The sequence below is a fragment of the Kribbella sp. VKM Ac-2566 genome (genome assembly GCF_004366005.1).
Lineage (GTDB): Bacteria > Actinomycetota > Actinomycetes > Propionibacteriales > Kribbellaceae > Kribbella > Kribbella pratensis.
In genome coordinates, this window is sequence record NZ_SODT01000012.1 from 622365 (window position 1) to 678293 (window position 55929).

Annotated in this window: 54 protein-coding genes (2 of these 54 running past the window's edge); 23 read left to right on the forward strand and 31 right to left on the reverse strand. The window is 68.3% G+C overall.

Annotated features, from left to right (window positions below):
• Positions 1 to 220: the start of a LacI family DNA-binding transcriptional regulator gene (locus EV647_RS30125; RefSeq protein ID WP_134009171.1), read on the reverse strand. 818 nt of this gene lie to the left of the window's left edge; the window shows 220 of its 1038 coding nt (coding positions 1–220); the start codon lies at positions 218 to 220; its stop codon lies beyond the left edge, outside the window.
• A gap of 100 nt (positions 221 to 320) precedes the next feature.
• Between EV647_RS30125 and EV647_RS30130 the strand changes: the two genes are divergently transcribed.
• Both EV647_RS30130 and EV647_RS30135 read left to right on the forward strand, forming a co-directional pair.
• The gene (locus tag EV647_RS30130; RefSeq protein ID WP_134008884.1) at positions 321 to 1025 is read left to right on the forward strand and encodes a copper homeostasis protein CutC; all 705 of its coding nucleotides are present in this window, start codon (positions 321 to 323) and stop codon (positions 1023 to 1025) included.
• Positions 1022 to 1288 carry a DUF4031 domain-containing protein gene (locus EV647_RS30135; protein ID WP_134008886.1) on the forward strand — a complete coding sequence of 89 codons (267 nt, stop codon included), beginning with the start codon at positions 1022 to 1024 and terminating at the stop codon, positions 1286 to 1288. The genes EV647_RS30130 and EV647_RS30135 overlap by 4 nt, the downstream gene beginning before the upstream one ends.
• 19 nt (positions 1289 to 1307) lie before the next feature.
• On the opposite strand, the gene tuf is transcribed toward EV647_RS30135, so the two are convergent.
• The 4 genes from tuf to EV647_RS30155 form a co-directional block, all read right to left on the reverse strand.
• On the reverse strand, positions 1308 to 2495 hold the full coding sequence (gene tuf / locus EV647_RS30140; protein ID WP_134008888.1) for an elongation factor Tu: 1188 nt from the start codon (positions 2493 to 2495) through the stop codon (positions 1308 to 1310).
• 276 nt (positions 2496 to 2771) lie between these two features.
• The gene (locus EV647_RS30145) at positions 2772 to 5153 is read right to left on the reverse strand and encodes an HD domain-containing protein (protein WP_134008890.1); all 2382 of its coding nucleotides are present in this window, start codon (positions 5151 to 5153) and stop codon (positions 2772 to 2774) included.
• A 205-nt stretch (positions 5154 to 5358) separates the two neighbouring features.
• Entirely contained in the window at positions 5359 to 7608 is a 2250-nt protein-coding gene (locus EV647_RS30150; RefSeq protein WP_134008892.1) for a PQQ-binding-like beta-propeller repeat protein, read from the reverse strand.
• 55 nt (positions 7609 to 7663) lie between these two features.
• On the reverse strand, positions 7664 to 7975 hold the full coding sequence (locus EV647_RS30155; protein WP_134008894.1) for a helix-turn-helix transcriptional regulator: 312 nt from the start codon (positions 7973 to 7975) through the stop codon (positions 7664 to 7666).
• An 88-nt stretch (positions 7976 to 8063) separates the two neighbouring features.
• Between EV647_RS30155 and EV647_RS30160 the strand changes: the two genes are divergently transcribed.
• From EV647_RS30160 to EV647_RS30170, 3 genes are read left to right on the forward strand one after another with little or no spacing between them, the layout of a single operon-like run.
• A complete protein-coding gene (locus EV647_RS30160) occupies positions 8064 to 9254 on the forward strand; it encodes an MFS transporter (protein WP_134008895.1) in 1191 nt (396 codons plus the stop codon).
• A gap of 31 nt (positions 9255 to 9285) precedes the next feature.
• On the forward strand, positions 9286 to 10287 hold the full coding sequence (locus EV647_RS30165) for a hypothetical protein (protein ID WP_134008897.1): 1002 nt from the start codon (positions 9286 to 9288) through the stop codon (positions 10285 to 10287).
• Complete coding sequence (locus EV647_RS30170; protein ID WP_134008899.1) at positions 10284 to 11702, forward strand: hypothetical protein; 1419 nt, start codon at positions 10284 to 10286, stop codon at positions 11700 to 11702. The genes EV647_RS30165 and EV647_RS30170 overlap by 4 nt, the downstream gene beginning before the upstream one ends.
• On the opposite strand, the gene EV647_RS30175 is transcribed toward EV647_RS30170, so the two are convergent.
• The 5 genes from EV647_RS30175 to EV647_RS30195 form a co-directional block, all read right to left on the reverse strand.
• Positions 11688 to 13697, reverse strand: a complete 2010-nt coding sequence (locus EV647_RS30175; RefSeq protein ID WP_134008901.1) for an AAA family ATPase — start codon at positions 13695 to 13697, stop codon at positions 11688 to 11690. The two genes, EV647_RS30170 and EV647_RS30175, sit on opposite strands and share 15 nt — an antisense overlap.
• A gap of 38 nt (positions 13698 to 13735) precedes the next feature.
• Positions 13736 to 14449, reverse strand: a complete 714-nt coding sequence (locus tag EV647_RS30180; RefSeq protein ID WP_238177456.1) for a phosphatase PAP2 family protein — start codon at positions 14447 to 14449, stop codon at positions 13736 to 13738.
• A gap of 157 nt (positions 14450 to 14606) precedes the next feature.
• Complete coding sequence (locus EV647_RS30185) at positions 14607 to 15494, reverse strand: carbohydrate ABC transporter permease (RefSeq protein ID WP_134008905.1); 888 nt, start codon at positions 15492 to 15494, stop codon at positions 14607 to 14609.
• Positions 15491 to 16435 carry a sugar ABC transporter permease gene (locus EV647_RS30190; protein ID WP_134008907.1) on the reverse strand — a complete coding sequence of 315 codons (945 nt, stop codon included), beginning with the start codon at positions 16433 to 16435 and terminating at the stop codon, positions 15491 to 15493. The genes EV647_RS30185 and EV647_RS30190 overlap by 4 nt, the downstream gene beginning before the upstream one ends.
• Positions 16436 to 18058 (reverse strand): extracellular solute-binding protein, encoded by a 1623-nt coding sequence (locus EV647_RS30195; RefSeq protein ID WP_134008909.1) that lies wholly within the window; start codon positions 18056 to 18058, stop codon positions 16436 to 16438.
• A 47-nt stretch (positions 18059 to 18105) separates the two neighbouring features.
• Between EV647_RS30195 and EV647_RS30200 the strand changes: the two genes are divergently transcribed.
• The 4 genes from EV647_RS30200 to EV647_RS30215 all read left to right on the forward strand — a co-directional run bounded on the left by EV647_RS30200 (position 18106) and on the right by EV647_RS30215 (position 21869).
• Entirely contained in the window at positions 18106 to 19167 is a 1062-nt protein-coding gene (locus EV647_RS30200) for an exo-alpha-sialidase (RefSeq protein ID WP_134008911.1), read from the forward strand.
• Between the two features lie 14 nt (positions 19168 to 19181).
• Positions 19182 to 20117 (forward strand): dihydrodipicolinate synthase family protein, encoded by a 936-nt coding sequence (locus tag EV647_RS30205; protein ID WP_134008913.1) that lies wholly within the window; start codon positions 19182 to 19184, stop codon positions 20115 to 20117.
• 27 nt (positions 20118 to 20144) lie between these two features.
• Positions 20145 to 20855, forward strand: coding sequence for a FadR/GntR family transcriptional regulator (locus tag EV647_RS30210; protein WP_134008915.1), 711 nt, complete (start codon positions 20145 to 20147; stop codon positions 20853 to 20855).
• 153 nt (positions 20856 to 21008) lie between these two features.
• Positions 21009 to 21869: a type IV toxin-antitoxin system AbiEi family antitoxin domain-containing protein gene (locus EV647_RS30215; protein ID WP_134008917.1), complete on the forward strand. Its 861-nt coding sequence runs from the start codon at positions 21009 to 21011 to the stop codon at positions 21867 to 21869.
• Between the two features lie 105 nt (positions 21870 to 21974).
• Here the strand turns inward: EV647_RS30215 and EV647_RS30220 are convergent, their stop codons facing one another.
• A complete protein-coding gene (locus EV647_RS30220) occupies positions 21975 to 23615 on the reverse strand; it encodes a DNA repair helicase XPB (protein WP_134008919.1) in 1641 nt (546 codons plus the stop codon).
• An 81-nt stretch (positions 23616 to 23696) separates the two neighbouring features.
• On the opposite strand from EV647_RS30220, the gene EV647_RS30225 reads away from it, so the two are divergent.
• On the forward strand, positions 23697 to 24107 hold the full coding sequence (locus EV647_RS30225; protein WP_166680038.1) for a DUF4259 domain-containing protein: 411 nt from the start codon (positions 23697 to 23699) through the stop codon (positions 24105 to 24107).
• A 13-nt stretch (positions 24108 to 24120) separates the two neighbouring features.
• Here EV647_RS30225 and EV647_RS30230 read toward each other — a convergent pair whose 3' ends face one another.
• The 3 genes from EV647_RS30230 to EV647_RS30240 are packed head-to-tail and all read right to left on the reverse strand — an operon-like array spanning position 24121 to position 27706.
• On the reverse strand, positions 24121 to 26403 hold the full coding sequence (locus EV647_RS30230; RefSeq protein ID WP_134008923.1) for a helicase-associated domain-containing protein: 2283 nt from the start codon (positions 26401 to 26403) through the stop codon (positions 24121 to 24123).
• Positions 26404 to 26405: 2 nt separating this feature from the next.
• Entirely contained in the window at positions 26406 to 26927 is a 522-nt protein-coding gene (locus tag EV647_RS30235) for a kinase (protein WP_134008925.1), read from the reverse strand.
• Positions 26924 to 27706, reverse strand: coding sequence for a GNAT family N-acetyltransferase (locus tag EV647_RS30240; RefSeq protein ID WP_134008927.1), 783 nt, complete (start codon positions 27704 to 27706; stop codon positions 26924 to 26926). The genes EV647_RS30235 and EV647_RS30240 overlap by 4 nt, the downstream gene beginning before the upstream one ends.
• A gap of 108 nt (positions 27707 to 27814) precedes the next feature.
• On the opposite strand from EV647_RS30240, the gene EV647_RS30245 reads away from it, so the two are divergent.
• Positions 27815 to 28588, forward strand: a complete 774-nt coding sequence (locus tag EV647_RS30245) for an alpha/beta fold hydrolase (RefSeq protein ID WP_134008929.1) — start codon at positions 27815 to 27817, stop codon at positions 28586 to 28588.
• Here the strand turns inward: EV647_RS30245 and EV647_RS30250 are convergent.
• Both EV647_RS30250 and EV647_RS30255 read right to left on the reverse strand, forming a co-directional pair.
• Positions 28552 to 28911, reverse strand: a complete 360-nt coding sequence (locus EV647_RS30250; protein WP_238177457.1) for a DUF427 domain-containing protein — start codon at positions 28909 to 28911, stop codon at positions 28552 to 28554. The two genes, EV647_RS30245 and EV647_RS30250, sit on opposite strands and share 37 nt — an antisense overlap.
• A gap of 65 nt (positions 28912 to 28976) precedes the next feature.
• Positions 28977 to 30026, reverse strand: coding sequence for a saccharopine dehydrogenase NADP-binding domain-containing protein (locus EV647_RS30255; protein WP_134008933.1), 1050 nt, complete (start codon positions 30024 to 30026; stop codon positions 28977 to 28979).
• A gap of 83 nt (positions 30027 to 30109) precedes the next feature.
• Here EV647_RS30255 and EV647_RS30260 point away from each other — a divergent pair, with 83 nt between their 5' ends.
• Positions 30110 to 30673: a TetR/AcrR family transcriptional regulator gene (locus EV647_RS30260; protein ID WP_134008935.1), complete on the forward strand. Its 564-nt coding sequence runs from the start codon at positions 30110 to 30112 to the stop codon at positions 30671 to 30673.
• Here EV647_RS30260 and EV647_RS30265 read toward each other — a convergent pair.
• Genes EV647_RS30265 through EV647_RS30285 form a run of 5 tightly spaced genes read right to left on the reverse strand, consistent with a single transcriptional unit; the run spans position 30647 to position 34380 of the window.
• A complete protein-coding gene (locus EV647_RS30265) occupies positions 30647 to 31417 on the reverse strand; it encodes a metallophosphoesterase (RefSeq protein ID WP_238177458.1) in 771 nt (256 codons plus the stop codon). The two genes, EV647_RS30260 and EV647_RS30265, sit on opposite strands and share 27 nt — an antisense overlap.
• 19 nt (positions 31418 to 31436) lie before the next feature.
• On the reverse strand, positions 31437 to 32672 hold the full coding sequence (locus EV647_RS30270; protein WP_134008939.1) for an Nramp family divalent metal transporter: 1236 nt from the start codon (positions 32670 to 32672) through the stop codon (positions 31437 to 31439).
• A 60-nt stretch (positions 32673 to 32732) separates the two neighbouring features.
• Positions 32733 to 33353, reverse strand: coding sequence for an SIMPL domain-containing protein (locus EV647_RS30275; protein ID WP_134008941.1), 621 nt, complete (start codon positions 33351 to 33353; stop codon positions 32733 to 32735).
• Positions 33338 to 33751 (reverse strand): hypothetical protein, encoded by a 414-nt coding sequence (locus tag EV647_RS30280; RefSeq protein WP_202871186.1) that lies wholly within the window; start codon positions 33749 to 33751, stop codon positions 33338 to 33340. Before EV647_RS30280 ends, EV647_RS30275 begins: the two co-directional genes overlap by 16 nt.
• On the reverse strand, positions 33751 to 34380 hold the full coding sequence (locus EV647_RS30285; protein WP_134008943.1) for a nucleotidyltransferase domain-containing protein: 630 nt from the start codon (positions 34378 to 34380) through the stop codon (positions 33751 to 33753). Before EV647_RS30285 ends, EV647_RS30280 begins: the two co-directional genes overlap by 1 nt.
• Before the next feature lie 110 nt (positions 34381 to 34490).
• Between EV647_RS30285 and EV647_RS30290 the strand changes: the two genes are divergently transcribed.
• Positions 34491 to 36110 (forward strand): AMP-binding protein, encoded by a 1620-nt coding sequence (locus EV647_RS30290; protein ID WP_238177459.1) that lies wholly within the window; start codon positions 34491 to 34493, stop codon positions 36108 to 36110.
• Here EV647_RS30290 and EV647_RS30295 read toward each other — a convergent pair.
• Complete coding sequence (locus EV647_RS30295) at positions 36049 to 37236, reverse strand: MFS transporter (RefSeq protein ID WP_134008947.1); 1188 nt, start codon at positions 37234 to 37236, stop codon at positions 36049 to 36051. The genes EV647_RS30290 and EV647_RS30295 overlap by 62 nt on opposite strands.
• Before the next feature lie 50 nt (positions 37237 to 37286).
• Between EV647_RS30295 and EV647_RS30300 the strand changes: the two genes are divergently transcribed.
• On the forward strand, positions 37287 to 37724 hold the full coding sequence (locus EV647_RS30300; protein ID WP_134008949.1) for a helix-turn-helix domain-containing protein: 438 nt from the start codon (positions 37287 to 37289) through the stop codon (positions 37722 to 37724).
• A 76-nt stretch (positions 37725 to 37800) separates the two neighbouring features.
• On the opposite strand, the gene EV647_RS30305 is transcribed toward EV647_RS30300, so the two are convergent.
• Positions 37801 to 38679 (reverse strand): LysR family transcriptional regulator, encoded by an 879-nt coding sequence (locus EV647_RS30305; RefSeq protein WP_202876355.1) that lies wholly within the window; start codon positions 38677 to 38679, stop codon positions 37801 to 37803.
• 88 nt (positions 38680 to 38767) lie between these two features.
• Between EV647_RS30305 and EV647_RS30310 the strand changes: the two genes are divergently transcribed.
• The gene (locus EV647_RS30310) at positions 38768 to 39931 is read left to right on the forward strand and encodes an MFS transporter (RefSeq protein ID WP_134008951.1); all 1164 of its coding nucleotides are present in this window, start codon (positions 38768 to 38770) and stop codon (positions 39929 to 39931) included.
• Here the strand turns inward: EV647_RS30310 and EV647_RS30315 are convergent.
• From EV647_RS30315 to EV647_RS30325, 3 genes are read right to left on the reverse strand one after another with little or no spacing between them, the layout of a single operon-like run.
• On the reverse strand, positions 39905 to 40852 hold the full coding sequence (locus tag EV647_RS30315; protein ID WP_134008953.1) for a R2-like ligand-binding oxidase: 948 nt from the start codon (positions 40850 to 40852) through the stop codon (positions 39905 to 39907). The genes EV647_RS30310 and EV647_RS30315 overlap by 27 nt on opposite strands.
• Positions 40849 to 41442, reverse strand: a complete 594-nt coding sequence (locus tag EV647_RS30320) for a TetR family transcriptional regulator (RefSeq protein WP_134008955.1) — start codon at positions 41440 to 41442, stop codon at positions 40849 to 40851. Before EV647_RS30320 ends, EV647_RS30315 begins: the two co-directional genes overlap by 4 nt.
• A gap of 55 nt (positions 41443 to 41497) precedes the next feature.
• A complete protein-coding gene (locus tag EV647_RS30325; protein ID WP_134008957.1) occupies positions 41498 to 42427 on the reverse strand; it encodes a TauD/TfdA family dioxygenase in 930 nt (309 codons plus the stop codon).
• A 106-nt stretch (positions 42428 to 42533) separates the two neighbouring features.
• Between EV647_RS30325 and larE the strand changes: the two genes are divergently transcribed.
• The gene (gene larE / locus EV647_RS30330) at positions 42534 to 44009 is read left to right on the forward strand and encodes an ATP-dependent sacrificial sulfur transferase LarE (protein ID WP_202876356.1); all 1476 of its coding nucleotides are present in this window, start codon (positions 42534 to 42536) and stop codon (positions 44007 to 44009) included.
• Positions 44010 to 44155: 146 nt separating this feature from the next.
• On the forward strand, positions 44156 to 44539 hold the full coding sequence (locus EV647_RS30335) for a cold-shock protein (RefSeq protein WP_130384459.1): 384 nt from the start codon (positions 44156 to 44158) through the stop codon (positions 44537 to 44539).
• A 141-nt stretch (positions 44540 to 44680) separates the two neighbouring features.
• On the opposite strand, the gene EV647_RS30340 is transcribed toward EV647_RS30335, so the two are convergent.
• Positions 44681 to 45415 (reverse strand): TetR/AcrR family transcriptional regulator, encoded by a 735-nt coding sequence (locus EV647_RS30340; protein WP_134008959.1) that lies wholly within the window; start codon positions 45413 to 45415, stop codon positions 44681 to 44683.
• Positions 45416 to 45569: 154 nt separating this feature from the next.
• Between EV647_RS30340 and EV647_RS30345 the strand changes: the two genes are divergently transcribed.
• Complete coding sequence (locus EV647_RS30345; RefSeq protein WP_134008961.1) at positions 45570 to 47123, forward strand: MFS transporter; 1554 nt, start codon at positions 45570 to 45572, stop codon at positions 47121 to 47123.
• A 124-nt stretch (positions 47124 to 47247) separates the two neighbouring features.
• On the opposite strand, the gene EV647_RS30350 is transcribed toward EV647_RS30345, so the two are convergent.
• The gene (locus tag EV647_RS30350) at positions 47248 to 49143 is read right to left on the reverse strand and encodes an MFS transporter (RefSeq protein ID WP_134008963.1); all 1896 of its coding nucleotides are present in this window, start codon (positions 49141 to 49143) and stop codon (positions 47248 to 47250) included.
• A gap of 117 nt (positions 49144 to 49260) precedes the next feature.
• Here EV647_RS30350 and EV647_RS30355 point away from each other — a divergent pair, with 117 nt between their 5' ends.
• On the forward strand, positions 49261 to 50043 hold the full coding sequence (locus EV647_RS30355; RefSeq protein ID WP_134008965.1) for a DUF3027 domain-containing protein: 783 nt from the start codon (positions 49261 to 49263) through the stop codon (positions 50041 to 50043).
• A 47-nt stretch (positions 50044 to 50090) separates the two neighbouring features.
• On the opposite strand, the gene EV647_RS30360 is transcribed toward EV647_RS30355, so the two are convergent.
• The gene (locus tag EV647_RS30360; protein ID WP_238177460.1) at positions 50091 to 50426 is read right to left on the reverse strand and encodes a DUF2530 domain-containing protein; all 336 of its coding nucleotides are present in this window, start codon (positions 50424 to 50426) and stop codon (positions 50091 to 50093) included.
• Positions 50427 to 50494: 68 nt separating this feature from the next.
• Here EV647_RS30360 and EV647_RS30365 point away from each other — a divergent pair, with 68 nt between their 5' ends.
• A complete protein-coding gene (locus EV647_RS30365) occupies positions 50495 to 51967 on the forward strand; it encodes an NCS2 family permease (RefSeq protein ID WP_134008967.1) in 1473 nt (490 codons plus the stop codon).
• Here the strand turns inward: EV647_RS30365 and EV647_RS30370 are convergent.
• The gene (locus EV647_RS30370; RefSeq protein WP_134008969.1) at positions 51964 to 53055 is read right to left on the reverse strand and encodes a hypothetical protein; all 1092 of its coding nucleotides are present in this window, start codon (positions 53053 to 53055) and stop codon (positions 51964 to 51966) included. The genes EV647_RS30365 and EV647_RS30370 overlap by 4 nt on opposite strands.
• A 93-nt stretch (positions 53056 to 53148) precedes the next feature.
• Here EV647_RS30370 and EV647_RS30375 point away from each other — a divergent pair, with 93 nt between their 5' ends.
• The gene (locus EV647_RS30375) at positions 53149 to 53598 is read left to right on the forward strand and encodes a MarR family winged helix-turn-helix transcriptional regulator (RefSeq protein WP_134008971.1); all 450 of its coding nucleotides are present in this window, start codon (positions 53149 to 53151) and stop codon (positions 53596 to 53598) included.
• Positions 53595 to 54914 (forward strand): MFS transporter, encoded by a 1320-nt coding sequence (locus EV647_RS30380; protein WP_134008973.1) that lies wholly within the window; start codon positions 53595 to 53597, stop codon positions 54912 to 54914. The genes EV647_RS30375 and EV647_RS30380 overlap by 4 nt, the downstream gene beginning before the upstream one ends.
• Here the strand turns inward: EV647_RS30380 and EV647_RS30385 are convergent.
• Positions 54911 to 55576 (reverse strand): DUF4429 domain-containing protein, encoded by a 666-nt coding sequence (locus EV647_RS30385; RefSeq protein WP_134008975.1) that lies wholly within the window; start codon positions 55574 to 55576, stop codon positions 54911 to 54913. The genes EV647_RS30380 and EV647_RS30385 overlap by 4 nt on opposite strands.
• Positions 55577 to 55630: 54 nt before the next feature.
• On the opposite strand from EV647_RS30385, the gene EV647_RS30390 reads away from it, so the two are divergent.
• Positions 55631 to 55929, forward strand: the beginning of a protein-coding gene (locus EV647_RS30390) for a mycothione reductase (protein WP_134008977.1). The gene runs 1105 nt beyond the window's last position; only the first 299 of its 1404 coding nucleotides appear in the window; it begins with the start codon at positions 55631 to 55633; its stop codon lies beyond the right edge, outside the window.

Genomic DNA, 55929 nt, shown 5'->3' on the forward strand with positions numbered 1-55929 from the left:
CCAGTTTGTCCGTGAACAGCACCCCGACCGCACCGGCCTTCCCGCTGCGTAGGGCGCGTGCCGAGGCGTCCGGTCCGGCGTACCCGAGCTCCTGGGCGGTGGCCAGGATCCGCTCGCGCAGCGCGGTCGAGAGCTGATCAGGCTTGTTGTAGGCGTTCGAGACGGTCGACGGCGACACGCCCACGGCCTTGGCCACGGTCTTCAGCGTCACGCCCGGCATCTCGGTCACCTCATCTGTATCGTTCTTCTAAATCGTTCTAGAAAAACGATACAGAAGACCTTGGAGGAGTGCAACAGCAATATGGGAGATGATGGCGCCCATGGGTTCGTTGCTGGAGATCATCGCGCTGCATCCGGCGGATGCGGAGGCAGCACAGGAGGGTGGGGCGGACCGGCTGGAGCTGTGCGCCTCGATGGAGGCGGACGGGTTGTGCCCGTCGGTGTCGACCGTCAGTGCGATCCGCCGCGTCACCGACCTGCCGTTGCGGGTGATGCTGCGACTGGAGAACTCGTTCACCGCGAACGGCGCCGACCTGAACCGGATGACCGCGATGGCGCAGTCTTTCCTCTCCGCTGGTGCGGACGGCTTCGTGCTCGGGTTCCTGACCCCGGACAACCAGGTGGACGTCGAGTCAGTCTCCGCACTGGTCAGCACCTTCGCTGGTACGCCGTGGACGTTCCACCGCGCTGTTGACGCAGTGCTCGACCAGCAAGCAGCCTGGCGTGCGCTACGCACCCTGCCCGGACTGGACTGCGTACTGACGGCCGGCTCGTCCATTGGTGTCAGCCACGGTCTGGACGACCTGTGCAAGCTGGCCAAGGAGGACGCTGCGGTAGCCGGCGTGATGATGGCTGGCGGCGGTCTGCAGCCCGAACACGTGCCCTGGCTGTACCAGAGCGGCGTACGGCGTTTCCATGTCGGTACGTCGGTCCGCCAGGACGGCTCCTGGACGAAGGCGTACGTGAACTCCCGGTTCGTCCGCTCCTGGCGCAACCTGCTCGACGCCCAGGACGCGCGCGAATGATCCTGATCGATCCGCCCGCCTGGCCGGCCTGGAACCGCATCTGGTCGCACCTGGTCAGTGACGAGTCCTACGAGGAGCTGCACGCCTTCGCGAAGGCGGCCGGCATTCCGGCCCGGGGCTTCGACCGCGACCACTACGACGTACCCAGTGACCGCTACGACGACCTGATCGCCGCCGGCGCCGTACCGGTCACCAGCCGCGAGCTCGTACAGCGACTGATCGCGGCGGGCCTACGACACAGAAAACGGCCCTCGACCGGTTGAGGTCGAGGGCCGTTCTCGTTCAGTCGAGCAGTTCGGTCACTGTGCCGGCGGCGACCGTGTGGCCGCCTTCGCGGACGGCGAAGCCCAGGCCGACGTCCATCGCGATCGGCTTCTCCAGCTCCACTCCGAGCTCGATCGTGTCGCCGGGCATCACCAGGGCGATCTCACCGAGGTCGATCCCGCCGGACACGTCCGTGGTCCGGAAGTAGAACTGCGGCCGGTAGTCCGCGGCGAACGGCGTGTGCCGGCCGCCCTCGGCCGTGGACAGCGCGTGCAGGTTCGCCCGGAACTTCCGGTGCGGCTGCACGCTGCCCGGCAACGCCACCACCTGGCCGCGACGGACCTCGTCGCGCTTCACGCCACGCAGCAGCACCGCCGCGTTGTCGCCCGCGTCCGCGGACTCCAGCGACTTGCCGAACGTCTCCATACCGATCGCCGTGCTGGTGACCGTCGGGCCGAGACCGACGACCTCGACCGCGTCGCCGAGCTTCAGCGAACCGCGCTCGACCGCACCCGTGACCACTGTGCCGCGGCCGCTGATGGTGAGCACGTTCTCGATCGGCATCAGGAACGGCTCGCCCAGCTCACGGTCCGGCACCGGCACGTAGTTGTCGACCGCGTCCAGCAGTTCGCCGATAGCGGCGGTCCACTGCGGGTCGCCTTCCAGCGCCTTCAGTCCGGACACGCGAACGACCGGTACGTCGTCGCCGGGGAAGCCGTACTCCGTGAGGAGCTCACGGACCTTCAGCTCGACCAGGTCGAGCAGCTCCGGGTCGTCGACGGTGTCCGCCTTGTTCAGCGCGACCACCAGGTACGGCACGCCCACCCGGCGCGCGAGCAGCACATGCTCCCGCGTCTGCGGCATGGCGCCGTCCTGGGCGGAGACGACCAGGATCGCGGCGTCCACCTGGGCGGCGCCGGTGATCATGTTCTTCACGTAGTCGGCGTGCCCGGGCATGTCCACGTGCGCGTAGTGCCGGGTCGCGGTCTCGTACTCGACGTGCGAGATGTTGATCGTGATCCCGCGCTGCATCTCCTCCGGCGCACGGTCGATGCCGTCGAAGGCGACGAAGCGGTTGACACTCGGGTCGCGCTCCGCGAGCACCTTGGTGATCGCGGCGGTCAGCGTGGTCTTGCCGTGGTCGACGTGACCCATCGTCCCGATGTTGAGGTGCGGCTTGGTCCGCACGAACTGGCTCTTGGCCATGAGAAATCCTTTGTGTGTCAGAAGATTCGGCTGGAAGCCAGGACCCTCCGGCAGGCCCTCACAGCGCTGTCACCGCGTGGAGGGGGCCGGTGCGAGCCACCCTCCTCCGCGGGTCCTGCTCAGCAGGAGGAGGGTCAGCTTCGAGTGGCTGAATCGACTGACGGTGCCCACGTGGGAGCGCCCGTCAGGCTCTTGCCTGACAGGTCGAACTCGAAAACCACGCGGAACATGCGGATCACGGTAGGTGTCAACCACTACCGCGGCAACAGATATTCCCTAGTTGAGTGCGAAGAGCCGGGTGCCGTCGGAGAAGATCGGGCGGGCGGCGGCTACGGTGACGGCCGGCTTGTTGCACGTGACTTCCTCGGACTTGGCCACCGACTGCGTGTTCGGGCTGGGCAGGATCGGTCGCGACTGGATGCCGGTGGTGCCGATCATCACCGGAGAGCAGCTGCCGTTCGGCTGCGGCATCAGCGTCACCACACGGCCGTCCGGCAGCAGTCCGAACCCGTTCCGCGGGTACTCCGGTTGCTGCAGCCGCGGCGGCACCTGCAGCAGGTGATGCCACTGCGGTGTCCCATCAGCAGGGTTCGACGACGACACGTCGTACGTCTGGGGCTGCCCAGGGTCGTTCCCGGTCCGGCAGGTGATCAGGACCAGTGACGCGTGCGTGGCGGCCAGTTGCGCGTCGCAGGACGAGGACCCGAGCCGTGGCCTTGGCGTGCCCGGCACGGGGGTTGTCCAGAGCATGTGGCCTTCGCCGATGTCCACGGACCACTGGTGGAGCGTGCCGCCGGCGGCGGCCGTCCAGATCAGCCCGGATACCTCACGGGTGTCCGGTACGGCGACCAGCTCGCCGACCCACGTCGACGGGTCCAGCTCGGCGCTCAGGTCGATCCGTGCGCCGAGGTCGACCTCCCACCGCTGGGCCCCGGTCTTGATGTCCAGACCGCGTACGACGGCACTGTTCCCGGCACAGGCGTCCACGACGATCGCTTGGTCGGCGACCAGCTCGCCTTGCGTCACGTTGCAGCGCACCTGCGCGCGCCAGTGCGTCGGGCTGCTCACGCCGTGCGCGACCACGTAGTTGCCTTCAGCCACGAGTAGCTGGTTCGAGTCGACGGCCAGTGCGGTCCCGTCGGTGTCGACCTCGGTCAGCACCTCACCGCTCACAGCGTTCAGTACGGCGTACGTCGGCAGCTTGATGCCGGCGGGTTCGCGGTACTCGGAGCGGGGGAGATGCGCGACGATGGTCCGCCCGTCCGCGGACACCACCAGTCCCTTGGCGCCACTGGAGGCGGCGTCCTGTACGTCGGCCCGCGCATAGCGCCACCGGATCTGACCCGTGGCCGCGTCGGACATGACCACGCCGTCCGAGCGCAGTTCCGCGACTCCACCCGCCGTACCGGTGATGGCGCCGGTCGCCGGGACCTGACGGCTCCAGGCCAGCGTCCCGTCGAGTTGCACCGGCAGCTGCGTCGGCTGAGCTGTCGTGGTCGTGCTGACCGTGTTGGCGGTCTCCAGCCGGGCCTGCACGAAAGGCTCACCAGCCGACACCACGACCCACGCCAGCAGCGCACCGCAGACAGCCGTCGCACCGACCCCCAGCCAACGCGGAGGACCCTGTGCGTACGGCGGCGCGAGTCGCAACCGTCGTGCCAGCGCCAGCAACGCACCGCCAAGCACTAGTGCCACAGAAGCGAGCAGCAGGTACGGCCAGCGTTCCGACATGGCCGCACCGGGCTGCGCGACTGGCCAGCGCCACCAGCACACGCCGATCGCGATCAGGCCGACTGCGGCGAAGACGATCGCCGGGACGGTCACCAGACGCTGCTGGGACCGCCGGAACCACGCACAGGCCAATGCGGTAGCCACAGCGGTACCGGCGATCGGTGCCCAGACCGGGAAGCCGCCGATGTCGGACGGGTCGGCCGGCCACTTGGCAGCCGCTCCGAGACCGCGGCCGAGGAGGACAGACGAGGCGACGACCGCACCGAGTGCGGCGCCGAAGTAGATGACCGGGACCAGCCCGCCGATCGGCCGGGCCGCCTTAGGGCCCAGCGACCCGACCTCCCGGGTCAGGTTCTCCCTGGCCGGTCGTTCCCACTCCTCATGGCCGCGCGGCGTCGCATACAACCGCGTCTCGCTCAGGCTCTGCAGGAACGACATCCGGCCGCGGGCGAAATCCCGGTCGGCGACGTGCGCGTACTCCTGCCGGATCCCGGCGGCGTACTCGTCGTACCGTGCTGCCGGCAGGCTCAGGATCCGCAGGTCGGCGTCGCAGAGCACCGCGCCGTTGCGGTCGCCCTCGGCACAGTCGTGCTTCGCGGTCAGCCGGACCAGACGGCCGATCTCCTCGACCCGCTCGGCCTCGACGCCGTACGCCGCCAGCTCGAGCTCGGCCAGCTGGGCCGAGACCTCTTCGTTCTCGCCGGGGTCGGCCTGCGGGTCGTAGATCGCGTCGTGGAACCAGGCCGCCAGCCGGACCGTGTCCGGGTCGTCGGCGTACTCGGCCAGCTCGTCAACGGTCTGCAGGACCTCGGTCAGGTGCTGCTGGTCGTGATAGTGGCGATGTTGCTCTGCGTAACGAGCCAGCAGATCGTCGCCCAACGGCTGCGCGTGCGGCAGCAGGCGATTCCACCGGTCGCGCAGGTCCATGGCTAAGGAGTCTGGCACCGGTAGGGAGTCTCGGCCGACCGATCCGGGGTTCCCGGATCGGTCCGTGGCCAAAGCGATATCGGCTCGTCACCTGACCGCTCCGGCAGATGCGCTCCGCAACGAATTGCAGCCGTGGAATTGCGGCCTACGTCACACTCCGGCGTCGGTCGGGCGACCTTCGGCGGACGTCCACTACGCGGAGTTACTAGCGCAGGGCGATGACGGTGTTCGGTCCGGAGGTGAGGACCAGGTTGCCGACAGCTCGTGGGTCGCGGCTGCAGATGATGCCGGTGGGCAGCTTGATCTGCCGGAAGCCGGCGCGGCTGACCACGTTCGCGACGCAGCCTCCGGCGCCGCGGCCCAGGGAGATGACACGGCCGTCGGCAGTCACGGTGACCTTGGTCCGTGGGCTCACCGGTGCCAGGGTCTGCCAGGCGGTCAGGCCGGTGTTCGCGTCGATCGCGGTGACGACGCTCCGGCGGTTCTCCTGGCTGCTCGGTCCCGGGCAGTCGACGACGATCAGGAACTTCCCTGCCGCGTTCAGCAGCGTGCGGCAGGCCCAGGACTTCGGCACGTCCCAGCGCCAGCGGATGTCACCGGTGCGCGGCTCGATCGCGGTCAGCGCGGCAGGTACGTCGGAGTCGCCGCCGGGTTCGGCCACGACCACCAGACCGGCCACGACGACCGGTCGGCGGTAGGTGTCGGCTGAGGTCCTGGTCCACAGCTTCTTGCCCGACTGGACGTCCAGTGCGGTCATCTCGTCCGGACGGTCGTCGCAGGTGTGGCCGACGAAGGTGAGCACGGTCTCGGCGGTGGCGATGGCGCCGAGCTCGGTGCAGTCGCCGGAGTCGTAGGTCCAGCGTTCGTGACCGCCTGGATCGACACCGTGCAGCTTGCCGGAGCGTTCGCCGGTCAGGAGGGGCTGGGTCTGCAGGATGAAGCGGTCTCGCGTACGGCCGGGCCACGCGGCCTCGCGGCGACCTGTGTTCGCGTCGAGGAGCAGGTAGCCGACGTCGGCGAACTGCGCCAGTACGTAGTCGCCGTTGCCGGTGGCCGCGATCACGGGCTTCTCGTCGGAGTCGGAGCGGCTGTAGCGCCAGCGCAGCGCACCGGTGGCCGCGTCGAGCATTTCGACCACACCGCTCGGGCGGGGTACGGCGACGCCGTACCTGGTGCCGATCGCTTCCTCCGCGCCAGTGCCCGCGACGGAATCGCTGACCCACGCGACGCTGCCGTCGAGGACCGAAGGGCTGGCCTTGCCGGCGTCGCGCGGCGTTCCCTCGACCCGCTCGTTGGAGCCGAGCACGTAGCTGCGGGACAGGGGCTGCACGATCAGCAGCAGGATGAGGGCGACTGCTCCCGGTACGGCGAGCCAGGCTAGCTGCTGGCCGAGGTTGCGCGCCGGGAGGTAGCGGGCTGTCCGTGTGCGGAGGAGTGACGCTACGAGAGCTGCTGGTCCAGCAACCAGCAGCAGGACCAGTGCGGAGATCAGCAACGGAACGCGGAGGCCCACGCCGACAGCTACGTTCGTTCTCGGCGCTTGGGCCCAGGCGATGAGCAGACCGGTCACAGCAATCGCCAGTACGGCGCCTGCGATGAGGCGGGCGCGCTGGCTGGCGCTACGGGCACACCGGAACAGGACTGGTGCGCTGAAGAAGGAGAGGACGGCCAGTGCGACCGTCGGCCAGCCGGCCTCGTCTTGTGCTGCTGGTGTCTGCCAGGACGCGCCTGACGCGGCGATCGCGACCACGGCGGCTGCGATCGCGGTGAAGGTGGCTGTGGCAGTCAGAGCGGCTTGTTGCCAACCGCGCCACGGGGCTGGGAGTTCACTGTCGAGTCCGGCGAGCTCTGCTTCGAGGTTGACCCGGGCGACCGGGCTGAGGCGTTGCCGAGCCAGCTGCGTGCGGTAGAGGTGTCCGTCGAGCAGCTCGCGGACTTCGTCGTACCGGTTCTCGAGCGCGACCTTGCGGTCGCCGGCGTCGCGTCGTACCTCGGCTGTGTGTACGGCGTACCGGCTGGGGTCGGAGGCGAGGATCGCGTTGACCGCGTCCAGCAGTACGTCGCCGTTCGCGTCGCGGCGGGGTGGGGCATAGGCGTCCGGAGGTGGTGTGGCGAGGTCACCGGTCAGACGGATCAGTCGGGCGACCTCGGCGATGCGGATCGGCGGTACGCCGTACTGCGGGAGGAGGCGCTCGGCGAGCCGGGCAGACGCCTCGGCGTCCTCGGAGGGGGTGCCGCCGGGCTCGTGGACGGCACGGTGGAACCAGGCGGCGAGCCGGACGCTGGTGGGGTCCGTGGAGAGCTGGATGAGCGAGTCCAGCGCGGTCAGGACGATGCCGAGGTAATGGTCGCGGTACGCGCGCCGGGTGCGTTCGACATACCGCGCGACCAGTTCGTCCGCGAGCGAGGCAGACCCGGGCACCAGGTTGTCCCACCGCGCCCGGAGCTCCACCACGGCTTCAGTCTGCCAGCCGAACTTCTACAACATCCCACCGCAACCTTGCGGTTGTTTACTGCTTCGCCGACAAGATGCCGGTGAGCAGGCCTGGGTAGAGGGCGTCCAGGTCTTCGCGGCGGAGGATGCTGATCCGGCGGGTGCCGTCGGTGTGCGTGGACAGGACGCCTGCCTCGCGCAGGGTCTTGAGGTGGTGGGCGCGCGTGGACGCCGTCACCGGCAGCTCGATGTCGCCGCAGCAGACGCCGGCCGGGTTCTCGGCGAGCGCTCGGACGATCGTCAGCCGGACCGGCTCGCCCAGCGCCTGGAGAACCGCGTCGACGCGGATCTCGTCCCGCTCCGGCTGCGGGAGAACCTTGGTGGCCATGAACCAATTGTACGACGCCTGTCGAAGTTCGACGACAATCGTAGTACGATGACGATCGAACTACTGAACCTCGACCGGAAGGTCTTCGATGTCCGCACGGATCTACCTGCTCGGCGCCGGTGCGTTCGCGGTCGGCACCAGCGCGTACGTCGTGTCCGGTGTGCTGCCCGACGTCAGCTCCGAGTTGCACGTCTCGCTGACCGCAGCGGGCCAACTCGCCACCGCGTTCTCGCTGTCGTACGCGATCGGTGCGCCGATCCTGTCCACGCTGACCGGCCGGTGGGAGCGCCGTACCCTCCTGATCGCCGCACTGGTGCTGGCCGCGCTCGGCAACCTGATCGCCGCACTGGCCGTGAACTACCCGATCCTGATCGTCGGCCGCGTCGTGGCGGCGTTCGGCGCCGCCGTCTACACACCGGCCGCCACACTGTTCGCCACCAGCCTGATGCCACCCGAGGAACGCGGTAGGGCTGTGGCAATCGTGTTCGGCGGTCTCACGTTCGCACTGGTGCTCGGCGTACCCGCAGGCACGCTGCTGGGCCCGACACTCGGCTACAAGGGCGTGTTCGCTCTCATCGCTGCTGTCGCCGTATTGGTCGCCATTGCCGAGCGGACCGCGCTCCCGAAGGTCGACGCACCTCCTGTGGTCAGCCTGCGCGAGCGCTTCGCCGGTGTGACGGACCGACGCGTGCAGATCATCCTGGCGATGACCGTGCTTGCCGTGCTCGCCGCGTTCAGCGTGTACATCTACATCGTCCCGCTGCTCAAGCACACCGCCGGCCTGACCGGCAACGTCACCGGTCTCCTCCTACTCCTGTACGGCGTGGGCGCTGTCATCGGCAACTTCCTCGGTGGCCGGATCACCGACCGGTTCGGCAGCCTCCGGACCCTGGTGGTCCTGATGACCGGCATCACTGCTGTCCTCGCCACCCTCGACCTGACACTGACGACCGAGGTCGGCGCCGGAGCCGCTCTGGTGGTGTGGGGCATGCTGACCTGGGCCTTCAACCCACCCATCCAGAACCTGCTGCTGGAGCTTGGCGGCGGACTGCTCATCTCCCTCAACGCGTCCGCGATCTACCTGGGTGCCGGACTGTCCGCTGTGGTCGGCGGACTGGTCATCCAGACGCTCGGGGTCGGCTACCTCCCCGTGCTGGCCTCCGCACTGTCTCTGGTCGTGCTGGGCCTTCTCTACGCGCTCTGGCGGGACTCCTCCCTGCAGCAGGTAGAGAAGCTCGAGCGGGACGAGGACATCTACGTCACAGCCGCCGCTGACTGAGGAGAACCGGCAGTGGGGCACTCTTCTGCCCATGCGTCTGCTTGCCGGTGTGCTGTTGCTCGCCACCACCCTGACGGGGTCCAACGACCCCGCTGCGGTGGTCGACGGGTGGAAGACGTCGCCTGTGTACGTCGACCCGACGCAGCGGTCACTGGTACCGGACAAGGACGCCGCTGAGCTGGCGGAACGAGTGAGCGGGCACGACCCGGCGATTCGCATCGCAGTCGTGCCCGCTGCCGTACTCACCACAGGTGACAAGAGCGCGGCCGCACACACGTACGTCGACCAATTGGTGGATCGGCAGCAGGCCGACGGCATCTACCTCGTCGTGTTCGGTGGCGCGATCGCCTGGGGGAGCGCGGTCGGGGTCGACACACCCATCGCGGACATCCTCACAAGCGAGCTGGACAAGCACAGCCGCTCGGACCCGGTCGGCATGCTCAACGGGGTGCTGGACCAGCTCGGCGTACAGAAGGCGTCCAAAGGCACACCTGGTTGGCTGTGGCCGTTGCTGGTCGCCCTGGTCGTGCTGATTGCTGGCCTCGCCGTCTGGTGGTGGAGGACACGGTCGCGCAAGAACGAAGGTCCTGCGCTCTACCGGCCGTCGTACGACGTGTTGCCGGACGAGATCGACTCGCTCGACGAGCGGCGCGCGACAGCTCGGGAGGACGTCACGCGGTTCGGCGAGGAACTGGATGCCGCGGACGTGCGTCTGGACGGCATGGATACGGCAGCGGACGTGCAGGCGGCGATGGATGCGTACGCCGACGCCGGCCGCGTGGTCGACGGGGAACCCGACGACGACAAGCTGCGTGAAGTGCGGTCCACGGTCGAGTACGGACGGTGGCGGCTGGCCTGTGCGCAGGCGAAGGTCGCCGGAACACCCGCACCTGCCCGCCGTGCCACCTGCTTCTTCGACGCCGGCCACGGCACCTCCGTGACGGACTGGATGTACACGCCACCTGGCGGGCGGCCGCGAGAAGTCCCGGTCTGCAACGCCTGCCGTGAGCGGCTCTCGGGAGGAGCACGATGAAACGTCTGCTCGGCGCGCTCGCCGTCATCACCCTGTGGGTCCTGCCCGCGCCACTGGCGCACGCGGCCGGCGACCCCGACGCGTACATGAACACCGTGGCCGGCCACCTCGGCGACGCCGGTGTCTGGGTCGACCCGGACGTGACGGAGCTGAGCCCCAGCGAGACCGCCCAGCTCGACGCGGCCGCGAAGAGCGCCGGCGCACCGATCCGGATCGCGGTGATCCCGGCGCAGAAGATCAACAAGTCGGAGAGCAAGTACTACTCGCGGCCCGCCTGGGAGGGCGAGGAGATCGCGGACCAGCTGTACGACCGCGTCGGCGTCGAGGGCGTGTACGCCGTACTGGTCGATGCGTCGTCGCAGTCCAACGGCCGCGGGCTGCACGCCGTACAGCGGGCCGACCACGGGCCGACGTACTTCGTGGGCGATGCGGTGGACCAAGCGGTCGACTGCTGTGCGCCGGACTACGAGTCGATGCTCGAGAGGTTCATCCAGCGCGCCCAGGTCGTGAACAAGCCGTTCTATGTCGACGCAGCGCCGTACGCCGGTGGCGCGGCCGGAATCATCGGGCTCTGGGTCACCGTGACCGGGCTGGGTGCCCGACGCGCGCGTCGGCAGGACGAGAAGGCCCACCTGAAGGTCGCGCAGCCGCTGCTCAACGAGGAGATCATCGCGCTCTCGCAGCAGGTCTCCGCGCTGCCGACGGTCTCGGACCCGCAGCAGTCGAAGTTGTCGAAGGACGTGCTGGACACCGTCGAGAAGGCACGGCAGCGGCTCGACCAGGCCAAGGGCGACAACGACATCCAGGCAGTGACGACGCTGCTCGGCTCGGCCCGCTACGGCCTTCGCTGCCTGGACGCAGTGCGCGCGGGCGAGCCGATCCCGGAGCCGACGCCGCCCTGCTTCTTCGACCCGCGGCACGGTCCGAGTGTGGCCGCGGTGCAGTGGAAGCCGGAGGAGGGCGCTGCGCGCAACGTGGACGTCTGCGCGGCGTGCAAGCAGCGCGACGAGGCCGGCGAGAAGCCCGAGATCCGGATGGTGAAGGGCTGGCAGATCGAGCGGCCGTACTGGGAGCACGCCGAGGACCTCGCGGCGTACGTCGACGGGTACTGGTCGCAGGGCGACGGCCGTGTGTGGTGGTTCCCGGACTCCGACTTCCGGCGTCGCGGCGAGGAGATGCGGTCGCGTTGGCGGTCCCGTCGACCAGGTGCGCGCTTCGGGCGCTTCGGTTCGAACGTCGGCAGCTCCGTCGGTGACTGGGCGGCCTCGTCGAGCAGCGGTTCCGACGATGACGGTGGGAGCAGTTGGTACAGCGGCTCGAGCCGCCGCCGCTCCTATTCGTCGCGGACGCGCTCCAGTGGTGGCGGGTCGTCCCGGCGCTCGTCGCGCCGGTCCGGCGGGTCACGGGGTTTCTAGTACCGCCGGCAGGTCTTCACTGTGCAGAACGACCAGTGACGTGACGGCACGAGTCAGACAGACGTAGAGGCGCCGGAGTCCGGTCCGCTCGTCGGCTTCGCCAGAGACGATGCCGGCCGGCTCCACCAGCACCACGTGGTCGAACTCGAGACCTTTGGCGAGAGACGCCGGTACGACGTCCAGGTGTGCGTCTACGTCGTCCTCATCGCCAAGAACCGAGAAAGCGATGCCCTGCAAGGCTTTCCGGGTTGCGGGGACCAGTGCGTCCGGGACGATCAGGCCGATCGAGCCGGGGCGCTCTGACACTTCACGGACTGCTGTCACCGCAGCAGCCAGGCTGTCCGGTACGCGAGTGATGGTCAGCTCGCCGCGCGCCCGTCGTACCGCTGTGGGTGGTTTGAGGTGCGGAGCGATCGTGGGGAGGAGGCGGGCGGCGTACTCGATCACCTGTCCGGGGACGCGGAAGCCGGCGGTCAGCTCCTCGGTGTGGGCGCTGGTCTTGCCCAGGTGCTTCAGTGCCTCGTCCCACGACGGTGTCGCCCACGGTGTGGTCCCCTGCGCGATGTCGCCGAGCACAGTCATCGAGCCGGTCGAGCAGCGTCGGCCGACCGCGCGCAGCTGCATCGCGGAGAGGTCCTGTGCCTCGTCGAGCACCACGTGCCCGAGTGACGGCGTACGGTCGACCAGGTCGGCGATCTCGTCGATCAGAGTGGCGTCCGCAACGGACCACTTGGCAGCGCCGGGTGACCGCGGCACCTTGTCCCACAGCAACAGTGCCTGCTCCTCCGCAGTGAGGATGCCGTCGGCGTGCTGGGCGAGAAGCTCCGGGTCGGTGAAGAGGCGGAAGAGCAGCTTCGCCGGGTCCAGAGCCGGCCAGAGTGCGTCGGCGTACTGCTTCACCGGACGGCTGCGCGCGACAGAGTCCTGCACTCGGTCGTCGGGGGAGTCACCGGCCGCCTCCATGCGCAGCAGCACGGCGTGGGCCAGCCGCTGCGGGAGCATCGCGCGGCCGGCGCCGTACCGGATGCCACGGCTGCGCAGCTCGGTGACGAGATCTTCGGTCTGGTACGCCGCCACTCGCCAGCGATGCGCTCCCCGTGGCACGACGAGCGACTCTTCCGGGAGCTTGACGTGCGACCAGACGGCCCGGCGCAGTACTTCGGCCATGCGGGCGTCGCCCTTGAGCACGTCGACCGTTGCCGGCCCCGGACCAGCCACCTTCACGCGGGCGACCAGCTCCTCGACGGTGGTCTGCTTCGCCTCGATCTCGCCCAGTGCGGGGAGGACGTCCCCGATGTACCGCAGGAAGCTCGCGTTCGGACCCACTACGAGCACACCGGCCCGGCTGAGCTGGTCGCGGTACGCATAGAGCAGGTACGCCGCCCTGTGCAGCCCGACCGCGGTCTTTCCGGTGCCAGGTGCGCCCTGTACGCAGATGGTTTCGTCGACGCCGGCCCGGACGATCACGTCCTGCTCCGGCTGGATGGTGGCCACGATGTCGCGCATCGGGCCGGAACGCGGGCGCTCGATCTCAGCGTCCAGGATGTCGCTGTGTTGTTCGTCCTGTCCGCTCGCGGTGAGGTCCTCGTCCTCGAACGCGGTCATCTCGCCATGCGTGAAGCCGAACCGCCGACGTACCCCGACGCCCATCGGCTCGGTCTTGCTGGCCCGGTAGAACGGCACCGAGATGTCTGCCCGCCAGTCGACCACCAGCGGCTCGCCCTGCGCGTCGTTCACGTGCCGGCGACCGATGTGGAACGTCTCTTCGGTCGGCTCGAGGTAGTCCAGCCGGCCGAAGAACAGCGGCACGTCCGGGTCGTCCTCCAGCTCCTTCATCCGCCGGAAGATGGCGGCCTGCAGGAACTCCTGGTTGACCCGGTCCGCGCTGTGGATCTCCAGTGCGCCGGTCTTCTCCCGCATCAGCGCCAGGGCCGCCCGGGAGGTCTTCAGGTAGTCCTTCTCGGCCTGGAGAGTGTCGGACGTGTCTGAGGGCATGCTGAAACCTCCGGCGAGAGTGGGGGAGCCCAGCTACGTTACTTGAGCACTCTGCGCGGTGGAACCGAATTACGGGTCCGTGGCCTGTCGGCCTGCAGACCGGGCCGCAGGAGGAGGGGCAGGCTGGCCGCCAGCAGGACCAGAGCGACGATGCCGTCCAGCCAGTAGTGATTGGCGGTCACCACGACGACGCTGAACGTGATGATCGGGTGCAGCAGCCACAGCCACCGCCAGCGCGACCGGGTGATCAGGATCATCGACAACGCGATCAGCGCGGCCCAGCCGACGTGCAGGCTCGGCATCGCGGCGAACTGGTTCACCGCGCCGCCGGTGTGGTCCGGGCCGTACACGGACTGGCCGAAGCGCAGCCCGGTGTCGACGAAGCCCGGCATCATCCGCGGCGGCGCCAGCGGGAACGCGATGTGACCGATCAGCGCCAGCCCGGTGAGCGACACCATCGTCCACCGGACGTGCGAGTACGCCTTCGGCCGCCAGATGCTCAGCCAGAGCAGTACGGCGGCAGTCAGCGGGGCATGCACGCTGGCGTAGTACAGGTTCGCGCCCTCCACCAGCCGCGGGAACTGCAGCACCCAGTGCTGGATGGACGCCTCGTTCGGCAGCTGTAACCAGTTCTGGAGCGACAGGACCTCGTGCGCATGGTCGAACGCCGACCCGGTGTGCCGGGCCGCGATCTGCCGGCCCGCGCTGTAGACCAGGAACAGCGTCGCCAGCAGGACTGCTTCCCGTACCACCCTCCAGAAGACTTGTGCCCGGCCTGTCCCCACCCGTTCGGCAGCAGCTATCCCCATACCGTTCGACGGTACCCGTCGTTCCCACAGGGTTTGCCCAGGCGCAACCCTGACGTTGCCCTGGGCAACCCCCGAACGGGTGGTTGAGACGCAGCTGTGATCAGCCCTTCACGGCGCCGGTGAGAACGCCCTTGGCGAAGTGCCGCTGCAGGAACGGGTAGATCACCAGGATCGGCACGATCGAGACCACCAGGATCGCCATCTGGATCGAGGCCTGCGGCGGGAGCAGTTCGGTGCCGAGTTCGGCGCTGCCGAGTTGGGTGTCGTTGATGACGTACGTCCGCAGTACCAGCTGCAACGGCCAGAGCTTCGAGTCGTTCAGGTACAGCAGCGCGGAGAAGAACGCGTTCCAGTAGGCCACCGCGTAGAACAGGCCGATCACCGACAGCACCGCCTTCGACAGCGGCAGCACGATGTTGGTGAACGTCTTCAGCTCGCCCGCGCCGTCGATCCGCGCGCTCTCGGTGAGCTCGTTGGGCAGGTTCATGAAGAACGCCCGCAGTACGACGACGTTGAACGCGCTGATCATCGTCGGCACGATCAGTGCCCAGATGCTGTCCAGCAACCCGACGCCCTTGACCGTCAGGTACAACGGGATGATGCCGGGGGAGAACAGCATGCTGAACAGCACGACCAGCAGGATCGGCCGCCCGGCGACGAAACCCGGCCGCGACAACGCGTAGGCCAGCAGGCACGACACGGTCAGGCTGAGCAGCGTCCCGACGATCGTGACGAAGATGCTGACGAACAACGCCCGCGTCACCACGCCGCCGGCGAACAACGACTCGTAGGCCCCGAAGTTGATCGACTTCGGCAGCAGCACCAGACCGCCGGACTCGTTGATCTGCTTGTTCGGCGCCACGCTGGTCGAGATCACCCCGACGAACGGGACGATCACGACCGCGCAGAAGACCAGCAGCACGAGACCCTTGAAGATCCGCATCGGCCAGCCGGGCATCGGCACGCCCTGGACAATCCTGGTACTCATCGCTGGTACACCCCTTGCTCGCCGAAGATGTGCGCCACCTTGTTCGCGGTCAGCACGAGGATGACGCCGACGATGCCCTTCACCAGGCCGACCGCCGCCGCGACACCCCAGGCGCCGCCGAGTACGCCGTTGTTGTAGACGTACGTGTCCAGTACTTCGCTGACGTCCCGGCCGACCGCCTGCTGCTGCAGGATGATCTGCTCGAAACCGACGGTCAGCGAGTCACCGAGCCGCAGGATGAACAGCAGGATGATGATCCCGCGCAGTCCCGGCAGCGTGACGTGCCACAGCTGCTTCATCCGGCTCGCACCGTCCACACTCGCGGCCTCGTAGAGCTGCGAGTCGATCTGGGACAGCGCGGCCAGAAACAGGATGGTCGCCCAGCCGGTGTCCTTCCAGATGATCTGCGACGTCAGCAGCACGTGGAACAGCTCGGAGTTCCCGATGATGTTGATCGTCGACAGGTCGTGCGACCGCAGGTAGTTGTTCAGCAGGCCGCTGCCGCCGAGCATCTGCTGGAACAGCGCGACCACGATCACCCAGGACATGAAGTGCGGTAGGTAGAGGATGCTCTGCGCGATCCGCTTGATCCGCTCGGAGAACAGCGAGTTCAGCAGCAGCGCGAGCAGGATCGGCGCCGGGAACACGAAGATCGACTGCAGACAGGTGAGGATCAGCGTGTTCTTCAACGCCCGCAGGAACGCCGGGTCGCCGTTGAAGATCACACTGAAGTTCTCCCAGCCCGACCAGTCGCTCGCGTTGATCCCGAGGAACGGCTGGTAGTCCTTGAACGCGATCACGTTGCCCAGCAGCGGCACGTAGTGGAACGCGATGATCAGCGCGATCCCGGGCAGCGCGAACAGCAGCAGCACACGGTCCCGCAGCAGCCGCCGGCCGAGGCTCAGCTGCTGCTGCGGGCGCGTCTTGGATCGTTGCAGCATCTACTTCCCTGCCGTGTCCGAGAGGGCCTGCTCGAACTCGGAGCGCATCTTGTCGCCGCCGGAGGACTTCCAGTTCTGCACGGCCGCCTTCCAGTCCGAGACCGGCTTCTTGCCCTGCACGATCTGGCCCTCCAGGTCGGTCATCGTCTTGGCGAGCTGGGTCTGCTTCTTCGACGCCGTGTCGGAGTACAGCCCGTACGACGCGTCGTACACGAGCCGCTTCGCGACCTTCTCCTGGATCGCGTGCTGCTTCTGCGGCACGTCCGGCTTGCCGGCCCAGTACAGCGCCAGCGTCGAGTCGCTGATGTACTGCAGGCCGATGCCGGTCTCCACGGTGCCCACCTTGGTCGGCACCGGGTCCGTGCCCTGCAACGTGTAGTGCCGGCCCGCGACGCCGTACTTGCGGAAGAGGTACTCCTCGGTGCCGAACGGCGCCGCCATCCAGTTCGCGACCTTCAGCAGTGTCTCGGCGGAGTGCGTGCTGCTCTTGCTGAACGCCGTCACGTTGTTCAGTGCCGAACCCATCCACGGCTTGCCCTCGCCGCCGTCGAAGCCGGGGACGTCGAGCATGTTCACGGCGAACGCGTCACCGGCGCTGTTGTCGTTGTAGTACTGGTTCCAGGCCACGAAGCTGTCGTAGTCGAACGCGGCGATGCCGCCGTTGAACCACCGCTTGCGGGCGCTGGCCTTGTCGTTGAACGCGTCCGGGTTGATCACACCGGCGGCGACCATCTTGCGGCCGGCCTCGAGAGCCTGCTCCTGCGCCTCGTGCTCGTACATCGAGGTGAACTTGCCGCCCTCTTCCTTCCAGACGTTCGGGATCCCCAGCATCATCCGGATCGTCGACATCGGCACCCGGGTCCAGGCCCACTTGTTCTGCTTGGCCGCGGTCATCTCCTTGGCCAGGTCGAAGAACTCCTGGAAGTTCTTCGGCGCCGGGTCCTTGATGCCCTTTGCGGCGAGCAGGTCCTCGCGGTACAGCGCGAGCGACGTACGGGACATGCCGCGCGGCACCGGGACGCCGTAGATGGCGCCGTTGAAGACGCAGCCCTTCCAGAACTCGGTCGGGATGTTCGCCAGGAACGGGTACTTGCTGATCGCGTCGCCGGACAGGTGCTCGGTCAGGTCCATGCACTTGGACTTCACCAGGCCGGGGATCTGCGGCGTGTCCGGCGGGATGTTCAGGATGTCCGGCAGGTCGCCGCCCGCGATCCGGGTCGCGAACTTGTCCTTGTACTCGTCGTTCGACGCCATGCTGATCTGCAGCTCGGAGCCCAGGCGCTTGTTGAGCTCCTGCCAGAACTGGTTCTTGTCGGCGGCGGGCGGGATGGCGCCGGGGATGTTCGTCATGAACGTGATCGGCTTGCCGTCACCAGGAGCATCGGCAATCGCCTTCACCGGGTTCGCCGGGTACTTCAGGAAGCCGTCCAGCACCACGTCGGTGCCGGGCAGGTCCGGCTTGATCTGGCCGTACTTCGTGTACGTCGGCAGCTTGACGGCCGCGTTCGCCGCGGCGGTGTTCTTCTTGTCGGACGCGCACCCCGCCAGCAGCGGCGTACCCGTGACCGCGACAGCGGCGGCGGCCAGACCACCGCCGAGGAATGTTCTTCTGCTGACCGGCATGAGACCTCACTTCCATCGGAGGGCCACACCATGACATAGTACGTCCTATGTCTTCAAGAGTCGGCGCTCTGGAAATCTTCGATCCGGCGGGGAGCGGCTATCACACGTTCCGCATCCCGTCGGTGCTGGCGCACGGCTCGCTGGTGCTCGCCTTCTGCGAGGGCCGGCTGCACGGAGCCGGCGACGCGGGGGAGATCGAGGTCGTACTGCGTCGTTCACTCGACGGCGGCCGGACCTGGCTGCCGCTGCAGGTGGTGTCGGCGGTGCCGGGCAAGACCTGTGGAAACCCGGTGCCGTTGGTCGACCCCACTTCCGGGGACATCGTGCTGGTGACGGTGCAGAACGGCGCCGACGCGATCGAGATGTCGCTTGCCCGGGGCACCGATCCTGAGTCCGGCCGTCGGGTGTTCGTGCAGCGGTCCGCTGACGACGGCGCGACCTGGAGCCCTGCGCGCGAGATCACGGCAGAGGTGAAGCCGGGCGACTGGGGCTGGTACGCCACGGGGCCCTGTCACGGCATCACGCTGCGCTCCGGGCGTCTCGTCGTACCGGCCAATCATTCTTTTGTGCCGTCCTCTTTCGAGGAGGACCTCGTCAGGCTGAACGGCGGGCACTGCATCTACAGCGACGACGGCGGGGTTTCCTGGTCGGTCGGTTTCGTGGACTGCAACAACGGTGCGGAGATCAACGCGAACGAGACCGCTGTCGCCGAGTTGCCCGACGGGCGGCTGTACTTCAACGCCCGCAACCACCAGGGCACCGGCCCGGCCCGTGTGCACGCCTGGTCGTCCGACGGCGGTCAGACCCTCGATGCGCCGTACGCCGGGATTCCCGAGATCACCGCACCCGGCATCCAGGGCAGCGTGCTCTGCCTGCCGGACGGGCGGTTGCTGTTGTCCACACCGGTCAACCCGACGTCACGCCGGGAACTGACCGTTTTCGTCAGTGCGGATTCCGGTACGTCGTGGAAGCCGACTCTGGTCGTGCACGAGGGCATGGCCGGGTACTCCGATCTGGTGCTGCTGCCCGACGGCTCGATCGGGATCTTCTACGAGGCCGGTGAGACGTCCTCGTTCGCGACCTTGCGCTTCGCCACATTCGCCCTTTGAGGTTGGGAGACCCCTTGACCGCATCCGCCCATCTGACCGGTGTCGTACCTCCGCTGGTTACTCCGCTCACCCCGTCGTACGACGTCGATACTGCATCGCTGGCTCGGCTGATCCAGTACCAGCTGACCGGGGGTGTGGACGGGGTGTTCGTGCTCGGCACCTCCGGCGAGGGCACGTTTCTGACCGACGAGCAACGACAAGTCGTGCTGGAGACGGCAATCGCAGAGGTGGCGGGACAGGTACCGGTACTGGCCGGCGTCATCGACACCTCGACCAACCGGGTCGCGGCGCACGTGTCTGCCGCGTTGAAGGCCGGTGTGGACGGCGTTGTCGCCACGGCGCCGTTCTATGCGGCCACTCACCCTGCCGAGATCGAGCGCCACTTCGTGCGGCTGGCGTCGCTTGCGGGCGACACGCCTCTCTATGCGTATGACATCCCGCCTCGGGCGGGCACCAAGCTCCCGGCTGCTCTTGTGATGTCTCTTGGCGAGCAGGGGGTGATTGCAGGTGTGAAGGACTCGTCCGGGCAGGAGACCTCGCTGCGAGAGCTGGTGCTGTCCCGTCGAGAGAAGGCGCTCGACGACTTCGTGATCATGACTGGGTCCGAGGTTACGGTCGACTCGGCGCTGGCGTTCGGGGTGGACGGCGTCGTACCGGGTCTGGGGAATGTGGATCCGGCCGGGTATGTGCGGTTGTTCAAGGCTGCGGTGAGTGGTGATGTGGCGGCGGCGCGGGACGAGCAGGACCGGTTGTTCCGGTTGTTCGACATCATCAACGTGGCGGACCGGTCCCGGATGGGGGCCAGCTCGGCGGCGCTCGGTGCGTTCAAAGCGGGGTTGTACCTGTTGGGCGTGATCGACTGCCCGGTCACGGCGTACCCCTCGATCCCCTTGAACGACACGGAGATCGCCGCAGTCCGGCCGCTCCTGGACCGCGCCGGATTACACTGAGCGGTCCTAGGTAGAGGGAGGCCGGCAGTGACAACGGGTGGGCTCAGCCGGGCACGTGGTGCGGCAGGGAATCAGTCCTTCATCCGCGACGCGATGAAGTCGTACATCCTGGAACGCGGTCTGAAGGCGGGTGACCCGCTGCCGAACGAGCAGGACCTGATGGCGCAGCTGGGCGTCGGTCGGCACCCGCTGCGCGAGGCGATGAAGGCGCTGCAGGCGGTCGGCATCATCGAGATCCGGCACGGGTACGGCACGTACGTCGGCGAGGTGAACCTGCAGTCCCTGGAGGACGGCCTCGCGTTCCGCATGTCCCAGTCGATGGCCGGCGACCTCCGCGACGTCCAGAACGTCCTGGAGGTCCGCCAGGCCATCGAGGTCGGCCTGGCCGACGACGTGGTCAGGCACTTCAAGGAACACGGGTACGACGCCCTGGAGCCCATCGTCGAACGCATGGAAGCCAAGGCCGCCGACGGGCAGTACTTCCCCGACGAGGACTGGGCCTTCCACCAGGCCCTCTACGAGCCGTTGGGCAACGCCCTGGTCATCGACCTGCTGTCAGTCTTCTGGCGAACCTTCGCCCAGGTCGACGCCCGCCTCCCCGGCGCCCGCTACACCCCCGCCGACGCCGCAGCCTGGCACCGAGACCTCCTGAACGCCCTCCAGTCCGCCAACCCCGACACCTACGCCCACTCCATGAAACGCCACTTCAACGGCATCCACACCCGGCTCGGCGAATAACTCTGCAGCTCGACAGTACGTATATGTCCACTGCGGGCCGGTGGCCGGGCAGCTGAGCGTGAAGGCGAGTGCTTTGGCGCGACACCTCCTGTCGAGCTGCCGCCTGTGGATGAACAAAACCATCGGCCGGGCAAGTTCAGGCACCATCCCGGGATGGAATCGGTCGATCAGATCCTGGCGCGCCGGGGCGGCTGGGCCACCGCCTCCGAATTGACCGGCGTGGTCACGCGACATGCTGTCGCGAAGGCGGTCGCTCGTGGGGACATCCAGCGGATCGCGCTTGGGGTCTACGCGCTACCCGGCCTCCCGGCCGACATGGTCGCCGTATTGGCCTATGACGGCGTCCTCTCGCACGTAAGCGCGGCGACCGCGTCCGGCCTTCCCCTGCTGGTAGAGCCGGAGAAGCCTCATCTCATCCTGCCGCCGCACCGCCGTCCCCGACCAGGTCCACCTGCCGTGCTGCATTGGGCCAAGGTCAGTTCATCCGAGCGGCAGGACCGGATCACGTCCCTGCCCCGCACTGTCGTCGACTGCTGCCGCGTGCTTCCGTTCGCCGAGGCGCTTGCTGTCGCCGACGCTGCCCTCGCCACTCGGCACCTGCATCCGGAGGAGCTGCTCGCCGAGGTGTCTGCGATGCGGGGTGCCGGTTGCCCGAACGCACGCCTGGTAGCCGCCGCGGCCACTCCGTTGGCCGGCAGTTTCCTGGAGTCGATCCTCCGGGCACTCCTGATCAGCGCGGGCATCGACGGTTTTGAACCGCAGGTGCTGGTGTCGCACGACGGGTTCCACGCCCGAGTAGATCTTGGACATCGCCTTGCCAGGTTGGCCCTGGAGGCGGAGGGCTTCGAATTCCACGGGTCGCGACGGGATTTCGCAGCCGACTGCTACCGGTACGACGAGCTCAACACGGCCGGCTGGCTGGTGCTCCGGTTCACCTACGAACAGATCATCGGCGACCCGGCCTGGGTTGTCGCGACCGTCCGCGCGGCACTAGCTCAGCGGCTCGGCGCGTGAAGTCCGGCAGCTCGACAGTACGTATACGTCCACTACAGGCAGGTGGCCGGCCGGTTGAGGGTGAGGGTGGGCGCTTCGGCGCGACACCTCCTGTCGAGCTGCAGATCAGGCGAACAGGTTCTCCGCGTCGACGATCGTGTACGCGTAGCCTTGTTCGGCTAGGAAGCGTTGGCGGTGGGCGGCGAATTCGGCGTCGATGGTGTCTCTTGCGACGATGGAGTAGAAGCGGGCGGTGCGGCCGTCGCCCTTGGGGCGGAGGACTCGGCCCAGGCGCTGGGCTTCTTCCTGGCGGGAGCCGAAGGTGCCGGAGACCTGAATGGCGACCGACGCCTCGGGGAGGTCGATGGAGAAGTTGGCGACCTTGCTGACCACGAGCCGTTTGATCTCGCCGGTGCGGAACGCCTGGAAGAGACGCTGCCGTTCCTTCACCGTGGTCTCGCCCTTGATCACCGGGCACTCCAGGCGTTCACCCAGCTCGTCCAGCTGATCGATGTACTGACCGATGACGAGCAGCGGCTCGTCCGCGTGGTGCTCGGCGATCCGCCGTACCAGCTTCGACTTCGCCGGGGTGGAGGCGGCCAGGCGGTAGCGATCTTCGGGCTCGGCGGTCGCGTACACGAACCGCTCGGTCTGCTCGAGATCCACGCGCACCTCGATGCAGTCCGCGGGCGCGATCCAGCCCTGCGACTCGATGTCCTTCCACGGAGCGTCGTACCGCTTCGGGCCGATCAGCGAAAACACGTCACCCTCGCGGCCGTCCTCGCGGACCAGCGTCGCGGTCAGCCCGAGCCGGCGACGGGTCTGCAGGTCGGCGGTCATCCGGAAGATCGGCGCGGGCAGCAGATGAACCTCGTCGTACACGATCAGGCCCCAGTCGCGCGCGTCGAACAGCTCCAGGTGCGTGTACACGCCCTTCCGGCGCGTCGTCATCACCTGGTACGTCGCGATCGTGACCGGACGGATCTCCTTGCGCGCACCGGAGTACTCGCCGATCTCCTCCTCGGTGAGGCTGGTCCGCTTCAGCAGCTCGTCCTTCCACTGCCGAGCCGACACGGTGTTGGTGACCAGGATCAGTGTGGTCGCGGACGCCTGCGCCATCGCGGCCGCGCCGACGATCGTCTTACCGGCGCCACAGGGGAGTACGACGACACCGGAGCCGCCGTGCCAGAACGAGTCGGTCGCCTGCTCCTGGTACGGGCGCAGCTCCCAACCGTCCGTCACCAGGTCGATCTGGTGTGCTTCGCCGTCGACGTACCCGGCCAGGTCCTCGGCGGGCCAGCCAAGCTTCAGCAGGGTCTGCTTGAGGTGACCACGCTCCGACGGGTGCACCAGGACGGTGTCGTCGTCGAGCCGGGCGCCCAGCATGGGCTTCACCTTGTTGCTGCGCAGCACCTCTTCCAGCACAGGCCGGTCGGTCGTCACCAGCACCAGACCGTGCTGCGGGTGCTTCTCCAGCCGCAGCCGCCCGTACCTGTCCAGCGTCTCGGCGATGTCCACCAGCAACGAGTGGGGGACCGGGTACCGGCTGTAGCGCAGCAGTACGTCGATCACCTGCTCGGCGTCATGCCCCGCGGCCCGCGCGTTCCACAGGCCCAGCGGTGTCAGCCGGTACGTGTGCACGTGCTCTGGCGCCCGCTCCAACTCGGCGAACGGCGCTATAGCCTTCCGGCAGTCGCTAGCGTCCGCATGCGCCGTCTCCAGCAACAAGGTCTTGTCCGACTGCACGATCAAAGGACCGTCCGTCACCCGCACTCCTATCGTCGCCCCGACCCTCCATTGTGCCTGACTGACCCAACAACCAACCGCGGCGCTGTAGATTGCGCGGCTATGGGTGCTTGGGACGAGTCGGTGTTCGGCAATGATGTCGCTGCTGACTGGGTGGGAAATCTGGCCGACGGCGGTACGGCGGAACAGGTCGAGGAGCTGTTGCGCGAGGTAGCCGGGCTGCCCGCCGACGAGTACCTGGAGAGTGGGCCAGGATCCGAGGCGCTGGCTGCGGCGGAGCTGGTCGCCGCCTCGGTGGGTCGAGGGTTGCCGGCGAACCCGTACAGCGAGGCCGGCCTGGAGTGGGTCGCGCGACACCCTGAGGTGGCGGCGCTGCAGGAGCTGGCGCGAGCTGCGGCGGAACGAGTACGTGCTGGGGAGTCCGAGCTGGTCGACCTGTGGCAGGACGCCGAGCCGGCTGACTACGAGGCCTGGCAGGCGGTGGTCGCCGACCTGCTGACCCGGCTGGCCTGACAGTCCGCGAGGGTCAGTCGACTGGGCGGGCTGTGGAGATTCGGTGGAGGGCGTAGGTTCGGGGGGTTTCGGTGGTTTCGTCGTAGGCGGTCAGCCAGCCGTCGGCTACTCGGACGGGTTCTACGATGCGTTCGGAGGAGTGGCCGTTGTGGTCGACGTAGACGATCCAGGTGCGGGTGTGCGCCTCGGCGGCGTTGGTGAGGACGGCGATGGTCTCGGCGGGGGCGGCGGGTGAGATCAGGCCGTCGTCGCCGGGGCGTTCCGCGGCGATCCGGTCGCCGGCGCGGACCTTCTCGATGACCGCCTTCACCTGGTCGTCGGTCAGGTCGAACGCGCTCTCGTTGAAGTCCCGGCTGGTACGTCGCCGCGGCGCCTCGCCACGCCGCGGCGCACCGGTCACATGCAGCGCACCGTCGAACGTCTCCGCCAGCGGAGCCAACCCGGCGTCCCGCAACCGACTGAGCACCATGTCCGGCGGTGACGGCGACACCACCACGGTCGGCGCCAACCGACGGAACCGCACACCAGGCAGGTTCGAGTTGAGCAGCTGGGTCAGTACGTTCTCGTCATCACACCGCAGGTACGTCGACGCGGTCCCCAGCCGCAGTACGCCGTGCCGTCGTGCAACGTCGTCGACCAGGTACGTCAACGGCTGAGGCACCGGCGTACGTGAATGCTCCGCCAACCACGCGTGCAACTGCTCCGCAGTACGTCCGAGGTCGAATGCACGCCGTACGGAGCTCTCACTGAACCGGTAGACGCCGGCGCCGCCGTCGGACTCCACGTCCGCCATGGCCGACAGCTCGTCCTGCACGGTCCGCACCAAAGGCCCAGGAGCCACCGCCGTGAGGTCAGCCTGCAGCAGCACCTCAGACACCGGCTCTGGCATCAGTGGACTGATCGCCTCGGCAAGCTCGTCAGCTGTCGGCTCCGGTCCCAGCAACGGCTTCGCATGTGCCGCCAGCGCCCCCAGGCCCGTCAACCCGAGCAGTGCGGCCTCAGACACGCTCCACTCGACCAGGTCGTCCCGGAACTGCCCACCGCGCCGTGGACGATGCCAAGCCACCCACATCACCACAGTCTCCGGAGCCGGCGCAGTACCCGCACCAGCCTCGGCCAGTGCCTGCAACGCCAGCACCCGGATCTCTGGTGCCAGCAACCGCTCCAGGTCCGGTGCCAACGCGTTGATCAGTCGCTCACGCGCAGCCGCAGTACTACCGGTGCTGTCCCGCCGCCCGATCAGTCCGATCGCCCTGAGGCCGGAGAACCACGCCATGACGAGCTGAGCCCACCGATGCGCCAGGTCCAGCTCCAGCCAGTCGTCATACGCACTGGTCGGCAGCCACATCTCACTGGTCCCGACCTCCACCGCGGCAACGAGCCCCGCGGCGTACGCCATCTCCAGCACCGCTGCAGCGGTCTGCTCTTCCGCACCGATCTTTGCGGCCAGACTGCGCACCTCACGGACACCAATGCCACCTGTGCGCAGCACTGGCGGTGGCTCGGTCCCCAACTGCTCCAGGGCCCGGTCAACCAGCCGCACCAAGTCGAGCGCAGCACCAGCGGCAGCCCGGTCAGCGATAGCGGCCGACACCTTCTTACCGGCCAGCGGCGGAGGCACCGGTCGGGTCGACGCCAGCACCCGCCCACCCCGCAGGTGCAGACCGATCTGCCGCGGCAGCACGACCGTGTTCGCATCCTTGGGTACGACGAGACCGCGCGCCAGCAACCGCTCTACCGGCGTCCGGGCCGACGCGATCGTCACCGGCCGGTCGGCCTTCTCCACCGAACCGGTCGGCGGACCCCAGGTGAGCTTGTCGAGTACGGCGCGCGCGTCCGGACCGGCGTCGTCGATCAACTGATCCAGATCGCCGAAATGCCGCGTGGTGATCGGACCGAGCCCAGCCGGTGTTGGTCCAAGCAGCTCGTGCACCGCACGGATCGGCCGCAGGTCGTCCTCGGTACCCCAGACCAGAGCGAGCTCCAGCAGCTCAGTCACCCGCGGCCGGACCACCTCCTCTGGCTGGCCGACCCCCTGCGACAGCAACTCCACGTTCACCGGCTCCGGCAGCGCGGACAGCGCCTCCAGCAGATCCACACCGAACTCGTCCAGCCGGTTGATGGCACGCGCAGCCGACGCGTTGCTCGTCACCCGCGCAGCCAACTGCCCGGTGTCCGCGGGAATCGGCAACGCCAGGTCAGGTCGCCGTCGCAGCAGTTCACCGAGTGCGGCGTCGTCCCAGCCCCGCAACGCCTCGGCGAGGGTACGGGGGCGGGTCGGCTCGGTCGTGCTCATCCCTACAACGGTACGGGATCCTCGCCAAGGTCGGTCAGGATCTTCGCGACGGTCTCGTCCAGTGCACAGTCCGGACCGATGATGGTCTGCTCGATTCCGTCGAGTACGTCGTGCTCCCGGTACCAGTCCTTCATCATGTCCGGCTCCACACCGGGCAGGTCCCGGGTGCTGTGCCGTACGACGGTCTCCGCGAACGGGATGTCGAAGTAGTAGTGCAGTGTCGTCCCGCGGTGGTCGACCGTGAGCCGCCGCAGCATGTCGCCGTACCGGCCGGCGTCCATGATGCCCTCGAGCACCACGTCGTACCCGTGGTCGAGGGCGTAGCGGACGTTCAGATCGATGAGTCCGATGTTCACGCCACCCGGGAGGTCGTACTCGCGGAGCAGGATCCTGCGGACGTAGTCCTGCTCGACCCACGCCGTGCCGCGGCCCAGACGTTCACGCAGCGTCCGGGCCGTGGTGGACTTGCCGGAGCCCGAGTTCCCGCGCAGTACGACGAGGCGGGTGCTAGGACTCCCAGTCACTCAGCTGCTCCGGCGTGTCCGATCCGGTGAAAGCCGACGCGTTCGTAGACCGCTGCGACCGCGTCCGACTCGGCGGACAGCAGCACCAGGTCCACGCCGTTGTCCAGTGCGTGCTCGACCAAAGCCGAGGTCACAGCGGCTGCAAGGCCGCGGCGACGCATGGAAGGCAGCGTGCCGACGCCGACGATCTCCGTGGTGGAGTCGACCGGCTGGTGAGTCCCGCTGGCCACCATGCCGTCGTCGGTGAACGCACCGGCAGTTACAGCCACGCCGCGGAGAACCCTGCTCTGCAGCGCCAAAACCGTGTCGGCCGACATCGCGGCAGCCGCTGCATCTCTCTCGGCCGGTCCAGCCTTGCCGATGCCCGTACCCGGCTCGCTGAACGCGAGTCCCGCAACTGCACGCGCCTGCCGGACCACCTCCTCGTCAGCGGAGAGGATCTCGCAGCGGGCATCAGCCGTGACAGGCCGGAAGTCCGCGCGCTCCAGCACCAGCAACGGGTGCTGGACCACGTTGAGGCCAGCAGCCGCCGCAGCGTCGCCCAACGAGGGACAGGTCTCTACGACCCACTCGAAGCTCAGCGGGATCTCCAGCTCGGCACACCGCGCGCGTACCAGCTCGATGTCAGTCGGCTCGATCGTCACCCCCGAGCCGGGCACAGGGCGCGCGTAGTACGGCCAAACCGTCGTACTGCGGAACAGAGTGAACGGTCCGACCTGTTCGGCAACCGAACCGGACAACGGGACCCTGTGCAGGTAGTCATCGACTCTGGTGATCATCGCGAAGCAGTGAACCACCCAGAAAGTCCACGCGCCACCAGATATGTCGAAGCGTCCCGAACGGCTCCGACGTCCTGTACGTCAGCTACGACGACAGAGGAGCAGCAGATGGAGAAAGTCACGTCCGCGGACGGTACGACGATCGCCTACGACCGGCTGGGCAGCGGACACCCGCTGATCCTGGTCGGGGGAGCGCTGTGCGATCGGCACGCGCTCCGGCCGCTGGCCGACGAGCTGGCGAACCACTTCGACGTGGTGACGTACGACCGCCGCGGACGCGGTGACTCCGGCGACAACCCGCCGTACGACGTCCTGCGCGAGGTGGACGACATCGCCGCGCTACTCACAGCCGTCGGCGGTACGGCGGCTCTCTACGGGCACTCGTCCGGTGCGGGACTGGCGGCGATCGCAGCGAGCAGGCTGCCGTTCACCAAGGTCGTGCTGCACGAGCCGCCGTACGGACCGGACGACGTGGACCCGTCGGACGACGGTGAGAAGGTGCTCGAACTGATCCGGAACGGCCAGAACCGGGAGGCGGTCGAGCTGTTCCTGCTGATGACAGGCGTGCCCAAACCCGAGGCGTTGCAGTTTGCCGCTACCCCGGGCCTCGCCGACCTGGCGCCGACGCTCGCCTACGACTTCGCCGTCATGGGCCACGAAGGCACCACCCCGGCCGAAACGCTCCGAGCGATCAAACCGCCGACTCTCGTCATCGCCGGGACGGCGACCGCGCCGTTCATGATCGACGCCGCCCACCGCATCGTTCCGATCCTGCCGAACGCGACACTCACAGAACTACCCGACCAGACTCACGTCGTACCGCCGGAACTCCTCGCCCCGGTGATTCAGGCGATGATCTCGATCGACACCTTGTCGGGGTAGAAGGCGACGTGGTCGCGGATGTCGGCGACCGCGTCGTACGGCTGCTCGTACGTCCAGACCGCGTTCACGCCGTCCGCCCCGGCCGGGAGGAGGCTGTAGTACGACGCGTCACCCTTGTACGGGCAGTAGGTCTGGTGCTCGGTACGCTCGAGCAACGTGAGGTCGATGTCGTCCCGCGGGATGTACTGCACCGCCGGATAGCTCGCCTCCTGCAGCGACAGCGCGTCCCGCGTGTCCGCGATGACCTGGTCGCCGACCTTCACGACCACACGGTCCGGGTTCTTTCCCACGGTGATCGGGTGGTCCGGTCCAGGAATCTTCACAGTCTTCTCCGCCATAACCGCTGACAACCCCGCCCGAGCCGGCGCCATTCCCGGATCGGGCATGATCAGCAGACTGAAATAGTTCCACCAGCGGCCTCTGCGAGTTCGGGGCCGAGGGCGCGGGCTGGTGTGTACGCGCCGGGCCGGCCTTCGCCACGAGCCAGCCGTACGGCGGTTTCCGCTGCGACGCTCGCGGTGAAGTCCATCGCGTCCCCGGTACGCAGCCAGCCCTCCCGCGTCGTCCCGTCGGCCCAGGACACGACCGCGTGTCCCCAGGTGTGCTCACGCGGACGTGGCGCGGGCTTCGCCTCGACCGCCGCCAGCCGTCGTACGGCGAACCGCTGTAGCGGCGCGATCTTCAGCAACGCCCCGGCCACCGGCAGCAACACCCGTACGACGCGTGAACCCGGAATCAACGCGGACGTCGCGACAACAGCCGGCGCACCACTCGACAGCTGCGCCGCCAGCAGTTCGCCGGTGGCAGCCCCGGCGGACTTCGCCGTCTGACCATCTGGCAGCGAGTGCTCGCGCGGATCGGCTCCCAGTCGCGCCGGGACCATCCGACCACCCTCGTAGCGGAGCCCGCCAGTGGTCAGCCCGGAGATGATCGACCGCGCCAGCGCCTCGCCGAGCAGTCCGCCGTCGATCGCCACGGACGGCAGAGCGTCCACCTGCACGTGGCTCGGTGTCGGTCGATCCGTACACAGGTGAGCGACCACCGCCTCGGTTCCCAGCACCCCGAACCCGGCACCTGTCACGAACGTGCTGCCCGCGGCGACGGCGTCGTCGTGCAGCGCCAGCAGCCGCGGCATCGCGACCAGATCGTTGGCCAGGTCAACGTAGTGCCCGCCGGGGAGGCACGCCCGCGCGATCGGCACGGCGGTCTCGGCGTACCCGCCGATCGTGTTCACCACCACGGCCGGCCGGCGGCGGGCGATCTCGGCGGCCGGCTGATCGGTCTCGATCACCTCGACGCCGGCCAGACCCAGCTCGGCGGCGGTCTTGTGGAGCCGTTCGGCGTTGCGTCCGACCAGTACCGGCGTACCGCCGCGCGCCGCGACCTGGGCCGCGATCTCGCGCCCGGTCCGCCCGGTCGCGCCAAGAATCCAGATCATGTCGAGCCTCCTGGGAAGTGATGTCTCAGAGTGTCATCAGCAACGATAACACTCTGAGACATCACTCTTGCTAGACTCCGGGCATGGCGCGATGGGACCCCGGAGCCGAGCAGCGGCTGCGCAAGGCCGCCCTCGAGCTGTACGCCGAGCACGGGTACGACGCGGTGACCGTCAACCAGATCGCCGAGCACGCCGGCCTGACCCGGCGCTCGTACTTCCGCTACTTCCCGGACAAGCGCGAGGTTCTGTTCGCGGGTTCGCAACGCCTGCCCGCGGCCGTGACCGAGGCGATCCGCGCCGTCGACCCCTCGGTTGCACCGTGGCCCGCCGTACTGCAGACCGCCGTCGCAATCGGTGAGTTGCTCGCGGACATGGCCGAGGACACCGACGTACGTCGTGCCGTGATCGCCGCGAGCCCCGAGCTGCAGGAGCGCGAGCGGACCAAGCTCGCATCCGTCACCGCGGCGCTCCGCGAAGGGCTGGAGGAACGCGGGCTGCCGGCGGAGGACGCCGCGCTGATGGCGCAGGTCGGCTCGGCGGTGCTCCAGAACGCGTTCAGCCGGTGGATCGACGCCGGCGGAAAGCGATCGTTCCGGTCCTGCCTGGATGTGGTTGTCGAGTCACTCCGCGGTGAGCTCGACCACTAGGCACGGGCCGCCGTCGAAGGCGCCGCCGTCGATGCCCAGGGCGAGGCCGTCGGCGTACAGGTGCGGGCCGGTGAGGAACTGCGGGTCGATGCCGAGTTGGTCGGCGACGATGCTGTGGCCGTGCACGATCCGGCGGCCGCCGAGGTGCTGCAGGAGGATCCGGGCGACGTCCGGACCGCTCGGGCCGCGGAACGCGTACCGCGACGTCGTCCGGCGCCAGATCTCCCACCACACCTCGATGTCGTCGGAGTGCAGCTCGGCCGCGGCCGTGGAGTTGATCTGGTCGATCGTGTCGCCCCACTCGACGTACTCGGCGGTGTCCGAGTGCATCAGCAACTGGTCGGCGTCCAGTCCGAGCAGCGGCTGGTCGAGCAGCCAGGCGACGTCGTCGTCGGTGAGCAGCTCCTGGTCGCGGTCCTGGCCGCCGTTCAGGGCCCACGAACGCTCGAAGCTGCGCAGCGTGATGCCGTCGTGCGGGACGAACGTGTCGCCGAACTTGTACATCCCGAGCGCGAGGATCTCATGGTTGCCGAGCAGCATCCGGATCGCGCCGTCCGGCGCCTGGTCGATCAGGCCGCGGACGTACCGCAGTACGCCGATGCCGTCCGGGCCGCGGTCGAAGAAGTCGCCGAGGAACCACAGCCGGGTGTCCTCGCCGGCGGTCCAGTTGCCGTCGGCATCGGTGAGACCGGCGGCGTGCAGTGCGGCCGTCAGTTTCTCCAGGTGGCCGTGGATGTCGCTCACGGCGTACACCCGGGTCACGTCATCCCCGCACGGTCAGCACGATCAGTACGACGTTGAGGGCCGTGACGGCGGTGGCTACCAGGCATGCGGCGAGAGTAGTCGCCTTCCGGTTGACGAGGTCGCCCATGACGCGCCGGGAAGCGGTCAATCTCACCAGCGGCCACAGTGCGCAGGGGATGCCGAAGCTCAGCACGACCTGGGAAACCACCAGCGCGCGGCTCGGGTCGATGCCGATCGCAAGGATCAGCAGGGCGGGGATCAGGGTGATCAGCCGCCGGACCGGGAGTGGGACGTGGCGTTTCCAGAAGCCGTCCAGGATCACCGAACCGGCGTATGTCCCGACCGAGGAGGACGCGAAGCCGCTGGCCAGGAGCGCGAGCGCGAACAGCAGGGCCGGTAGCTGGCCGAGCCGGTCGCCGATCGCGAGGTGGGCGGCGTCGAGGGAGTCGGCGCCGCTGCCCTTCAGTGCGGCCGCGGCCAGCACGACCATCGCCAGGTTGACCGCTCCGGCGAGCGCCATCGCGACCGCAACGTCGACCCGGGTGGCCCGCAGGACGCGCGATTTGCCGAGCTCGGAGCGGATGGTCTTCCAGTGCCGGTCGGTGACCAGTGCACCGTGCAGCCAGATCGCGTGCGGCATCACGGTCGCGCCGAGCATTCCGGCCGCGAGCACGAGTGAATCGGTGCCGTCCAGCCGCGGCACGAGGCCGCCGACCACGCCGCTCGCCGATGGGTCCGATTTGGCCGTGGAGACGACGAAGCCGATGAGTACGACGGCGAGCAGGCCGATGATTGCGGCCTCGAACGGTCGTTGGCCGCGCTTCGACTGGTAGATGAGCAGCCCGAACGAGACGATGCCGGTGATCACGCCGCCGATCAGCAGCGGGACGCCGAACAGCAGATTCAGCGCGATCGCGCCGCCGACGACCTCGGCCAGGTCGGTCGCGATCGCCACCACCTCGGCCTGCGCCCACAGCCCGGTCGAGGTCGATCGGCGGAAGTGGTCACGGCACAGCTGGGGCAGGGTCCGGCCGGTCGCGATGCTGGCCTTGGCGGCCAGATACTGCACCAGGACGGCCATCAGGTTGGCGCCGACGACCACCCAGCACAGCAGGTAGCCGTACGTCGCGCCGGCGGCGATGTTGGTGGCGAAGTTGCCCGGATCGACGTACGCCACGGCGGCGACGAACGCCGGTCCGAGCAGTAACAGCCCGGACCGACTCAGTTGCCGCCGGAGCGGCGCCGGTGCATACATGAGAGCAGTCTGTACGACGCCGCCGACAACGCAAGCCCTGTGCTCGATTTGAGACGCGCGTTACGCCCAGGCGAAGTGCACCTGGAGAGAGACGACGACGTTCTGGTCGTCGGGCACGATGTTGATGGCCGAGTCGTACGCCTTGGACGCCGACAGCCGCCGGCTCTCCAGCCCGAGCGGCGCGTGGCCGTGGTTCTCGGAGATCGCGGTCACCGAGCCGAGGGAGAACCCGGCCAGGCCGGCCAGGTGCGCGGCCTTCGTCTTGGCCTGCTGGAACGCCAGCTCCCGGGCCTGGACCAGCAGCTCGGACTTGTCCTCGATGTCGAACTGCAGCCCGTGCAGCGCGAGACTGTTGCCGACAGCATCCACGGCGGCGTTCAGCAGCGCGCCGAAGCCGGTCAGGTCCTTCGTCTCCACCAGGACCGTGTGCGACGCCCGGTACGCCGCGTCCGAGCCAGGCTCCCGGTACTCCTGGAACACGCTCACCGAACTCGTGCCCAGCTGCGACTCCTCGACCCCCTGCGCCCGCAGCGCCGCAATCACCGCGTCCGTACGCTCGCCGACCGTCGCCACAGCGGCCGCGACATCCGGAGCGACCTGCTCGACGCCGAACGTGACACGCAGAATATCCGGCGTACCACTGACCTGCCCTGACCCGACAACACTCACCCCTGTGTCCATAACCGCCAGTCTGGCATCACCCGCAAGTCACCTGGGCATCTCACACTGCAGCATCGACGAGCCGCCCAGTCGATGCTCTTCGCCGCGTCGGCCGCCGACACCGAGCTCGCCTGGTACTGCGACTTCGACTTCAGTTTCAGCAACCGGGACAGCGTCGTACTGCTGTCTCGGCCCGCTGCCCCAGCCCTCTTCAACTCCACAACCGCCTCCGCGTGGTTGTCGGACTTGCGAGCCTGGCCGGTCAGCGCAAGACAGATCGCGTCCTTGGAGTTGATGCCGGAGGTGACGGCGTTCGATGCTGCGGCGTTGTAGAGCTGGAGATCGTTGTTCAGCTCGGCGGCCTCCAGAAACTCCCTGGCCTTCGCCAGGTGTGCCCGGGCGTCGTCGAGTGCGGGCACTAGCCGGCCTTCCGGTTGAGGACTTGGCGGGGTGTGCTGCCGGCAATAGGTACGGCGTCCCTCCGCAGCTCGGTCACCAGGCGCTCGCCGTGGCTGATCAGGTCCTGCACCTCCTGGGCGCTGTATTCGACGACCTCGCACGAGTTGCCGGACCAGAGGGTTGCGTGTGCGGACAGGGTTTCGACCTGCTCGAGCCAGCGAGGATCCGAATCGTCGACGTCGTCAGACCTGACGATCAGGAGGTCGAGATCGCTGTCCGACCCACCCTGTCCGCGCGCGGTCGAGCCGAAGAGCCAGATCGCCTTCGCCGGTACGGCCCACGTCTTGGCCTCTACCTTGATGCGTTCGAGCAGCAACTCCCGCAGCCGTGCGAGTTGATCGATCGCTTGGTATGCCACGTGATCCCGGTTGAGGGTGTAGAGGCGTGCCCGGCCGGCCGGCTCTGCAAGCACGACGCCGTTGCTCACCAGATCATCCAGCACCTTCTGGACGCCGCTCGGGCTGGCCGGTGCCCTCAGTAACCCGGCTACCGCGCGACCGGTCAACGGCCGGTCGGTTCGCGCGAGGACGCCGAGAACCCGGCCGTGTAACCCAGGAACGACGCTCGACATCGGCTCAGGGAACTGCATCTGCACCACCTCCTATGCCCACTTTATCAGGCATATGCCCGCTTTTCAGAACTTAGTTAGCTGGCCCGGCGGACTTGCGGAGGTATCTGGGCGGCGTGAATATGGCAAGCATGAGCCTGCCGTCGTATGCGTCCGGGGTGTCCGAGGTTCCGTTGCTGGGTGAGACGATCGGCGCGAACCTGAGACGCACGATCAGCACGCACGGCGACCGTGAGGCGCTCGTGGAGGTGCAGACCGGGCGGCGCTGGACGTACGACGAGTTCGGCGCCGAGGTCGAACTGGTCGCGCGGGGGCTGATGGCCCGCGGGATCGCGAAGGGTGATCGGGTCGGCATCTGGGCCCCGAACCAGGCCGAATGGACGATCACGCAGTACGCCACCGCGCTGATGGGCGCGATCCTGGTGAACATCAACCCGGCATACCGCACGCACGAGCTCGCCTACGCGCTGAACCAGTCCGGCGTCCGGCTGCTGATCAGCGCAACCGCCTTCAAAACAAGCGACTACCGGTCGATGGTCGAGGAAGTGAAGCCTGACCTCGCCGCCCTCGAGGAGACGATCTACCTCGGCACCGGCGACTGGGACGCCCTGCGCGACGACGCTTCGCGGATCCCTGTCGACGAGCTGCACGCCCGCGAGGCGGAGCTGTCCTTCGACGACCCGATCAACATCCAGTACACCAGCGGTACGACGGGATTCCCGAAGGGTGCGACCCTCAGCCACCACAACATCCTGAACAACGGCTTCTTCGTCACCGAGACGATCGCGTTCACCGCCGAGGATCGCCTGTGTATCCCGGTGCCGTTCTACCACTGCTTCGGCATGGTGATGGGCAACCTCGGCTGCACCACGCACGGCGCGTGCATGGTGATCCCGGGGCCGGCGTTCGACCCGGCCGCGACGCTCAAAGCCGTCCAGGACGAACGATGCACCGGGCTGTACGGCGTACCGACGATGTTCATCGCCGAACTCGGCCTGCCGGACTTCGCGGACTACGACCTGACGTCGTTGCGGACCGGTGTGATGGCGGGATCGCCGTGCCCGATCGAGGTGATGAAGCGCTGCGTCGCGGACATGCACATGGCCGAGGTCGCGATCTGCTACGGCATGACCGAGACATCGCCGGTGTCCACGCAGACGAGGCGGGACGACGACCTGGACCGCCGTACGTCGACCGTCGGCCGCGTGATGCCGCACGTCGAGGTGAAGCTCGTCGACCCGGCTACCGGGCTGGTTGTCGAACGCGGTGAGCCCGGCGAGCTGTGCACCCGCGGGTACTCCGTGATGCTCGGGTACTGGGACGAGCCGGACAAGACCGCCGAGGCGATCGACGAGGCGCGCTGGATGCACACGGGGGATCTCGCGACGATGCGCGAGGACGGGTACGTGAACATCGTCGGCCGGATCAAGGACATGGTCATCCGTGGCGGCGAGAACGTGTACCCGCGGGAGATCGAGGAGTTCCTCTACACGCACCCGTCGATCGCCGACGTCCAGGTCATTGGCGTCCCCGACGAGAAGTACGGCGAGGAACTCTGCGCCTGGATCAAACTCAAGCCCGGCGCGGATCCGCTCGACGCGGAAGCGATCAGGACCTTCGCCACCGGGAAACTCGCGCACTTCAAGATCCCGCGCTACGTCCTGCTCGTCGACGACTTCCCGATGACCGTCACCGGCAAGATCCGCAAGGTCGAGATGCGCGAGAAGTCCGTCGAACTCCTGGGCCTGTGACCCCTCGCGGTGCTCGGCTGAGCGTTGTCAGGACCGAGCCCAGTCCGAAGGCTGTGCCGAGGAGGCAGACGCCGGTCCAGCCGGCGTGTTCGTAGAGCATGGTGGACGCGATCGCGCCGGTGCCGCTGCCGAGTGAGTAGAAGATCATGTAGCCGCCGATGATCCGGCCGCCCGCCTCCGGCCGGAGCGGGTAGATCCGGCTCTGGTTGGTGACGTGCACGGCCTGTACGGCGAGGTCGAGCAGGATCGTGCCGATCGCCAACGCCACCAGGGATCTCGGCGTCCAGGCCGTGACCGCCCAACTCGTTGCCAACAGCACCGAAGCTGCTGTTGTCACGACTCGCCCGTAGCCACGATCCGCGAGTCGGCCGGCCGGACCGGCTGCGAGTGCGCCCGCCGCGCCGATCAGGCCGAACGCACCGATCTCGGTGTGGGACAACGAACGCTCGGACAGCGGCAGGGCGATCGAGCTCCAGAGCGTGGAGAACGACGCGAAGATGAAGAATGCGCGGATCGCGCTCTCGCGGAACAGTCGCTCGCGCCAGAGATCAACGGTCGACCGCAGTAGTTCGCCGTACGTCAACCGAACCCTGGGCTGTGGGGCAGACCGGACGAAGAACATTGTGATTGCAAGGGAGGCGGCGCATGCGATCAGGTAGATGGCTCGCCAGCCAAGGAGGTCCGTGAGGATGCCGGACGCGGTGCGGGCCAGGAGGATGCCGAGCACGATGCCGGTGGTGATGGTGCCGACCGTCCGGCCGCGCTCGGCCGGATCGCTCGGCGCGGCGCCGAGCACGACCAGGGACTGCGCGACGACGGCGAGTGCGCCGACGGCGCCGAGTCCGATCATCAACATCGCGGCGTTCCTGGCCAGAGCAGTGGTGAGCAGCGCAACCGCCAGCAGCAGGAACTGGACCTGGACGAGTCGCCGACGGTCGAGCAGATCGCCCAGCGGTACGAGGAAGAACAGACCGAGGCCGTAGCCGACTTGCGTCACGGTGACGACGACGCCGACCGTCCCGGGCGCGATGCCGAGGTCGCTTCCCATCGTGACGAGGAGCGGCTGGGCGAAGTACACGGTGGCGACCGCGACGCCGGCTGCCACCGCCAGGAGTTTTGGTTGCATGTTGCCACCGTAAGAGGAGTTGGTAGCATGTTGCAACCAGGAGGTGCGGGATGGTCAAGCGGACCAGGTTCGACGGTGAGAGCTGCCCGGTGGCGCGGTCGGTGGATGTGGTCGGCGACTGGTGGTCGCTGCTGATCGTGCGCGACGCGTTCGACGGCAGCCGCCGGTTCGGTGACTTCCAGCGCAGCCTCGGTGTCGCGAAGAACATCCTCAGCGCACGCCTGCGATCTCTGGTCGACAACGGCATTCTCGAGACCGTCCCGGCCGGCGCCCGGCACGAGTACGTCCTGACCGCCAAGGGTGAGGCGCTCTTCCCGGTGATCGTGGCCTTGCGCCAGTGGGGTGAGGCCTTCGCCTTCGAGGCCGGCGAGCCGCACTCACAACTCTTGGACCGCCGCGATCAGCAGCCCCTCCGACCACTCGAAGTACACGCCGCCGACGGCCGCCTGATCACCGCAGCCGACACCGAGGTGCGCAAGGACAGGTAGTGCACCGGCGAGACACCGTACGCACAACCGGATTCCCGCTCAGGTGCACTACCCAGCCGACCGACACCTCCTGTCGTTAGGCCTTCAGGTGTTCGGCGAAGGCCTTGACGGAGGCGGTCTGTTCGCCGCGGCGCCAGACGAGGGCGAGGGCGGAGTCGGGGAGGCCGGTCAGGGGGACCGTGACGATGCCGGCCCGGCCGTTGAGGGCGGCGGTGGGTTGGCAGACGAGCATCGCGCCGCGGTTGGCGGCGATCAGCGACAGGCCTTCCTGCAAGGTGGCGACGTCGGGGCCACGGTGGATGAGCGCGCCGCTGGGTGTCTGGATGGGCGCCTGGGCCTGGCGCCAGTAGCCGGGCGCCGGGCCGGAGAAGGCGATCAGGGTCTCGCCGGCCAGGTCCTCGGCGTCGATCGAGGCCCGGTCGGCGAGCCGGTGCCGCTTGCACACCGCGAGGGTTTGCGGGTGGCGCGAGAAGACCGGACCCACGACCAGATCGTCTTCGGCGACCGGCAGCAGTACGACGGCCGCGTCGACGGTGCCGCGACGGAGCGCCCCGAACGGATCGTTCAGCGGGAGCTCGCAGACGTCGATCAGGCAGTTCGGATTACGCGCCTGGAACGCCGACACCGCTCGGAGCATGTCGTCGTTCGCGGACCCCTGGAACCCGATCCGCAGCTTGCCCTTCACACAGGCCGCGAACTCGCGGGCGTCCTCGACCACCCGCTCCAGAGCGGCGTACGCGGGCCGCAATGACGTCAGGAACTCCTTGCCCAACGGCGTCAGCGCGACCCGACGGCTCGTCCGCTCGAACAACGGCCCGCCGATCCGCCGCTCCAGCGACTGCAGCATTTGGCTGACCCGGCTCTGCGAGAGGTAGAGCCGTTCCGCGGTACGTCCGAAGTGCAGTTCCTCGGACAACACCAGGAAACACTCCAGTTCGCGGATCTCGACAGCCATGACTCCACGATCATCGATTAGCTCAGCTAATACAAGCATGACCACATCGCCGTTGTTCCGCACCACCTTGCGACGGCTCACTGGTGATATGACAACGATCTGCGTCGACCAGTCGGCCACCGACGCGCGGGCCTGGGCCGCGTCCGTGACCATGGCCGCCACGGTCTTCACCGTGGTCACCGCCGAGATGCTCCCGGTCGGCCTGCTCACCCCGATGAGCGACACTCTCCACATCACCGAAGGCACCGCCGGCCTGAGCCTCACCGTCACAGGCATCGTGTCGGCAGTCGCCTCACCTGTCCTCCCGTTGCTGCTCGGCAAGCTCGACCGCAGAACAGTCCTCAGCGGTCTGATGGTCCTGCTCGCCGTCGCCGCGTTCATCGCCGCAACAGCCCCGGTCTATCCGGTCTTCCTCGCAGCCCGCGTCCTGATGGGCATCTCGATCGGCGGCGTCTGGCTCTTCACGGTCAGCCTCGCGCGCCGCGTCGTACCCGAACACGCCGCCGGACCGGCCACCTCACTCATCTTCAGCGGCATCGGAATCGCCTCCGTGCTAGGGATTCCGGCCGGTGCGTACGTCGGTGAACTCGTCGGTTGGCGCTGGGCCTTCGCCGGCGTCGGACTGCTCGCCCTCGGACTAACTGTTGCTCTCAGCACCTTCCTGCCCACCCTGCCCCCGGAGCGTGCAGTCCGGCTGGCCGACGTACGGGAAGTGCTGCAGATCAAGCAGGTGCGCGTAGGGCTGGTCCTCGTCGCGCTGATCGTGACCGGCCACTTCGCGGCGTACACCTATGTTCGCCCGCTCCTCGAGCCGCACACCGGCCCGGCGCTGATCGGCACGCTGCTCCTCGCGTACGGCGTGGCCGGTGTCATCGGCAACTTCCTCACCGGTGCCCTCCGCCCGACCCGCGCTCTCACCGTCATCGCCGGAGGCATCGCCCTGACAGCGCTGGCCATGCCCGTCCTCGGCGCCACCCTCGCCGGATCCCTTGTCCTATTGGTGATCTGGGGCCTCGCGTACGGCGGAACTAGTGTCAGCACCCAGGCGTGGGGACACGCGGCGGCGCCCAGTGCCCCCGAATCATCGTCCGCCGTGCTGGTGGGCATTTACAACGGATCGATCGCACTAGGCGCCTTCACCGGCGGCCAGGTCGCCGACCATCTCGGTACGACGACGGTCACCTGGCTTCCCGCAGTACTGGCGACGGCAGCGCTCGTTGTTCTGCTAGCGAACCGCCGCCAGCGCGGCTGAGTCTTCGTCGCCGAAGTCGTCCTCGAGCTTCTCGGGGGAGTAGTCGAGGTCGATCCCGGCCACGTCCGCGCCGACGGCCGACTCGATCGCGCCGAGCCGGCGGGTGGCGCGATCGCCGGCGTACGTCATCAACGCGGTCGGGTTGATCTCCGGCGGGAGCTCGGGGGAGTTGTCCATCGCCCACTGGATCTGGGTCAGCGCGTGCGGGAGGAGCTCCTCCATCGTGTCGGTGACGACCTTCCAGTTCGACGCGTCACCGGCGACGTGCCGGCGGCAGGTGAAGGTGCCCCACGCCATGTGCCGGCGCTCGTCGTCGCCGATCCGGCGGATCAGCTCCTGCATCCCGGGCAGGACGCCGCGCGCCGTACAGAGCAGGTTCCACGCGTGGTATCCGGTGAGGGCCAGAGTTCCTTCCACCACGTGGTTGTAGGTCACCGACGCGCGGACCTGGTTGGCCGGTGACGGGTCGTCGGCGAGCGACTTGAGCGCGACGGGCAGCGCCTCGTAGAAGATCGCGCGGTAGCCCGGGTTGTTCTCGACGTACCGGTGCAGGTCCTCGGTGACGCCGACGGCGTCCAGCCAGAGCCGGAAGACCGCGGTGTGCTTGGCCTCCTCGAAGCAGAACTGGGTCAGGTACATCTCGTCGCCGAAGCGCCCCTCGGCGGCCATCGCCCGCAGGAACGGCTGCAGGTCCTCGGTCACCGCCTCCTCGCCCGCGATGAACTGCGAGCAGAGCATCAACGCATTGTCCTTGTCGTTGTCGCCCAGCTCCTGCCAGTCCTTGGCGTCCTGGCTGAAGTCGATGTCGCGCGGGTTCCAGAACTTGCGGTTGCCCTTGTCGAACAGCCGCAGCGGCAACGCGTCCCAGTTCAGCCCACCGGCCCGGAGCGAGGTGAAGCCCTGTCTGTGCAGCTCGTTCATACGTGCAACCTCCGTGACTCGGCTAAGAAGGGCGAGAGGACGCGAGCCAACTGCGCCGCCACCACCGCCGGGGGAGGGCCCGGGGTGACGATGTGGCTGATGACGACGCGCAAGGCGACGTCGACGCAGCTGGTCGCGTCCTCCGCCGGCACCTCCGGCCAGTGCTCCCTGACATGGGCATCCAGCCGTAGCTGTGCCAGCTCCAGCACCTGCTGCCCCCGTGTTGTCAGCAGCTGGCTGGCTTGGTCGGATCCCGGCTGGCTCAGCGCCGCCTTGATCAGCGGGTTCTCCCCGGCGAGCGTGAGCGCCCGCTCGACCGCGGCCCGGAGACCGTCGATCGGATCGGACTGCTCGGCGAGCGCCGCGTTCACATCCAGCAGGAACCGTTCGGTCTCGCGTGCCGCGACGGCCTCCAGTACGCCCCACTTGTCGCCGAACTCGTTGTAGACGGTCTGCCGGGACACCCCGGTACGACGAGCCACCTCGGCCATCCGAAGTCCGTCGTACCCACCTGTTTCGATGGCGTCCTGTGCAGCGTCCAGCAACTCGTCACGCAGCCGGCGCTTGGTTCGATCGGCAAACGAGTCCATGCGGATGAGGGTTTACAAAACGGCTCCGGATGTCAAGTGCTCGGACATCGTGTCTTCAGTTGTCAAGTGCGGAGAAGTGCGAGGCGTCGCCCGTCCGCGGCGTACTGCGGACGCCGTCCACGCTGACGGGTACGTCGCCGGCGAGCGTGATCCGGTGCAGCCGGCGGGGGAGGTCGTCGTAGTCGGCGACGCCGTAGTGCTGCGTCGCGCGGTTGTCCCAGATCGCCAGGTCGCCCGGCTGCCACTGCCAGCGGACGGTGTTGTCGAGGTTCGTGACCCGGTTCTGCAGGAGCTGGAACAGCGCGGTCGTCTCGGTGCTGCTCAGTCCGACGAACCGGCGTACGAAATGACCGAGCACGAGCGCGCGCTCGCCCGTCTCGGGATGGACGCGGACCACCGGGTGCTCGGTCTCGAACACCTTCGACTCGAACTGTTTGCGGTGCTCCTCGACCTTCACGTCCACACCGCCGATACGCCCTTCGTCGGCATGCCCGGCGTAGTCGTACTTGTTGCTGTGCACCGCCCACAGGCGATCGACGAGCGCCTGCAGCGACTGCGGCAGCTTCGCGTACGCCGTGACCGTGTTGGCCCAGGTGGTGTTCCCGCCGTACGCCGGGAGCGTGACAGCACGGAGCAGACTGATCGCGGGGATCCGGTCGACGAACGTGACGTCGGTGTGCCAGCTGTTCGCCTTGCTGTAGTCCGAGTCGATCGGCAGGACGTTCGCGGCGCCGTCGAGGCTCTTCGAGGTCGGGTGCGCGAGTGTCGGCGTACCGAGCAACTTCGCGAAGGCGAGCTGGCCGGCGTCGTCGAGGTGGTGCTGGTCGCGGAAGAAGATCACCTTGTGGTCGAGCAGGGCCTGCCGGATCGCGGCGACGGTCTCCGGCGCCAGGTCGCCGTCGAGCTGGACGTTGCCGATCACGGCGCCGATCGCCCCGCCGGCCTTGGTGACAGTGATCTCCGGCGCTTCGAGTTGCGTGGTCATGCGTGCTCCCTCGGGTCGGTTGTTATGTCCCATAATCCAACTGATTTAGTGGACTTAAGCGACGTTTCGGGATGCGGACCGTCAGGCGCTTGTTAGGGTTGGGGACGTGTCAACCGCCGCGATCCAGCCCACTCCCGATACCGCCGACGTCCCGGAACTGGTGGTCGGGTTCGACCTGGACATGACGCTGATCGACTCCCGGCCCGGGATCCAGGCCGTCTGGGACCTGCTGGCCGCGGAGACCGGCGTGCCGATCGACACCGACCTGGTGGTGAGCCGGCTCGGGCCGCCGCTGACCTGGGAGATGGCGAACTGGTTCCCGCCCGAGCAGGTCGAGGCGATGGTCGCGCGGTACCGCGAGCACTACCCGTCGCACGCGATCACGGGCAGCCTGCCGCTGCCGGGTGTGGCCGAGTCACTGGCCGCGATTCGGGCATTGCGCGGGCGGACGATGGTCGTCTCCGCGAAGTACACCCCGTCGGTCCGTCTGCACCTCGAACACCTCGGCCTGGACGTCGACGAGCCGGTCGGCGACCTGCACGGCGCCGAGAAAGGTACGGCGCTGCGCGAGCACCGGGCCACGATCTACGTCGGCGACCACACTGCTGACATCGACGGAGCGCATGCGGCCGGCGCGCTCGCGGTGTCGGTCGCGACCGGCCCGTTCACCGCGGACGAGTTGCGCGCGTACGGCGCCGACGTGGTGCTGAACGATCTGACCGAGTTCCCGGCCTGGCTCGACGAGTACGTGCTCGAGCAGCGGCTCGAAGCGCTCATGCGGCGGCTGTCGACGTACGACAAGATGGTGGTCGCGTTCAGTGGCGGCGCCGACTCGGCGTTCCTGCTCGCGGCGGCGGCGCGGGCGATCGGCCCGGCGAACGTCGTCGCGGCGACGGCAGTGTCGCCTTCGCTGCCGGCCGCGGAGCTCGAGCCGGCGGCGCGGTTCGCGGACACCCTCGGCGTCCGCCACGTCACGCCGCACACACACGAGATGGAGCGCGAGGGGTACCAGGCGAACTCGGGCGCCCGGTGCTACTTCTGCAAGGCCGAGCTGGTCGAGACGCTGCAGCCGATCGCGGACGAGTTCGGAATCACCGCGATCGCGACCGGGACGAACGCGGACGACGCGATCGCCGGCTTCCGGCCGGGGATCCGGGCCGCCTTCGAGCGCGGTGCGCTGACCCCGCTGAAGGACGCGCGGCTGACCAAGGCCCAGATCCGTACGGCGTCGCGCAGCTGGGGACTCGAGACCTCGGACAAGCCGGCCGCGGCGTGCCTGTCCAGCCGGATCGCGTACGGCATCCGGATCACCCCGAACCTGCTCGCCCGCGTCGATCGCGCCGAGCAGACGGTCCGTTCGCGATTGGCGTCGTACGGCGTCCAGAACGTGCGGGTCCGGGACCTCGGGGACAGTGCCTCGATCGAGATCGACGCCGCGCTGCTGGACCAGGTGGACCACGAGTCGCTGGTGAATGCGGTCATGGCCGAAGGTTTCCCGGCGGCGCGGGTGGATCCGCGCGGGTTCCGGTCCGGATCGATGAACGAGCGGCTGCCGGAGCCGGAAAAGTACCGGAACTTGTAAGGGGTGCGGGAAGTCTTCTCGATCAGGTAGTTTCCCGGAGGCGCCGCCGCGCCGGTTCACGTACGCTGGGTTTTCAGTCGCGCTTCGCGCTCGATTGGTTCCGAACGATTGACGTCTACTGCGCTTGTTTCAAAGAGAGGTCTCCCGTGCCCGTTGGCAAGGTGAAGTGGTATGACTCCGAGAAGGGGTTCGGATTCCTCAGCAAGGAGGAGGGCGGGGACGTGTACGTCCGCGCCGAGGCCTTGCCGTCGGGTGTCACCAACCTGAAGCCGGGCCAGAAGGTCGAGTTCGGTGTCGTCGAGGGACGCAAGGGCGAGCAGGCCCTCCAGGTCCGGCTGATCGACCCGCCGCCGTCGGTGGCGAAGGCGATGCGGCCGAAGCCCGAGGACATGCAGGTCGTCATCGAGGACCTGATCAAGCTCCTCGACCGCCTCGGCGAGGGCTACCGCCGCGGCCGCCAGCCCGACAGTAAGTCCGCCCGCCAGGTCGCCACCGTCCTCCGCGGCGTCGCCGACAAACTCGACGTCTGACCCACCCACCCGGTCCGCATTTGCCTGGCTGACCCACCAATTTGCCTGGCTGACCCACCAAGTGGTGGGTTCTGGACCCTGATCAGCGGTCAGGAACCCCCGATGTGCCTGGTCAACCAGGCAAATGCGGTTGCCGCGGAGTCAGGGGGTTTGGCGGGTGATGCGGGTGTGGATGCCGTCGAGGACGGTGTTCAGGCCGAAGCCGAACTCGGCTGCGTCGAAGTCGCCGGCGTAGCCCTCGTCGACGGGCTGCTCGAGGGTGGCCGCGATCCCGGGGAAACGGTCCGGGGTCGCGAGCATCGTCAGGCGCTCGGTGTAGAGCCGGTCGGCCTCACGGACCTCGTCCGGTTCGGTGCGCATGTTCGCGGTGAGTTGCGCCGTACCGCGGACGTAGATGTTCACCAGCAGCATCGCGGACAGCCGGTCCTGCGGCGTGAGCGGCGTGCCGTCGAACGCGTCCAGACCCGACTCCATCCACGCGAGCTGGTTCGGTGACAGCGGCGGCTCCTGGATCGGGATCTGCAGAATCCACGGGTGCCGCCGGAGCGCGTCGCGGAACGCCTCGGCCCACGCGGTGATCCGGCCGCGCCAGTCGAGCTCAGGGTCCAGGACCGGCGGCTCGGCGAAGGCGTGTTCGAGCATCACGACGTACAGGTCGTCCTTGGCGTCGACGTACCGGTAGAGCGACATCGTGGTGAAGCCGAGCTCGGCCGCCACCTTGCTCATCGAGACGGCGCCGAGACCGCCCGCGTCGGCCAGTTTGATCGCGGCCCGCGCGATGTCGCTGATGTGGAAGGCCGGCTTCGGCCCCGGGCGGCTCCGCCCCTCGATCCCCCAGAGCTGCTGCAACACCCGCGGCAGTTCGTTCTCGTCCATGGCCGGCCATCCTCTCCCTCCCCTCCGCCGAGCGAAGCGAGGCTCTCTTTACCTTCCTTGAATCCTATCTGTTTACAGCATAGACAGTCCTGTGTATGGTCTGTGTATGGCGCACACAGTGTGCGGCGTAGACAGATAACTCCGGAGGGGTGTCATGGGTTCGACAGAACGGGCGGGACGCAAGGAGTGGATCGCGCTCGGGGTGCTCGCGCTGCCGCTGCTGCTGGTCTCGATGGACGTGTCGGTGCTGTACTTCGCGGTTCCGTTCATCAGCGCGGACCTCGGCGTGAACGCGACCGAGCAGCTGTGGATCTTCGACATCTACGGGTTCGTGCTGGCCGGGCTGCTGATCACCATGGGTTCGCTCGGCGACCGGATCGGCCGCCGCCGGCTGCTGCTCTTCGGTGCGATCGGCTTCGGAGTCGCCTCGGTCGCGGCGGCGTACGCCCAGAACCCGGAGCAGCTGATCGCGGCCCGCGCGCTGCTCGGGATCGGCGGTGCCACCCTGATGCCGTCGACCCTGGCGCTGATCCGGAACATGTTCCACGACCCGAAGCAGCGGTCGAAGGCGATCGCGTTCTGGAGCGCGGTGATGATGGGCGGGATCACCCTCGGTCCGGTGCTCGGCGGGTTCCTGCTGGAGCACTTCTGGTGGGGTTCGGTGTTCCTGATCAACACCCCGGCGATGGTTCTGCTGGTCGTCCTCGCGCCGGTGCTGCTGCCCGAGTTCAAGGCTCCGGTGCGCGGGCGGTTCGACCTGCTCGGTTCGGTGCTGTCGCTGGCCGCCGTCCTTCCCGTCATCTGGGGCGTTAAGGAGATGGCTGCGCACGGTGTGTCTGCGCTGCCGGTGGTCGCGATCGTGGCGGGGCTGGTGTTCGGGGTGCTGTTCGTGCAGCGGCAGCGGACCGCGGCGCACCCGATGGTCGACCTGTCGATGTTCCGGAATCGCGCGTTCAGCGGGTCGCTGGCGGCGAACACCATCGGGACCCTGGCGCTGATGGGCAACGCGGTGTTCCTGACTCAGTACCTGCAGTTGGTGCACGGTCTGAGCCCTTTGAAGGCGGCGCTGTGGTCGCTGGCACCGTCGGTACTGGTCGGTGGCGCGGCTCCGTTGGCCACCGCGCTCGCCGGGAAGATGGACCGTGCCTACGTGATTGGTGGCGCGTTCGTCCTCGCGGCTTCGGGCTACGGCGTACTCACTCAGTTGCACGTCGGCTCGTCGCTGGCGGTGCCGCTCACCGGTGCCGGTCTACTGGCCGCCGGTCTGGTGATGGTGATGACTCTGGTGACCGAGGCCGTCGTCGGTTCAGTTGCTCCGGAGCGCGCCGGCTCGGCGTCCGCGGTGATGGAGACCTGCGCGGAGTTCGGCGGGGCCCTCGGGATCGCGGTCCTGGGATCGATCGGTACTGCGGTCTACCGCGCCGATGTCCCGTCCAATCTGCCGGCCGGTGTCGCGGCTCCTGTCCGCGAGGGTCTGCCCGCGGCGACTGCCGCAGCCGCCCACCTGCCCGCGCAGTTGGCCGACACCGTCTTGGCCACCGCCCGCCACGCCTTCACCCACAGCATGAACGTCGTCGCCCTGGTCGGTGCCGTCCTCCTGCTCGCCACCGCGGTAGCCACCACCCTCACCCTGCGCGGCACCACCCACGCCACCGCCCCCGCTGAGGAACCCGCCCCCGAGGAGGCCGACTTAGTCCCCGCAGCCTGAACCCGCCAACGAGCGGCGGCCGCCCACCATCTCAGGGGTCAACCCCCGAGATGGTGGGTTTGCAGCTGGTATGCGATGGGCCAACCCGCCATCTCATGGGTTAACCCATCAGATGCGGCCAGCGTCAGCGGGGTGGGTGGCGCGGGGCATCGCCGCCGGGGCGGCGTTTGAAGGGGTGGTTCCGGTCGCGTTCGACGGTTGGTTCCTCGGACCAGGGAGCCGTGTTCTCGCCGGTGGTCTCGTCCTCGTCGGTCTGACCGCTCCACCAGCGGCCCATGGGTTGGTCGGGCGGCGGCTTCTGATCGCCGGAGCGCCACTCGACGGTCGGCTCGTCGTGCGAGCTCGAACGGCGCTGGCGGTTCGCCCGCTGCTCGGCGACGCTGAGGATCGTCCGGGTGGTGCTCTCCGGGCGCTCGTCGCTCGCCGGATGCCGGTGCTCCGGCGGCTGCCGATGCGGCGCGTGGTCGGTGCGGGGCCCGCCGAGGCCGCCGGGGCGCAGCGGCCCTTCGGCCGGGCGGTCGGTCGGACGCATCCGCAGTACCAGGAACACGACGATCAGTAGCACGCCCGCGAGGAACCCGAACCCGAGTCGCGGGATCAGCGGCAGTACGATCCCGCAGCCGCCGCCGAGCACCCACGCGAGCTGCAGCACCGTCTCGGATCGCGCGAACACCGACGTACGGACGGACTCCGGGACGTCGCGCTGGATCATCGCGTCCAGCGACAGCTTTCCGAGCGAGCTGCACAGACCCGCGACCAGGCCCAGGGCTATCAGGATCGGCAGGCCGTACAACACCGCGACCGCGACCGCCACGGTCGCGTCCGCGAGCAGCACCACGAGCACGACCACTTCCGGTTTGCGGGCCCTGAGCAACGATCCGACGAGAGTGCCGAGACTGTTCCCGATCCCGGCCGCGGCGATCACCGCGCCGGCCGCGACGGCGCCCTTGATCCCGCTGATCGGCTGGTCGCGGAGCAGGAACGCCAGGTACATGGTCAGGAACCCGGACACGAACCGCAGTCCCAGGTTGCAGCGGATCCCGCGGGCCACCGCGGCCGTGATCGCGCGGCGGCGCGCGTCCCGTCCCGCCGTACCGGTCACTTCTTCGTCGGCGGGGGAGTCGACCGCGGAGGGCAGCCGGATCGCGAGCACCAGGCCGACGATGTACACGAGCGCGGCCCAGCGCAGCGACCACTGCGGGCCGATCGCGGCGAACGCGCCGGCGATCCCGGCGCCGATGGTCGCGCCGGCGACACCGGCGAGCGAGATCCGGGAGTTGGCCGTGACGAGCGTGATCTGTTTGGGGAGCAGCCGCGGTACGGCGGACGCGCGGGTCACGCCGTACGCCTTGGATGCGACCAGGCAGCCGAGGGCGGCCGGATACAACCAGGCGGAGCCGTGGCCGGCGATCGACGACGCCAGGCTCCAGACCAGGAACGCGCGGACGCCGAGGGTCGCACCGATCGCCCAGCGCCGGCCGTGCCGGAACCGGTCGAGGATCGGGCCGATCAACGGCGCCATCAACGCGAACGGCGCCATCGTCAGCAGCAGGAACAGCGCCACCCGGTCGCGGGCCTGGTCGCTCGGCACGGTGAAGAACACCGTCCCTGCCAGGGAGACCGCGAACGCCGTGTCGCCTGCCGCGTTCACCGCACCCAGCTCGATCAGCCGCGACAGGCCTGACTCGCCGGCGCCTTGAGCGCTGGTCAGGCCGCGGATCCTGCGGCCGGTCGCGCGCCCGACCTTGCTGCCGACCTCAGCGGCCTTCTTGGACGCCGAAGCAACGCCCTCGGCGCCGATCTTCGAGGCGTGGCCCACCTTCTTGCCGGCAGTCCCCACCCGGTCCCGGGCATCGCTGAACCGCTCGCCCGCAGACTTCCCGTCCGCCTTCCCAGGGCCGGCGTTCGGCTTGCCGTTGCCGGTGTGTGTGGTGCCGGGCCCGGCGTCCGCGCGCGGCCGTCCGGCGGCGGGATCGCCGTCGCGTTTGCCGCCGGAGGCGCTCGGGTCGCGGGGTTGCATGAATCCATCCTGCCTCGTGCCGGGGACAGACGGCAGGCACGGCGCGAAAGGACCCCTGATCGGGGGTGGGTGACGGCGGTTCGGCGTACGGCGGGCGGCGTGCGAGAATGGGCGATTGTGACTCCCGTCAAAAGCCCGGAACCGGTACGTGCGAAGCCCGACGCCGTCTGCGTCGCGGCGGTCGAACCGGCCCGCGAGGCCGCGATCGCCGAGGCCGGCGCCGCGCAGGTCGGGGAGCACCTCGGTCATCTGGTCGAGGGCGAGCGCCTCGTCACCCACTACTTCGCCTCCACCCACCCCGGGTACCGCGGCTGGCGCTGGGCCGTCACGGTGACGCGCGCGGCCCGCGCCAAGACCGTCACGATCAACGAGGTCGTGATGCTGCCCGGCGACGAGGCCGTCGTCGCGCCGGAGTGGGTCCCGTGGTCGGAACGTGTCCAGCCCGGCGACCTCCGCCCGGGCGACCTGTTCCCGACCCTTCCCGACGACCCGCGCCTCGAGCCCGGGTTCACCGAGACCTCGGACGCACCGGAGGATGTGCTCACGGTCGTCGAGGAGCTCGGCCTCGGTCGTGAGCGCGTGCTCTCGCCGTACGGGCGTGAAGACGCCGCCGAGCGCTGGTACGGCGGGGAGTTCGGTCCGACGTCCGCGATCGCACAGGCCGTCCCGTACAAGTGTTTCTCGTGCGGCTACTGGATCCGCCTCGCCGACAGCCTCGGCCAGGCCTTCGGCGTCTGCGCCAACGAAATGGCTCCCGGCGAGGCCCGCGTCGTCGCCTACGACTACGGCTGCGGCGCCCACTCCGACGCCACCATCGACCTGGCCGAACCCCCGACGCCTGATCACGCCTTCGACACCACCGGCTACGACACCCTCGACCTGACCCCCACCGAGGACTGATCGCAAAGCCGGGGCGGTGAGCTCCGGCCTACTGGCGACGCGCGGGGTCAGTCCTCGGTGGCGGACCGGTGGCCGCCCTGGATGGCGGTCCAGCGGCGTTTGCAGTACCAGAGGCCGATGAGGCCGAGGCCGAAGCCGGCGACCGGGACCCAGAGCCACCAGTCGAGGCCGTCGTCCTCGAGGCGGCCGCGGAAGAGGAAGAGTACGACGAACGCGACGGCCCAGAGGGTGATACCGGTGATCACGCTGGGGATGCCGGACAGGTCGAGCGGCTTGACCTCGGCGTGCACCAGTTCGCCGCGGGCGAGTTGGCTGGTCGGGTCGGTGCGCTTCTTGTCCGTGCGCTCCATGCGATCCTTGGCCGGCTCCTGCTCCTCCGTCACAGCACCACCTTAGCCTCGTTTGCGATTAGTACTCGCAACTGCCCGGTAGGAACTGGCACGATGCGGTCATGAGCTCGCCCCAGGCCGCGACGGCCCGCTCCGGTTCCGGTCCTCTGGACTCGTTCTTCAAGATCAGCGAACGCGGATCCACGCTCGGCCGGGAGATCCGCGGCGGACTGGTCACGTTCTTCACGATGGCCTACATCGTCGTGCTGAACCCGCTGATCATCGGCACCGTCAAGGACGGCGCCGGCCAGTTCGTCGGCGGCGGCACCGACCCGGCGGCGGCGATCGCGAAGATCGCGGTCGCGACGGCGCTGGTCGCGGGGGTCGTCACGATCCTGATGGGCCTGGTCGCGAACTTCCCGCTCGCACTCGCCACCGGTCTCGGCCTGAACGCGTTCATCGCGTTCTCGATCGCGACCAAGATGACCTGGGCGGACGCGATGGGCCTGGTGGTCCTCGAGGGCCTGATCATCCTGGTCCTGGTGCTCACCGGCTTCCGGAAAGCGGTGTTCGAGGCGGTGCCGCTGCAGCTGAAGGTCGCGATCAGCGTCGGTATCGGCCTGTTCATCGCGTTCATCGGCGTCGTCGACGCGGGCTTCGTACGGCGTCCCGCGGCGCTCAGCGGCCCGCCCGTCGAACTCGGTGTCAGCGGCAACCTCCGCGGCTGGCCGGTGCTGGTCTTCGTGGTCGGCCTGATCCTGATCGTCACGCTGTACGCCCGGAAGGTGAAGGGCGCGATCCTGATCGGCATCCTGGCCGCGACCGTGCTGGCGATCGTCATCGAGTCGGTTGCGAACATCGGCGCCCGCACCGACAAGAACCCCGGCGGCTGGGGTCTGAGCGTGCCGAAGCTGCCGGACCAGTGGTTCACGAAACCGAACCTGGACACGGTCGGCGAGTTCAACCTGTTCGGCTCGTTCGACAAGGTCGGTGTGGTGTCGGCGCTGCTGCTGATCTTCACGCTGATGCTCGCCGACTTCTTCGACACGATGGGCACGATGACCGCGATCGGGGCCGAGGCGGGCCTGAACGACGCCGACGGCATCCCGCCGAACTCGCAGCGCATCCTCATCGTGGACAGTGTCGCGGCCGCCGCCGGTGGCGCCGCGTCCGTCTCGAGCAACACGTCGTACATCGAATCGGCCTCGGGCGTCGGTGAAGGCGCGCGGACCGGGCTGGCGAGTGTGGTGACCGGGATCTGCTTCCTGATCTCGATGGTGGTCGCGCCGCTGGTGACGCTGGTCCCGTACGAGGCGGCGACGCCGGCACTGATCCTGGTCGGGTTCCTGATGATGACGCAGGTGAAGGGCATCGACTTCGACGACCTCGAGGTCGCGTTCCCGGCGTTCCTGACGATCGTCCTGATGCCGTTCACGTACTCGATCTCGGCCGGTATCGGCGCCGGTTTCGTCTCGTACGTGATCCTCAAGACCGTCCGCGGCAAGGCCCGCCAGGTGCACCCGCTGATGTGGGTCGTCGCGGCCCTGTTCGTCATCTACTTCGCCATCGGCCCCCTGTCCGACTGGCTGACCTAGGCCCGCGGGAACGGCTGAGCGGTACGGCGGAGTTCGAGGTACTCGGCTCTTGCGGTGAAGAGTTCGCGGAGTTCGTTGCTGACGTGGTCGAGGAATTCCGTGCGGTACGTCGAGTCCGTGAGCAATGCGATCGAGTAGTAGAGCCCGGTGAAGTTCGCGATGCCGACGGCGACCTTGATCAGGGAGGCGCTGAGGACGAGCGGATGGTTCAGCAGTTCGACGTGGTACGACCACGAGCCGGCGTCGACGCCCCACTGCCGATAGATGTGCTCGCTGATCGCGAGCATGCCGAAGGCAATGAAGAACAGCCCGACGCCGGCGCTCACCACGAGCACCTGCATCCACTGCCGGATCACCAGGCTGACGCTGACGTTGAAGCGCTGGCTGCGGCTCAGCGGCGGGCCGGAGCCGGCGGTGCGCTCGATCGCGTCCACCTCCAGCGGCAACCGGATCAGCAGGAACACCGTGCTCAGCAAGGTGAAGGCGATCACGGAGAAGACGATGAAGGCGGCGGGCATCCACGCGAACACCTGCCACATGTCCGCGGTCATGAACAGCACCAGCGAGAAGACCAGCAGGAGCGGCAGCGCCCGGACGAAGCTGGCGACCGAGTTGGCCAGCTCGCGGGCCAGTTGGCGTACTCCCCAGACGACGGTCGCGATGAAGCCGTAGCCGACCACGACGTACACCAGTCCGACCAGCACGAGGTTGCCGAAGGCTACGCCGAAGAACTGCTTGACCTGTCCTTGCGTGACTACCGGGAGCAACGCCGGCAGCAAGACGAACACCGCCAGCTCCGGAGTCCCGAAGCGGGTGGGCAACGATCCGAACGGTCGCCCTCGTAGCCCGTTGAGCAGGCCGAACCCGGCGATCAGTGCGACCAGGCCGCCGATCGCGGCCAGCAGGTTCTGCCACCAGTCCCATTCGAGCGACGTGGCGCCGAGCATCTCGGCCAGGAACACCAGCACCAGCAGTGGCGCCGCCCGCGTGAAGATGTCGTGTGTCGGCGAGAAGTCCTCGATGAACAGCGGCAGTCCCGCCCGCCGGAACCTCTGCTCGTACCGCTCCAGCTCCGCCGTCGTCCCCATGAGCGCGAACTCTATCGGCCGCCACCTCGCGGGGAATACCAGCTGGCGGTCCAACGTTTTTAGTTAGCAAAGGTAATGAGTTAAGGTAAAGACATGCCCGAAGTCGTAGCGCAGCAGGTGAAGAGTGATGTCGGGCTGGCGAGTGCTCTGCGGTCGTCGACCCTGCGGCTGTCCCGGCAGATCCGCCGGCAGCGCGAGCCCGGTCACGACCTCACCGCGAACCAGCTCAGCGTGCTCGGCGCGCTGGCCAAGCACGAGGCGATGACGATCGGCGAGCTGGCCGCCCACGAGCAGGTGAAGCCGCCGTCGATGACGCGGATCGTGACGAACATGGCGGATGCGGGCCTGGTGGTCCGCCGCCCGCATCCGACCGACAAGCGGCAGATCGTCGTCGAGCTGACCGCCCGCGCCGACGAGCTGATCCTGGCGAACCGCAAGCGCCGCGACGAGTGGCTGCACAAGAAGCTCAAGCAACTGACCCCTGAGGAGCGCGACATCCTGCGCAAGGCAGCACCTGTTCTCGAACGACTGGCGGCTCGATGAGCCCCACCTTCCGCGCGTTCAAGGTCCGGAACTTCCGGCTCTACGCCTCGGGCGCGATCATCTCCAACGTCGGCACCTGGATGCAGCGGGTCGCCCAGGACTGGCTGGTCCTGGAGCTGACCCATTCGGGTACGGCGCTCGGCATCGTCACCGGCCTCCAGTTCCTGCCGGCGCTCCTGCTCGGCCCGTACGCCGGTCTGATCGCCGACCGGTTTCCGAAGCGGACCGTGCTGACGCTCACCCAGATCGCGATGGCCACCGTCGCTCTGACCCTCGGTGGTCTGACGATCGCCGGCGTCGTGCAGACGTGGCACGTGTATCTGCTGGCTCTCCTGTTCGGTGTGGGTACGGCGTTCGACGCCCCGACCCGGCAGGCCTTCGTGGTCGAGATGGTCGGCCGCGACGAACTCTCGAACGCTGTCGGACTGAACTCGGCCTCCTTCAACGCGGCCCGGCTGCTCGGTCCGGCGCTGGCCGGTCTGCTGATCAACTGGATCGGCACCGGTCCGGTGATCATGATCAACGGGTTCACCTATGCCGCGGTGATCGTGTCGCTGCGGCTGATGCGCACCGGTGAACTGCACACGCCGAAGCCCGCTGCGCGGGACAAGGGCATGATCCGCGACGGTATGCGGTACCTGTGGCGGCGGCCCGACCTGATGATGGTCCTGGTCGCGGTCTTCTTCGCCGGCACCTTCGGGCTGAACTTCCAGATGACCTCGGCGCTGATGGCGACGAGTGCGTTCCACAAGGGCGCGGGGGAGTACGGCATTCTCGGCTCGATCCTGGCGATCGGCTCGCTGTCCGGCGCCTTGCTCGCGGCCCGGCGGGTCCGGATCCGCGCGCGGCTCGTGATCGGTGCGGCGGTGGCGTTCGGTCTGCTCGAGATCGTGAGTGCGCTGATGCCGACGTACCTGACCTTCGCGCTCGTTCTGCCCCTGGTCGGACTGACCTCCCTCACCATGCTCACCTCGGCGAACGCGACGATGCAGTTGAGCATCGAGCCGACGATGCGCGGCCGGGTGATGGCGCTGTACATGACGGTCCTGATGGGCGGCACGCCGCTCGGGTCGCCGTTCATCGGCTGGATCGGGCAGGTGATGGGCGCCCGCTGGTCGCTGATCGTCGGCGGTGGGCTCACCGTGCTCGGCACGGTCGGCTCGGTACTGTACTTCTCCCGCCGGCGTGGTCTGGCGATCCGCCCGCGGCTGCTCCCGCGCCCCCACCTCGAGGTCCTGCCCCAGACCGAACTACTCGGCGAGAAGGCAGTCGTCGACGCACCCGACGTACCACAGAAGAAGCCCCAGGTCGCCTAGGGGCGGATTCGGGTCAGTAGGCGCGCGGCGAAGAAGAGTGCGTCGGCTTCGGCTGCGCGTCGGGTGAGCATTGCCGCGGGGTCGTGCTTGGGCTTCGGGCGTACGTCGGGGGTCGCGGACGTGCTGATCCGGAGGAATCCACGCGCGCCGAGGCCGGCCGACGGCGCCCATTCCACGTCGACGATGTCCCCGAGCGGCACCGACCACGGATCGCCGAGTGCCTTCTTCTGACGGCCCACGGACCGGTGGTACTTGAACGTGAGCTGCCCGTTCGCCACCGCGAGCGTCGCGTCCCGCCCCTCGATCCGGTCGGGCGCGGGTGGCGGCGCGACCAGCCACGCGGTGGCGGCCGTCTGCGGTACGTCGCGACGCACGAGGGCCTGGCCGATGTCACGGGCGATCCCCTCGGCGACCTGGTGATCGACGCCCGGGAAGTCGTAGAGCTCGATCGGCTGCGTCACCGACTGCAGCGGGTCGGCGCCGTCACGAAGTACGAGCCGGAGTCCCGCCTCGGTGAGCTCAACGGCGCGCAGTGCCTCGACGGGCACGATCCGCTCACCCAGACGAGTCCGTACGAGCGTCCCGCCGTACCGGATCCGGAGAGTGCCGATGCCGTCCCAGACGACCGTGCCGTACGTGCTCGTCAGCTCACCGAGTGCCACCCGCTCATCCTCCCCGGTCACCGGGCCAGTTGCGCGTAACGCGCACAATGAGGTGTGACCCATTACGACCTCGTCATCATCGGGACCGGCTCCGGTAACACCATCGTCAATCGGCGGTTCGCCGACTGGAAGGTGGCGATCGTCGAGCGCGGCACGTTCGGCGGCACCTGCCTGAACGTCGGGTGCATCCCGACCAAGATGTTCGTGCACGCCGCCGACGTGGCCGCGACCCCGTCGGTGAGTGCGCGGTACGGCGTCGACGAGCAGTTGCTCGACGTCCGCTGGACCGACGTCCGGGACCGGATCTTCGGCCGGATCGATCCGATCGCGGCGGGCGGCTCGGAGTACCGGCA

What these genes read in the sequence shown, in the direction of transcription:
- EV647_RS30190 (WP_134008907.1), bottom strand. Translation starts at nt 16,435, where the DNA reads ATGCTGCAACGATCCAAGACGCGCCCGCAGCAGCAGCTGAGCCTCGGC.
- EV647_RS30135 (WP_134008886.1), top strand. Translation starts at nt 1,022, where the DNA reads ATGATCCTGATCGATCCGCCCGCCTGGCCGGCCTGGAACCGCATCTGG.
- EV647_RS30315 (WP_134008953.1), bottom strand. Translation starts at nt 40,852, where the DNA reads ATGAACGAGCTGCACAGACAGGGCTTCACCTCGCTCCGGGCCGGTGGG.
- EV647_RS30255 (WP_134008933.1), bottom strand. Translation starts at nt 30,026, where the DNA reads ATGATCTGGATTCTTGGCGCGACCGGGCGGACCGGGCGCGAGATCGCG.
- EV647_RS30130 (WP_134008884.1), top strand. Translation starts at nt 321, where the DNA reads ATGGGTTCGTTGCTGGAGATCATCGCGCTGCATCCGGCGGATGCGGAG.
- EV647_RS30170 (WP_134008899.1), top strand. Translation starts at nt 10,284, where the DNA reads ATGAAACGTCTGCTCGGCGCGCTCGCCGTCATCACCCTGTGGGTCCTG.
- EV647_RS30300 (WP_134008949.1), top strand. Translation starts at nt 37,287, where the DNA reads ATGGTCAAGCGGACCAGGTTCGACGGTGAGAGCTGCCCGGTGGCGCGG.
- EV647_RS30310 (WP_134008951.1), top strand. Translation starts at nt 38,768, where the DNA reads ATGACAACGATCTGCGTCGACCAGTCGGCCACCGACGCGCGGGCCTGG.
- EV647_RS30160 (WP_134008895.1), top strand. Translation starts at nt 8,064, where the DNA reads ATGTCCGCACGGATCTACCTGCTCGGCGCCGGTGCGTTCGCGGTCGGC.
- EV647_RS30345 (WP_134008961.1), top strand. Translation starts at nt 45,570, where the DNA reads ATGGGTTCGACAGAACGGGCGGGACGCAAGGAGTGGATCGCGCTCGGG.
- EV647_RS30270 (WP_134008939.1), bottom strand. Translation starts at nt 32,672, where the DNA reads ATGTATGCACCGGCGCCGCTCCGGCGGCAACTGAGTCGGTCCGGGCTG.
- EV647_RS30290 (WP_238177459.1), top strand. Translation starts at nt 34,491, where the DNA reads ATGAGCCTGCCGTCGTATGCGTCCGGGGTGTCCGAGGTTCCGTTGCTG.
- EV647_RS30340 (WP_134008959.1), bottom strand. Translation starts at nt 45,415, where the DNA reads ATGGACGAGAACGAACTGCCGCGGGTGTTGCAGCAGCTCTGGGGGATC.
- EV647_RS30165 (WP_134008897.1), top strand. Translation starts at nt 9,286, where the DNA reads ATGCGTCTGCTTGCCGGTGTGCTGTTGCTCGCCACCACCCTGACGGGG.
- EV647_RS30175 (WP_134008901.1), bottom strand. Translation starts at nt 13,697, where the DNA reads ATGCCCTCAGACACGTCCGACACTCTCCAGGCCGAGAAGGACTACCTG.
- EV647_RS30295 (WP_134008947.1), bottom strand. Translation starts at nt 37,236, where the DNA reads ATGCAACCAAAACTCCTGGCGGTGGCAGCCGGCGTCGCGGTCGCCACC.
- EV647_RS30305 (WP_202876355.1), bottom strand. Translation starts at nt 38,679, where the DNA reads ATGGCTGTCGAGATCCGCGAACTGGAGTGTTTCCTGGTGTTGTCCGAG.
- EV647_RS30365 (WP_134008967.1), top strand. Translation starts at nt 50,495, where the DNA reads ATGAGCTCGCCCCAGGCCGCGACGGCCCGCTCCGGTTCCGGTCCTCTG.
- EV647_RS30230 (WP_134008923.1), bottom strand. Translation starts at nt 26,403, where the DNA reads ATGAGCACGACCGAGCCGACCCGCCCCCGTACCCTCGCCGAGGCGTTG.
- EV647_RS30285 (WP_134008943.1), bottom strand. Translation starts at nt 34,380, where the DNA reads ATGCAGTTCCCTGAGCCGATGTCGAGCGTCGTTCCTGGGTTACACGGC.
- EV647_RS30350 (WP_134008963.1), bottom strand. Translation starts at nt 49,143, where the DNA reads ATGCAACCCCGCGACCCGAGCGCCTCCGGCGGCAAACGCGACGGCGAT.
- EV647_RS30275 (WP_134008941.1), bottom strand. Translation starts at nt 33,353, where the DNA reads ATGGACACAGGGGTGAGTGTTGTCGGGTCAGGGCAGGTCAGTGGTACG.
- EV647_RS30225 (WP_166680038.1), top strand. Translation starts at nt 23,697, where the DNA reads ATGGGTGCTTGGGACGAGTCGGTGTTCGGCAATGATGTCGCTGCTGAC.
- EV647_RS30380 (WP_134008973.1), top strand. Translation starts at nt 53,595, where the DNA reads ATGAGCCCCACCTTCCGCGCGTTCAAGGTCCGGAACTTCCGGCTCTAC.
- EV647_RS30185 (WP_134008905.1), bottom strand. Translation starts at nt 15,494, where the DNA reads ATGAGTACCAGGATTGTCCAGGGCGTGCCGATGCCCGGCTGGCCGATG.
- EV647_RS30375 (WP_134008971.1), top strand. Translation starts at nt 53,149, where the DNA reads ATGCCCGAAGTCGTAGCGCAGCAGGTGAAGAGTGATGTCGGGCTGGCG.
- EV647_RS30215 (WP_134008917.1), top strand. Translation starts at nt 21,009, where the DNA reads ATGGAATCGGTCGATCAGATCCTGGCGCGCCGGGGCGGCTGGGCCACC.
- EV647_RS30370 (WP_134008969.1), bottom strand. Translation starts at nt 53,055, where the DNA reads ATGGGGACGACGGCGGAGCTGGAGCGGTACGAGCAGAGGTTCCGGCGG.
- EV647_RS30325 (WP_134008957.1), bottom strand. Translation starts at nt 42,427, where the DNA reads ATGACCACGCAACTCGAAGCGCCGGAGATCACTGTCACCAAGGCCGGC.
- EV647_RS30195 (WP_134008909.1), bottom strand. Translation starts at nt 18,058, where the DNA reads ATGCCGGTCAGCAGAAGAACATTCCTCGGCGGTGGTCTGGCCGCCGCC.
- tuf (WP_134008888.1), bottom strand. Translation starts at nt 2,495, where the DNA reads ATGGCCAAGAGCCAGTTCGTGCGGACCAAGCCGCACCTCAACATCGGG.
- EV647_RS30145 (WP_134008890.1), bottom strand. Translation starts at nt 5,153, where the DNA reads ATGGACCTGCGCGACCGGTGGAATCGCCTGCTGCCGCACGCGCAGCCG.
- EV647_RS30260 (WP_134008935.1), top strand. Translation starts at nt 30,110, where the DNA reads ATGGCGCGATGGGACCCCGGAGCCGAGCAGCGGCTGCGCAAGGCCGCC.
- EV647_RS30245 (WP_134008929.1), top strand. Translation starts at nt 27,815, where the DNA reads ATGGAGAAAGTCACGTCCGCGGACGGTACGACGATCGCCTACGACCGG.
- EV647_RS30200 (WP_134008911.1), top strand. Translation starts at nt 18,106, where the DNA reads ATGTCTTCAAGAGTCGGCGCTCTGGAAATCTTCGATCCGGCGGGGAGC.
- EV647_RS30240 (WP_134008927.1), bottom strand. Translation starts at nt 27,706, where the DNA reads ATGATCACCAGAGTCGATGACTACCTGCACAGGGTCCCGTTGTCCGGT.
- EV647_RS30155 (WP_134008894.1), bottom strand. Translation starts at nt 7,975, where the DNA reads ATGGCCACCAAGGTTCTCCCGCAGCCGGAGCGGGACGAGATCCGCGTC.
- EV647_RS30320 (WP_134008955.1), bottom strand. Translation starts at nt 41,442, where the DNA reads ATGGACTCGTTTGCCGATCGAACCAAGCGCCGGCTGCGTGACGAGTTG.